The sequence below is a fragment of the Methylobacterium brachiatum genome, from assembly GCF_900113845.1.
Classification (GTDB): domain Bacteria; phylum Pseudomonadota; class Alphaproteobacteria; order Rhizobiales; family Beijerinckiaceae; genus Methylobacterium; species Methylobacterium brachiatum.
Genome location: NZ_FOQW01000015.1, coordinates 1 through 55,272, shown reverse-complemented (window position 1 = coordinate 55,272; position 55,272 = coordinate 1). Strand labels below are relative to the sequence as shown.

58 protein-coding genes (1 of these 58 only partly in view) are annotated in these 55,272 nt (G+C 71.8%); 18 read left to right on the top strand and 40 right to left on the bottom strand.

What is annotated here, in order from left to right:
* From BMZ47_RS19845 to BMZ47_RS19820, 6 genes are all read left to right on the top strand, one after another.
* Positions 1 to 36, top strand: partial view of a response regulator gene (locus BMZ47_RS19845; protein WP_007565721.1) — the 3' portion only. Its footprint begins 345 nt before the window's first position; only the last 36 of its 381 coding nucleotides appear in the window; its start codon lies beyond the left edge, outside the window; its stop codon occupies positions 34 to 36.
* An 86-nt stretch (positions 37 to 122) separates the two neighbouring features.
* The gene (locus BMZ47_RS19840) at positions 123 to 2,096 is read left to right on the top strand and encodes an AI-2E family transporter (RefSeq protein WP_007565723.1); all 1,974 of its coding nucleotides are present in this window, start codon (positions 123 to 125) and stop codon (positions 2,094 to 2,096) included.
* Between the two features lie 143 nt (positions 2,097 to 2,239).
* Entirely contained in the window at positions 2,240 to 3,856 is a 1,617-nt protein-coding gene (locus tag BMZ47_RS19835) for a hybrid sensor histidine kinase/response regulator (protein WP_091863900.1), read from the top strand.
* A 17-nt stretch (positions 3,857 to 3,873) separates the two neighbouring features.
* On the top strand, positions 3,874 to 4,188 hold the full coding sequence (locus tag BMZ47_RS19830) for a plasmid stabilization protein (protein ID WP_091863899.1): 315 nt from the start codon (positions 3,874 to 3,876) through the stop codon (positions 4,186 to 4,188).
* Between the two features lie 129 nt (positions 4,189 to 4,317).
* Positions 4,318 to 4,656, top strand: a complete 339-nt coding sequence (locus tag BMZ47_RS19825) for a type II toxin-antitoxin system RelE/ParE family toxin (RefSeq protein WP_091863960.1) — start codon at positions 4,318 to 4,320, stop codon at positions 4,654 to 4,656.
* A 2-nt stretch (positions 4,657 to 4,658) separates the two neighbouring features.
* Positions 4,659 to 4,952: a helix-turn-helix domain-containing protein gene (locus BMZ47_RS19820; RefSeq protein ID WP_091863898.1), complete on the top strand. Its 294-nt coding sequence runs from the start codon at positions 4,659 to 4,661 to the stop codon at positions 4,950 to 4,952.
* Positions 4,953 to 5,012: 60 nt separating this feature from the next.
* On the opposite strand, the gene BMZ47_RS19815 is transcribed toward BMZ47_RS19820, so the two are convergent.
* Positions 5,013 to 5,909, bottom strand: a complete 897-nt coding sequence (locus BMZ47_RS19815) for a ketopantoate reductase family protein (protein WP_091863897.1) — start codon at positions 5,907 to 5,909, stop codon at positions 5,013 to 5,015.
* A complete protein-coding gene (ydiJ, locus tag BMZ47_RS19810; RefSeq protein ID WP_091863896.1) occupies positions 5,906 to 8,992 on the bottom strand; it encodes a D-2-hydroxyglutarate dehydrogenase YdiJ in 3,087 nt (1,028 codons plus the stop codon). The genes BMZ47_RS19815 and ydiJ overlap by 4 nt, the downstream gene beginning before the upstream one ends.
* 115 nt (positions 8,993 to 9,107) lie before the next feature.
* Between ydiJ and BMZ47_RS19805 the strand changes: the two genes are divergently transcribed.
* The 7 genes from BMZ47_RS19805 (at position 9,108) to BMZ47_RS29185 (ending at position 14,855) form a co-directional block, all read left to right on the top strand.
* Positions 9,108 to 9,446, top strand: coding sequence for a hypothetical protein (locus BMZ47_RS19805; RefSeq protein ID WP_091863895.1), 339 nt, complete (start codon positions 9,108 to 9,110; stop codon positions 9,444 to 9,446).
* A gap of 138 nt (positions 9,447 to 9,584) precedes the next feature.
* Positions 9,585 to 11,906: a ribonuclease R gene (gene rnr, locus BMZ47_RS19800; RefSeq protein ID WP_091863894.1), complete on the top strand. Its 2,322-nt coding sequence runs from the start codon at positions 9,585 to 9,587 to the stop codon at positions 11,904 to 11,906.
* 23 nt (positions 11,907 to 11,929) lie between these two features.
* Positions 11,930 to 12,400: a DUF983 domain-containing protein gene (locus BMZ47_RS19795; protein ID WP_091863893.1), complete on the top strand. Its 471-nt coding sequence runs from the start codon at positions 11,930 to 11,932 to the stop codon at positions 12,398 to 12,400.
* Positions 12,351 to 13,100 (top strand): NUDIX hydrolase, encoded by a 750-nt coding sequence (locus tag BMZ47_RS19790; protein ID WP_208601074.1) that lies wholly within the window; start codon positions 12,351 to 12,353, stop codon positions 13,098 to 13,100. Before BMZ47_RS19795 ends, BMZ47_RS19790 begins: the two co-directional genes overlap by 50 nt.
* The gene (locus BMZ47_RS19785) at positions 13,097 to 14,287 is read left to right on the top strand and encodes an MFS transporter (protein ID WP_244536880.1); all 1,191 of its coding nucleotides are present in this window, start codon (positions 13,097 to 13,099) and stop codon (positions 14,285 to 14,287) included. The genes BMZ47_RS19790 and BMZ47_RS19785 overlap by 4 nt, the downstream gene beginning before the upstream one ends.
* Before the next feature lie 106 nt (positions 14,288 to 14,393).
* Complete coding sequence (gene rpmG / locus BMZ47_RS19780; RefSeq protein ID WP_091863892.1) at positions 14,394 to 14,561, top strand: 50S ribosomal protein L33; 168 nt, start codon at positions 14,394 to 14,396, stop codon at positions 14,559 to 14,561.
* Positions 14,562 to 14,726: 165 nt separating this feature from the next.
* A complete protein-coding gene (locus tag BMZ47_RS29185; RefSeq protein WP_007565749.1) occupies positions 14,727 to 14,855 on the top strand; it encodes a hypothetical protein in 129 nt (42 codons plus the stop codon).
* A gap of 7 nt (positions 14,856 to 14,862) precedes the next feature.
* Here BMZ47_RS29185 and BMZ47_RS19775 read toward each other — a convergent pair whose 3' ends face one another.
* The 21 genes from BMZ47_RS19775 to BMZ47_RS19675 form a co-directional block, all read right to left on the bottom strand.
* Positions 14,863 to 15,783 (bottom strand): LysR family transcriptional regulator, encoded by a 921-nt coding sequence (locus BMZ47_RS19775; protein ID WP_091863891.1) that lies wholly within the window; start codon positions 15,781 to 15,783, stop codon positions 14,863 to 14,865.
* A gap of 82 nt (positions 15,784 to 15,865) precedes the next feature.
* Positions 15,866 to 17,527 (bottom strand): OFA family MFS transporter, encoded by a 1,662-nt coding sequence (locus tag BMZ47_RS19770; RefSeq protein WP_091863957.1) that lies wholly within the window; start codon positions 17,525 to 17,527, stop codon positions 15,866 to 15,868.
* A 137-nt stretch (positions 17,528 to 17,664) separates the two neighbouring features.
* Positions 17,665 to 17,958, bottom strand: coding sequence for a formate dehydrogenase subunit delta (locus BMZ47_RS19765; RefSeq protein ID WP_007565756.1), 294 nt, complete (start codon positions 17,956 to 17,958; stop codon positions 17,665 to 17,667).
* Between the two features lie 4 nt (positions 17,959 to 17,962).
* A complete protein-coding gene (gene fdhF, locus BMZ47_RS19760) occupies positions 17,963 to 20,824 on the bottom strand; it encodes a formate dehydrogenase subunit alpha (RefSeq protein ID WP_007565758.1) in 2,862 nt (953 codons plus the stop codon).
* 10 nt (positions 20,825 to 20,834) lie between these two features.
* Positions 20,835 to 22,394 carry a formate dehydrogenase beta subunit gene (locus tag BMZ47_RS19755; protein WP_091863890.1) on the bottom strand — a complete coding sequence of 520 codons (1,560 nt, stop codon included), beginning with the start codon at positions 22,392 to 22,394 and terminating at the stop codon, positions 20,835 to 20,837.
* Positions 22,391 to 22,876, bottom strand: coding sequence for a formate dehydrogenase subunit gamma (locus BMZ47_RS19750; RefSeq protein WP_007565762.1), 486 nt, complete (start codon positions 22,874 to 22,876; stop codon positions 22,391 to 22,393). Before BMZ47_RS19750 ends, BMZ47_RS19755 begins: the two co-directional genes overlap by 4 nt.
* Positions 22,877 to 23,133: 257 nt before the next feature.
* A complete protein-coding gene (locus BMZ47_RS19745; RefSeq protein WP_091863956.1) occupies positions 23,134 to 23,790 on the bottom strand; it encodes a glutathione S-transferase family protein in 657 nt (218 codons plus the stop codon).
* A 97-nt stretch (positions 23,791 to 23,887) separates the two neighbouring features.
* A complete protein-coding gene (locus BMZ47_RS19740; protein WP_244536879.1) occupies positions 23,888 to 24,268 on the bottom strand; it encodes a cytochrome c-type biogenesis protein in 381 nt (126 codons plus the stop codon).
* 272 nt (positions 24,269 to 24,540) lie between these two features.
* A complete protein-coding gene (locus BMZ47_RS19730; RefSeq protein WP_007565767.1) occupies positions 24,541 to 26,547 on the bottom strand; it encodes a heme lyase CcmF/NrfE family subunit in 2,007 nt (668 codons plus the stop codon).
* Between the two features lie 10 nt (positions 26,548 to 26,557).
* A complete protein-coding gene (gene ccmE, locus BMZ47_RS19725) occupies positions 26,558 to 27,073 on the bottom strand; it encodes a cytochrome c maturation protein CcmE (protein ID WP_007565769.1) in 516 nt (171 codons plus the stop codon).
* A 147-nt stretch (positions 27,074 to 27,220) separates the two neighbouring features.
* Positions 27,221 to 28,708: a c-type cytochrome biogenesis protein CcmI gene (gene ccmI / locus BMZ47_RS19720; RefSeq protein WP_091863889.1), complete on the bottom strand. Its 1,488-nt coding sequence runs from the start codon at positions 28,706 to 28,708 to the stop codon at positions 27,221 to 27,223.
* 175 nt (positions 28,709 to 28,883) lie between these two features.
* On the bottom strand, positions 28,884 to 30,302 hold the full coding sequence (locus BMZ47_RS19715; RefSeq protein WP_007565774.1) for a sensor histidine kinase: 1,419 nt from the start codon (positions 30,300 to 30,302) through the stop codon (positions 28,884 to 28,886).
* Positions 30,299 to 30,676, bottom strand: a complete 378-nt coding sequence (locus BMZ47_RS19710) for a DUF2335 domain-containing protein (RefSeq protein ID WP_167369067.1) — start codon at positions 30,674 to 30,676, stop codon at positions 30,299 to 30,301. Before BMZ47_RS19710 ends, BMZ47_RS19715 begins: the two co-directional genes overlap by 4 nt.
* A 58-nt stretch (positions 30,677 to 30,734) precedes the next feature.
* The gene (locus BMZ47_RS28130) at positions 30,735 to 30,959 is read right to left on the bottom strand and encodes a hypothetical protein (RefSeq protein ID WP_039903449.1); all 225 of its coding nucleotides are present in this window, start codon (positions 30,957 to 30,959) and stop codon (positions 30,735 to 30,737) included.
* Between the two features lie 69 nt (positions 30,960 to 31,028).
* Entirely contained in the window at positions 31,029 to 32,192 is a 1,164-nt protein-coding gene (locus BMZ47_RS19705; RefSeq protein ID WP_091863887.1) for a 2-methylaconitate cis-trans isomerase PrpF family protein, read from the bottom strand.
* On the bottom strand, positions 32,189 to 32,866 hold the full coding sequence (locus BMZ47_RS19700; RefSeq protein ID WP_007565778.1) for a response regulator transcription factor: 678 nt from the start codon (positions 32,864 to 32,866) through the stop codon (positions 32,189 to 32,191). The genes BMZ47_RS19705 and BMZ47_RS19700 overlap by 4 nt, the downstream gene beginning before the upstream one ends.
* Positions 32,867 to 32,901: 35 nt before the next feature.
* Positions 32,902 to 33,273, bottom strand: coding sequence for a PepSY domain-containing protein (locus BMZ47_RS19695; RefSeq protein WP_007565779.1), 372 nt, complete (start codon positions 33,271 to 33,273; stop codon positions 32,902 to 32,904).
* Between the two features lie 212 nt (positions 33,274 to 33,485).
* Complete coding sequence (locus BMZ47_RS19690) at positions 33,486 to 33,686, bottom strand: hypothetical protein (protein WP_091863886.1); 201 nt, start codon at positions 33,684 to 33,686, stop codon at positions 33,486 to 33,488.
* Positions 33,683 to 34,045: a hypothetical protein gene (locus BMZ47_RS19685; RefSeq protein WP_244536878.1), complete on the bottom strand. Its 363-nt coding sequence runs from the start codon at positions 34,043 to 34,045 to the stop codon at positions 33,683 to 33,685. The genes BMZ47_RS19690 and BMZ47_RS19685 overlap by 4 nt, the downstream gene beginning before the upstream one ends.
* 165 nt (positions 34,046 to 34,210) lie before the next feature.
* Complete coding sequence (locus tag BMZ47_RS19680; RefSeq protein WP_091863885.1) at positions 34,211 to 34,735, bottom strand: hypothetical protein; 525 nt, start codon at positions 34,733 to 34,735, stop codon at positions 34,211 to 34,213.
* On the bottom strand, positions 34,732 to 35,280 hold the full coding sequence (locus BMZ47_RS19675; protein WP_091863884.1) for a phage tail tip lysozyme: 549 nt from the start codon (positions 35,278 to 35,280) through the stop codon (positions 34,732 to 34,734). Before BMZ47_RS19675 ends, BMZ47_RS19680 begins: the two co-directional genes overlap by 4 nt.
* A 44-nt stretch (positions 35,281 to 35,324) precedes the next feature.
* On the opposite strand from BMZ47_RS19675, the gene BMZ47_RS19670 reads away from it, so the two are divergent.
* The gene (locus BMZ47_RS19670; RefSeq protein WP_244536877.1) at positions 35,325 to 35,888 is read left to right on the top strand and encodes a GDSL-type esterase/lipase family protein; all 564 of its coding nucleotides are present in this window, start codon (positions 35,325 to 35,327) and stop codon (positions 35,886 to 35,888) included.
* Positions 35,889 to 36,200: 312 nt separating this feature from the next.
* On the opposite strand, the gene BMZ47_RS19665 is transcribed toward BMZ47_RS19670, so the two are convergent.
* The 5 genes from BMZ47_RS19665 to BMZ47_RS19645 form a co-directional block, all read right to left on the bottom strand.
* On the bottom strand, positions 36,201 to 37,457 hold the full coding sequence (locus BMZ47_RS19665; RefSeq protein ID WP_091863882.1) for a DUF2793 domain-containing protein: 1,257 nt from the start codon (positions 37,455 to 37,457) through the stop codon (positions 36,201 to 36,203).
* Between the two features lie 175 nt (positions 37,458 to 37,632).
* A complete protein-coding gene (locus BMZ47_RS19660) occupies positions 37,633 to 41,529 on the bottom strand; it encodes a baseplate multidomain protein megatron (RefSeq protein ID WP_091863881.1) in 3,897 nt (1,298 codons plus the stop codon).
* A 205-nt stretch (positions 41,530 to 41,734) separates the two neighbouring features.
* Positions 41,735 to 42,262 (bottom strand): NlpC/P60 family protein, encoded by a 528-nt coding sequence (locus BMZ47_RS19655; protein WP_091863880.1) that lies wholly within the window; start codon positions 42,260 to 42,262, stop codon positions 41,735 to 41,737.
* Positions 42,259 to 43,134: a phage/gene transfer agent baseplate hub protein gene (locus BMZ47_RS19650; protein ID WP_091863879.1), complete on the bottom strand. Its 876-nt coding sequence runs from the start codon at positions 43,132 to 43,134 to the stop codon at positions 42,259 to 42,261. The genes BMZ47_RS19655 and BMZ47_RS19650 overlap by 4 nt, the downstream gene beginning before the upstream one ends.
* Positions 43,135 to 43,143: 9 nt before the next feature.
* Positions 43,144 to 43,785 carry a DUF2460 domain-containing protein gene (locus BMZ47_RS19645; RefSeq protein WP_091863878.1) on the bottom strand — a complete coding sequence of 214 codons (642 nt, stop codon included), beginning with the start codon at positions 43,783 to 43,785 and terminating at the stop codon, positions 43,144 to 43,146.
* 240 nt (positions 43,786 to 44,025) lie between these two features.
* On the opposite strand from BMZ47_RS19645, the gene BMZ47_RS19640 reads away from it, so the two are divergent.
* Positions 44,026 to 44,934 (top strand): TauD/TfdA dioxygenase family protein, encoded by a 909-nt coding sequence (locus BMZ47_RS19640; protein ID WP_091863877.1) that lies wholly within the window; start codon positions 44,026 to 44,028, stop codon positions 44,932 to 44,934.
* Positions 44,935 to 44,940: 6 nt separating this feature from the next.
* On the opposite strand, the gene BMZ47_RS19635 is transcribed toward BMZ47_RS19640, so the two are convergent.
* The 7 genes from BMZ47_RS19635 to BMZ47_RS19605 form a co-directional block, all read right to left on the bottom strand.
* Positions 44,941 to 45,519 (bottom strand): phage tail tape measure protein, encoded by a 579-nt coding sequence (locus tag BMZ47_RS19635; protein ID WP_091863954.1) that lies wholly within the window; start codon positions 45,517 to 45,519, stop codon positions 44,941 to 44,943.
* A 101-nt stretch (positions 45,520 to 45,620) separates the two neighbouring features.
* Positions 45,621 to 45,848 (bottom strand): phage tail assembly chaperone, encoded by a 228-nt coding sequence (locus BMZ47_RS19630; RefSeq protein WP_091863876.1) that lies wholly within the window; start codon positions 45,846 to 45,848, stop codon positions 45,621 to 45,623.
* Between the two features lie 5 nt (positions 45,849 to 45,853).
* Positions 45,854 to 46,186, bottom strand: coding sequence for a gene transfer agent family protein (locus BMZ47_RS19625; RefSeq protein ID WP_091863875.1), 333 nt, complete (start codon positions 46,184 to 46,186; stop codon positions 45,854 to 45,856).
* A gap of 3 nt (positions 46,187 to 46,189) precedes the next feature.
* Entirely contained in the window at positions 46,190 to 46,600 is a 411-nt protein-coding gene (locus BMZ47_RS19620) for a phage major tail protein, TP901-1 family (RefSeq protein WP_007565805.1), read from the bottom strand.
* 12 nt (positions 46,601 to 46,612) lie between these two features.
* A complete protein-coding gene (locus BMZ47_RS19615) occupies positions 46,613 to 47,029 on the bottom strand; it encodes a DUF3168 domain-containing protein (protein WP_091863874.1) in 417 nt (138 codons plus the stop codon).
* Entirely contained in the window at positions 47,026 to 47,379 is a 354-nt protein-coding gene (locus BMZ47_RS19610; RefSeq protein WP_091863873.1) for a head-tail adaptor protein, read from the bottom strand. The genes BMZ47_RS19615 and BMZ47_RS19610 overlap by 4 nt, the downstream gene beginning before the upstream one ends.
* 41 nt (positions 47,380 to 47,420) lie before the next feature.
* Positions 47,421 to 47,981: a head-tail connector protein gene (locus BMZ47_RS19605; RefSeq protein WP_091863872.1), complete on the bottom strand. Its 561-nt coding sequence runs from the start codon at positions 47,979 to 47,981 to the stop codon at positions 47,421 to 47,423.
* Between the two features lie 27 nt (positions 47,982 to 48,008).
* Here BMZ47_RS19605 and BMZ47_RS19600 point away from each other — a divergent pair, with 27 nt between their 5' ends.
* From BMZ47_RS19600 to dps, 3 genes are all read left to right on the top strand, one after another.
* Entirely contained in the window at positions 48,009 to 48,746 is a 738-nt protein-coding gene (locus BMZ47_RS19600) for a S1 family peptidase (protein WP_091863871.1), read from the top strand.
* 265 nt (positions 48,747 to 49,011) lie between these two features.
* Positions 49,012 to 49,923, top strand: coding sequence for a S1 family peptidase (locus tag BMZ47_RS19595; RefSeq protein ID WP_091863870.1), 912 nt, complete (start codon positions 49,012 to 49,014; stop codon positions 49,921 to 49,923).
* 169 nt (positions 49,924 to 50,092) lie between these two features.
* On the top strand, positions 50,093 to 50,638 hold the full coding sequence (dps, locus tag BMZ47_RS19590; protein WP_007565817.1) for a DNA starvation/stationary phase protection protein Dps: 546 nt from the start codon (positions 50,093 to 50,095) through the stop codon (positions 50,636 to 50,638).
* Between the two features lie 347 nt (positions 50,639 to 50,985).
* Here the strand turns inward: dps and BMZ47_RS19585 are convergent, their stop codons facing one another.
* The 5 genes from BMZ47_RS19585 to BMZ47_RS29010 form a co-directional block, all read right to left on the bottom strand.
* Complete coding sequence (locus tag BMZ47_RS19585) at positions 50,986 to 52,278, bottom strand: phage major capsid protein (RefSeq protein WP_167369069.1); 1,293 nt, start codon at positions 52,276 to 52,278, stop codon at positions 50,986 to 50,988.
* Complete coding sequence (locus BMZ47_RS19580) at positions 52,278 to 52,805, bottom strand: HK97 family phage prohead protease (protein WP_091863868.1); 528 nt, start codon at positions 52,803 to 52,805, stop codon at positions 52,278 to 52,280. Before BMZ47_RS19580 ends, BMZ47_RS19585 begins: the two co-directional genes overlap by 1 nt.
* A gap of 235 nt (positions 52,806 to 53,040) precedes the next feature.
* Entirely contained in the window at positions 53,041 to 54,228 is a 1,188-nt protein-coding gene (locus tag BMZ47_RS19575; protein WP_091863867.1) for a phage portal protein, read from the bottom strand.
* Between the two features lie 478 nt (positions 54,229 to 54,706).
* Positions 54,707 to 54,958 carry a hypothetical protein gene (locus tag BMZ47_RS19570; RefSeq protein ID WP_007565824.1) on the bottom strand — a complete coding sequence of 84 codons (252 nt, stop codon included), beginning with the start codon at positions 54,956 to 54,958 and terminating at the stop codon, positions 54,707 to 54,709.
* Between the two features lie 106 nt (positions 54,959 to 55,064).
* The coding region (locus tag BMZ47_RS29010) for a hypothetical protein (protein WP_244536876.1) at positions 55,065 to 55,272 on the bottom strand (208 nt) is incomplete at its 5' end.

Sequence of the window (55,272 nt, the reverse complement as noted above, 5' to 3'; positions counted from 1 at the left end):
AGCGCCGCCCTGGGCGAGACCGCGCAAGCGGGCTGAGCTCGGCCGGCACGGCAGGCTCCCCGAACCGCACCGCTTCCGCGGGCGGCCATGTCCCAGAGTTCGATCAAGAGTGGAGCGTACCCGTGAGCGAGGATCCCGTCACCGCCCAGCGCCTCAAGCAGGGCCTGCCGGTCATCGTCGCGCTGGCTTCGACGCTCCTCGTCGTGTCGATCATGGCGGCCCTGTATCTCGGGCGCGAGATCCTGGTGCCGGTGACGCTGGCGATCCTGCTGAGCTTCGTCCTGGTGCCGGCGGTGCGGGTGCTCCGGCGGATCCGCGTGCCGCGGGCGGCGGCGGTCCTGCTAGTCGTCGTGATCGTGTTCGGCGCCCTGTTCGGGATCGGCAGCCTCATCGCCACCGAGGCGTCGCAGCTCGCCTCCGACCTGCCGCGCTACACCCAGGTGATGCGCACCAAGATCAAGGACCTGCGAGGCGCCACCGCGGGAGCCGGGACGCTGTCGCGGATGGTGGACATGGTCCAGGACCTGAGCGCCACGCTGCAGCCGCCCCCGGCCATCGAGGTCAAGGGCGAGCCGGGAACCCGCACGCACCCGCTCACCGTCGAGATCAGCCCCGCCCGGGCGAGCGTCGTCGAGACGTTTCAGACTTTCGCGGGCCCGATCCTGCACCCGCTGGCCACCACCGGGCTGATCCTGATCTTCACGATCTTCATCCTGCTCCAGCGCGAGGATTTGCGGAACCGGGCGATCCGGCTGGCGGGCGGCTCAGGGGACCTGCGCCGGGTCACGGCGGCGATCGACGACGCGACCAGCCGGCTCAGCCGGTTCTTCCTGGCCCAGCTCGCCCTCAACATCGCCTTCGGGGTGGTGATCGGGGTCGGCCTCTGGCTGATCGGCGTGCCGAGCCCGACGCTGTTCGGCGTGCTCGCCGCGATCCTACGCTTCGTCCCCTATATCGGCGCCGCGATCAGCGCCCTGCTGCCGCTGATCCTCGCCGCCGCGGTCGATCCCGGCTGGACCATGGTGATCGCCACCGCGGCCCTGTTCCTGGTGGTCGAGCCGATCGCCGGCCACGTGATCGAGCCGCTGCTCTACGGCCACTCGACCGGGCTGTCGCCGATCGCCGTGATCCTGGCGGCCACGATCTGGACCTTCCTGTGGGGGCCGATCGGCCTAGTGCTAGCCACCCCGCTCACCGTCTGCCTGGTCGTGCTCGGCCGGCATGTCGAGCGGCTCTGGTATCTCGACGTGCTGCTCGGCGACCGGCCGGCCCTGGCGCCGCCGGAGATCTTCTATCAGCGCATGCTCGCGGGCGACCCGGCCGAGGCGATCGACCAGGGCTGGCAGTTCCTCAAGGAGCGCGCCCTCGTCACCTATTACGATGAGGTGGCGCTTGCCGGCCTGCTGCTCGCGCAGGAGGACCTCTCGCGCGGCACCCTGGACCGCGCCCGCCAGGACGAGGTCGGCGCCGCGATCCGCACCGTGGTGGCGCGGCTCGGGACCGCGCCGGTGGCGCGGCGGACCTGGCGCGGATCGGCGCGCTCGCCCGACACCGAGACCGCCGCGGCTCTGGCGGCCATCGGTCCGGACCGGCAGGTGGCCGGCATCGTGCTCGCCCGCGAGGATCTGGCGCCGGCCTGGCGCAGCGAGACGCCGGTCCTGTGCGTGTCGAGCCGTGGCCCGTTCGACGAGGCGGCGACGCTGATGCTCAGCCAGATCCTGGCCCGGCACGGGCTCGCCTCGCAGACCCTGTCGATGGCCGCGATCCGCGCCGGCGAGCGGCCGGAGAAGCCGGAGGGCCTCGCGCTGATCTGCTTCTCCTATCTGGAGCCGGTCAGCCTGTCGCAGATCCGCTTCACCGTGCGGCAGGCCCGCGCAGCGGTGCCGGGCGTGCGCATCCTGGTGGGCTTCTGGCGCGAGCGCGACCCGGCCACCCTGGACCGCCTCCGCCGGGCGACCTCGGCGGATTTTCTGGTCACCTCGCTGAACGAGGCGCTCTCGGCAGTCCTCACCGCCTGCCGCGAGCCGGCGCCAACGCGGGTCGCCGCGGCGCCCGTGAAGGCCTTGCCCGGCCCGGCCCGGACGGCGGCGGCCTAGCCGGCCCACGACTGCGCTTCGCGCCGCAAGCGCGACATTGGCGCCGTCGACAACGTCGATGGGCCCCCTAGAGTCGCTGCCGGATGTCGGTCGCTAACCGACATCCGCTCCGTCCAAGTCCGAAAGAATCAAGACCGCGCGGCATGTCCGACTCTCCCGAAAAACCCCCGATCGGACCGAGCGCCGTGGTCCAGGACGGCGCGGCCAGCGACGTCTCCGACCGCACCAGCGACATCTTCTTCGCCGCGGTGGAAACCACCCGGATGCCGATGATCGTCACCGATCCGCGCCAGCCGGACAACCCGATCATCTTCGCCAACCGCGCGTTCCTGGCGATGACCGGCTACACGCCGGAGGAGCTCGTCGGGCGCAATTGCCGGTTCCTGCAGGGGCCCGAGACCGACCGCGAGACCGTCGACCAGATCCGCACGGCGATCGCCGAGAAGCGCGAATTCGCGACCGAGATCCTGAACTACCGCAAGAACGGCTCGAGCTTCTGGAACGCCCTGTTCGTCTCGCCGGTGTACAATTCGGCCGGCGAGCTGGTGTATTTCTTCGGCTCGCAGCTCGACGTCTCGCGCCGCCGCGACGCCGAGGAGGCGCTGGGCCAGGCGCAGAAGATGGAGGCGCTGGGCCAGCTGACCGGCGGCATCGCGCACGATTTCAACAACCTGCTGCAGGTGATCGTCGGCTATGTCGACATCCTGGCGTCCGGGCTGGAGAAGCCGGATGCCGACCGCGCCCGGCTGGGGCGCGCCACCGACAACATCCGCCAGGCGGCCGAGCGCGCGACGACGCTGACGCAGCAGCTCCTGGCCTTCGCCCGCAAGCAGCGGCTGGACGGGCGCGCGGTCAACCTGAACACGCTGATCGAGGGGATGCGCGAGATGGTCGCCCGCTCGGTGGGCGAAGTGGTGACGATCGAGCTAGATCTCGCCCAGGACCTCTGGAACTGCCGCGTCGACCCGACCCAGGCCGAGGTCGCGATCCTCAACGTGCTGATCAACGCCCGCGACGCGATGCCGGAGGGCGGCACCGTCCGGATCACCACCAAGAACACCGAGGTCGTGTCGAGCGGCGAGATCGGGCCGCTCCGCCCCGGCCGCTACGTCAGCATCGCCATCCAGGATACCGGCACCGGCATCCCGCCCGCCGTGCTCGCCCGGGTGATGGACCCGTTCTTCACCACCAAGGAGGAGGGCAAGGGCACCGGCCTCGGCCTGTCGATGGTCTACGGCTTCGCCAAGCAATCGGGGGGCGCCGCCCAGATCGAGTCCGCGGTCGGCACCGGCACGACCGTGCGCCTGTCCTTCCCGGCCACCGACGGCGACGCGCACGCCCCGACCAAGGTCTCGCACCGGGCGGTGGACCGCCAGGGCACCGAGACGATCCTGATCGTCGACGACCGCGAGGACGTGGCCGAGCTCGCTCGCACCATCCTGCGGGATTTCGGCTACACCACCCTGATGGCCGGCAATGCCCGGGAGGCGCTGGAGATCCTCGATTCCAGCGAGCGCATCGACCTGCTGTTCACCGACCTGATCATGCCCGGCGGCATGAACGGCGTGCTGCTCGCCCGGGAAGCGCGCCGCCGCCAACCCAAGCTCAAGGTCCTGCTCGCCACGGGCTACGCGGAGGCGAGTTTGGAGCGAACCGATATCGGCGGTTCGGAGTTTGACCTTCTCAACAAGCCTTACCGGCGCACGGAACTGGTCCGCCGCGTGCGGGCGATCCTCGACGGTCCGACCGGCGTAGGCTGAGCGTGAGGAGAGGCGCGATGGCGCAGGGAGACAAGGCGAAATACACCGACAAGCAGAAGCGCAAGGCCGAGCACATTGCCGAGTCCTACGAGGCGCGCGGCGTGCCGGAGAAGGAGGCGGAATCCCGCGCCTGGGCCACCGTCAACAAGGACGACGGCGGCGGCAAGAAGCCGGGCGGCTCGGGCCGCGGCAAGGATACGGGACACCCGGCGGCCCACAAGGGCGGCGCCACCGGCGGCAAGGCTGCCGCCAGCCGGACACCGGAACAGCGCTCGGCCTCGGCCAAGAAGGCCGCCGCGACGCGCAAGGCGAATGCCGCGGCGAGCGCGTGATGGGCTGAAGTGAGCCGAAGGGTCAGCGGCTCATTCTCAATGTCTGGAACCAGCCAAACCAGGCACGAAATTGCTTGACGGATTTGTACCGTATACGGCACTATGTACCGCGTACGGTACGGCCCGTCGGTGACGCAGAAAAAAGTTCCCGCTTCATTCTACAGGACGACCATTGGCACCGAACCGGTGCGAGACTGGATCCTTGGCCTGTCGGCTGAAGACCGGACGATTGTCGGTACTGACATCGCGATCGTCGAGTTCGGCTGGCCTGTCGGAATGCCGACCTGCAAATCGCTCGGCAATGGGCTTTGGGAGGTCCGCAGCGATCTGACCGGCGGGAAGATTGGGCGAGTCATCTTCGTCATGCATCAGGGTCAGATGGTCCTACTGCACGGGTTCGTGAAGAAGACGCAGAAGACCCCGTTGTCCGACATCCGTATCGCCACCAAGCGCCAGAAAGAGCTTTAGCGATGAGCGAACGCATCGGATCTTCTTTTGAGAGCTTCCTCAACGAAACGGGAATCAAGGAAGACATCTACGCGGCGGCAACCAAGCGTGTTCTGGCATGGCAGATCGAGCAGGCCATGGAAGCGCAGAACATGTCCAAAACGCAGATGGCGAAGAAGATGAAAACCAGCCGTAGCCAGCTCGACCGGCTGCTCGATCCAACCAATATGGCTGTTCAGATTGATACCATACAAAAAGCGGCAGAGGCTGTTGGACGAAAGCTGGTGATCGAGCTGCGCGAACCGGCGTCGGTCTAAATCTTTCTGCAAGCGGCTGGAAACAGACAGCCCCCCCGCGCCGGATCTCAACCCGATCCCTCAGCTTTCATTTTGCCGCTCCGCGAGCTTGACCAGCGTGTGCAGCATCCGGTTCGCCGGCGTCGGAATGCCCAGCGCCGCGCCTCTCCGCACCACATAGCCGTTGAGGTGGTCGATCTCGCTGGGCCGGCCCCGGGCTAGGTCCTGGGCCGTGGAGGAGCGCTGGTCGGCCATGCTGGTGCTGAGGGCGAGCACCGTGTCGCGGATGTCGTCGGGCACCGACACACCCGAGGCGTTCGCCACCGCGACGCATTCCTGCACCACGTCGGTCATCGCGGCGATCACGCCCTCGCCCTGCACCAGGCGGCCGTAGGGCAGCTGGGTCAGGGCCGAGAGGGCGTTGTAGGCGCAGTTCAGGATCAGCTTGCCCCAGAGGGCGTCCAGCGCGCGTTCCGAGACCGTGGTCGGGATCCCGGCCGCGCCGAACGCAACGGCAATCGTTTCACTCGCTTTCGAGGCGCCGAGCACCAGGTCGCCCCTTCCGTTGTGGCGGACGCAGCCCGGCCCGACCATTTCGGTGGCGACGTAGACCGCCACGGGCACCACGGGCCGCCCCAGCACGGCGCCCAGGCGCTCAGCATTGTCGACGCCGTTCTGGAGGCTGAGGATCGTGGCCGCGGGGCTGAGATGTGAGGCGATCGTCGCCCCGGCCGCTTCCGTATCGCCGGACTTGACGCAGACCAGAACCAGATCGGCGCCCGTGACGCCCGCGCCGGACGCGGTCGCCTCAACCGGGACAATCTCGCGCCCGGCCTCGCTCTCCAGCACCAGCCCGCCGGACCGGACCGCCTCGACCAGGGCCGGGCGGCCGATCAGCGTCACCGCGTGGCCGGCGCGGGCCAGCAGGAAGCCGTAATAGCAGCCGACCGCGCCGGCCCCGAGGATGGCGACCTTCATCGGGCCGAAGCCGCGGCGCGCTCGGGATGGAACGGGGCGGCGCCCACCGCGCTCGTCCGGACGTGGTCGAGCAGGGCCTCGACCGGGTGGCGCAGCCGCACGCCGTCGACGAGCTTGACCTGCGACCGGCAGGAATAGCCGTCCGCCAGCAGGGTGCCGACGGGGGCGTCGGCCACGTGGCGGGCCCAGCTCAAGCCGTAGATCGCCTCGGAGGTGGCGCGGTTGCGCGTCTCGTGGCCGTAGGTCCCGGCCATGCCGCAGCAGCCCGCGGCCGGCACGTCGAGCCGCAGCCCGAGATGGGTGAACACGGCCTGCCAGTCGCGCACCGCGCCGGGGGCGTTGGTGCGCTCGGTGCAATGGGGCAGCAGCCGCAGGGTCGCCCCGCCGTGACGGGGCGCGATCCGGTCGAGTTGCGTGGCGAGCCATTCCTGCAGGATCTGGACCTTGGGCAGGTCGCCGCCGCCCAGCGCCTGGGCGTATTCGGACCGGTAGGTCAGCGTCATCGAGGGGTCGAGGCCGACGAGCGGCACCCCCGAGCGGGCAAGCGCCCGCAGCATCGCGGCGTTGGAGCGCGCCACCGCGGCGAAGCGGGCCAGGAAGCCGTGCACATGCAGCGGCTTGCCGTTCGGGCGGTAGGGCGCGAGCCAGGGCCGGAAGCCGAGCGCGATCAGAAGCGCGCAGGCATCCACCACCAGGGTCGCCTCGAAATGGCTGGTGAAGGCGTCCTGCACCAGCAGCACCGCGCGCTCCCGCTCGGCCGGGGCGAGCCGGGCCAGCGCCTCCGGGGTCGCGGTGGCGACGCCGAGACCGGCGAGTCGCGCTGTGAGATCGACGGAGGAGAGGGCCGGGATCCCGACCAGGCCGGCCTTGGCCAGTAGCTTCCGGGCGAGCGGGTTGGCCAGGGCCGCGTTGCTCAGGCGCGGCATCCGGGCCGCCAGCGGCAGCAGCGGCTCGAGCGCCGCCACCAGATGGTCCTTCAGGGGCCGGGCGTAGCGGGCGTGATAGAGCGCCAGAAACTTGGCCCGGAAGGTCGGCACGTCGACCTTGATCGGGCAGGAGCCCGTGCAGGACTTGCAGGCGAGGCAGCCGTCCATCGCCTCCTTCACGGCGTGCGAGAAGTCGCCGTCGTCGGAGCCACGCCGGAAACCGCTCCGCACAGTCGCAAAAACATCGGGCAGCCAGCCGGCGCGCTGGCGCTTCAGCTCCGCGGCCGGGTCGATCCCCGCCTGGGCGGCCAGGCGCAGCCACTCGCGCATCAGCGAGGCGCGGCCCTTCGGCGAGTGCCGCCGCTCCCGGGTCGCCTTCCAAGACGGGCACATCGCCTCGTCCGCGTCGAAGCTGAAGCAGGCGCCGTTGCCGTTGCAGTGCAGGGCTTCGTCGAAATCCTGCCGGACCGGCGGCGGGATCGTGCGGTCCTGCTCGCCCCGGCGGGGGACCCCGTCGATCCGGGTGAGCGCGCCGCCCCGGGCCGAGGCGATCTTGCCCGGGTTCATCCGGTCGCCCGGGTCGAAGGCGCGCTTGACCGCCTCCAGCGCCGGCATCAGCGGCCCGAAGGTCGCGGGCACGAATTCGGAGCGGAACCCCTTGCCGTGCTCGCCCCAGAGCAGGCCGCCATACTTGGCGGTGAGCGCGACCACGCCTTCGGTCACCTCGCGGATCAGGGCGTTCTGGTTCGGGTCCTTCAGGTCGATCGCCGGGCGGACATGCAGCACGCCGGCATCGACATGGCCGAACATGCCGTAGCGCAGGCCCTTGGCGTCGAGCAGCGCCCGGAACTCGGCGATGAAGTCGGCGAGCCGCTCCGGCGGAACCGCGGTATCCTCGACGAACGGGATCGGGCGCGCGTCGCCCTTGGCGGCGCCGAGCAGGCCCACCGCCTTCTTGCGCATCGTCCAGAGTTTCTCGATCGCCGCGCCGCGGGCGATGGTGAAGCCCAGACGCTTGGTCTCCGTGCCGCGCTCGGCCTCCAGCATGGCGGTGAGCCGCGCCAGGGCGGCGTCCACGGCCTGCGCGTCGTCGCCGACGAACTCCACGAGGTTGATGCCGTGGACCGTCCGACCGCCGGGATCGTCCGGGAAGAAGGCCTGCACCTCGGCCCAGATCGGGTCCTGGCGGGCGAGCCCCAGCACGGTGGAATCGATGGTCTCCACGGAGGCCGCGCCGAAGGGCAGCAGGGCCTGGGCGTCGCGGAGCGCGGCATCGAAATCCACGTAGGAGAGCGCCACCAGCACCGAGGCCTTCGGGATCGGCAGCACGTTGAGCCGCGCCTCGGCGATCAGCGCCAGGGTGCCCTCCGAGCCGCAGATCACGCTCTTGAGGTCGAAGCGCCCCGACGCGTCGCGCAGATGGGCCAAGTCGTAGCCGGTGAGGCAGCGGTTGAGCTTGGGGAAGCGCTCGGCGATCAGCGCCGCGTTCTCGGTGACGACGGTGTCGATGGTGCGGTGGATCTCGCCGACCCGGTCGTTGCGCGCCTTGGCGGCTGCGAGCCCGGCCTCGTCCAGCGGCTCGGCTTCCCAGACCGTGCCGTCGGCGAGCACGCAGGTCAGCGCCAGGACGTGGTCGCGGGTCTTGCCGTAGAGGCAGGAGCCCTGCCCGCAGGCGTCGGTGGAGATCATGCCGCCGATGGTGGCGCGGTTCGAGGTCGAGAGCTCGGGGGCGAAGAACAGGCCGTGGGCGGCGAGCGCCCGGTTGAGCTGGTCCTTCACCACCCCGGGCTCGACCCGGACGGTGCGGCGCGCGACGTCGATCTCCAGGATGCGGTTCATGTGCCGCGAGGTGTCGACCACGAGGCCGTGGCCGAGCGACTGGCCGTTGGTGCCGGTCGCCCCGCCGCGCGGGCGGATCACGATCTCGGTGAAGCGCGGGTCGTCCAGCAGCTTGGCGATCCGCACGAGGTCGTCGCGCGAGCGCGGGAAGGCCACAGCCCCGGGCTCGACCTGATAGATCGAGTTGTCGGTGGAGAAGACCGTCCGATCGGCGGCCGATATCGTCAGGTCGCCCTCGAAGCCGCGCAGGCGCAGCTCTGCGATCGCCGCCTCGTAGAGCGGCACGGCCTCGGTTTGGCGGGTCAGGACCGGGATCATGGAAGCGTTCTACACTGGGCGGCTCACGAGGGAAGGTCCGCGATTATGTCGCGCCGCCCCGATGGGTGCTGGCACCGCGCTTGCGCCGGCGGGCGCGAATGCGGAGCGGATGCCCATGAACGCGAGCGTCGAACGGGTCCGGGATGCCCTGGCCGAACTGATCAAGGCGGCCCTCATCTCCGACGACGGCAAGAGCCTCGCCTGCCGCGCGGCCGGGCGGGACAAGCTCGCCGCGCTGGCGGCAGACCCGCCGGCGGCCGGGAGCCTGCGCATGGACGGCGCCTGGACGCTGGCGATCCAGCAGGCGGAGACGCCGGAGCTGGCGCCCGAGGAGGGCCAGGTGAACCTGACGCTGCCGCGCGCCTGCCCGTTCACCCTCGACGAGATCCTGGATCCCGGCCTCGACCTGGATCTCGCGGTCGATCGCATCCGGAAGTCCGCCTCAACAGGTTGATCGCGCCTGTTGAGGACGCGCGTGCCGCCGTTGCCGCGGACCGACCGGAACCCCATCTTGGGATGACAAGACCGAATCAGCGGTCCGGCGCCCGATTTCGGGCGCACATCGTTTTCGAGAACTGTCCGGCACCACCTTTTGGCACGACGCATCAGCGCAGAGGCGGCCGAGCCCGCCGCTCCCCCGCCCTTCCCCACCCGCGAGCAGATCCTCGCCTTCGTGGCGGAGGCGACCGAACCCGTCGGCAAGCGGGAGATCGCCAAGGCGTTCGGCATCAAGGGTGCCGCCAAGATCGACCTGAAGCGGATCCTCAAGGAGATCGAGGAGGACGGCGCCGTCGATCGCGGGCGCGGCGGGCTCGCGACCGCGGGCCGCCTGCCGCCGGTGGTGCTGACCGATATCCGCAGCCGCGACCGGCACGGCGATTTCCTCGCGATCCCGGTGGAATGGACCGGCACCGGCAAGCCGCCATCCATCGTGCTCACGCAGGGCCGCGGCCCCCGCAAGGGCAGCCGGCCGGCCGCCGGGATCGGCGACCGCGCCCTGGTCCGCGTCGAGCGCGACGCCGACGGCGGCTATACCGGCCGGGTCATCAAGGTCATTGGGAAGAACAAGGCCGAGATCATCGGCGTCTACCGCGCCGGCGCGCAGGGCGGCCGGATCGTGCCCGTGGAGAAGCGCTCGCAGGGCCGCGAGATCCTGATTCCGCCCGGCGAGGAGGGCCAGGCCCGGGACGGTGACCTCGTCAGCGTGTCGCTGGAGCGCGAGACCCGCTTCGGCCTGCCGCGGGGCCGGGTCCGGGAGCGGCTCGGGTCGCTCGGCTCCGAGAAGGCCGTGAGCCTGATCGCGCTCCACCTGCACAACATCCCGCACGTCTTCTCCGACGCGACCCTGGCCGAGGCCGACCAGGCGGAGCCGGCCTCGCTGGCGGGCCGCGAGGATTGGCGCGACCGGCCGCTGCTGACCATCGACCCGCCGGACGCCAAGGACCACGACGACGCCGTGATGGCGGAGCACGATCCCGACCCGGCCAATCCGGGCGGCTTCATCCTCACCGTCGCCATCGCGGATGTGGCGGCCTATGTCCGCCCCGGCTCGAGCCTCGACCGCGAGGCTTTGGAGCGGGGCAACTCGGTCTACTTTCCCGACCGCGTCGTGCCGATGCTGCCGGAGCGGATCTCGAACGATCTCTGCTCCCTGCGCGAAGGCGAGGACCGCCCGGCCATTGCGGTCCGGATGGTGATCACCGCCGACGGCGAGAAGCGCCGCCACACGTTCCACCGGGTGATGATGCGCTCGCGCGCCAAGCTCGCCTACGCGCAGGCGCAAGCCGCCATCGACGGCCAGCCGGACGCCGCCACGGGGCCGTTGCTCGAGCCGGCACTTCGCCCGCTCTGGACGGCCTATGCCGCCCTGCGCGCGGCGCGCGATCGCCGCGGCCCGCTCGCCCTCGACCTACCCGAGCGCAAGGTTCTGCTGTCGCCCGAGGGCGCGGTCGACCGGGTGATCGTGCCGGAGCGCCTCGACGCGCACCGGCTGATCGAAGAGTTCATGATCCAGGCCAACGTGGCCGCCGCCGAGACCCTGGAGGCGGCCAAGCAGGCGCTGATCTACCGGGTCCACGATGAGCCGGCGCAGGAGAAGATGCAGGCTCTGGGCGAGGTCCTGGCCTCGGTCGGGATCAAGCTGCCCAAGGAGGGCGCGCTGCGCCCCGCCTTGTTCAACCGCATTCTCGGCTCGGTGGCGGGCAGCGAGCACGCGACCTTCATCAACGAGGTGGTGCTGCGCTCCCAGGCGCAGGCCATCTACGCCGCGGAGAATCTCGGCCATTTTGGGCTGAACCTGCGCCGCTACGCGCATTTCACCTCACCGATCCGCCGCTACGCCGACCTGATCGTCCACCGGGCGCTGATCACCGCCTGCCGTCTCGGCTCCGACGGCCTGCCGGCGGCGGTGTCCCTGGGCGAGCTCGCCCAGATCGGCGAGCAGATCTCGGCGGCCGAACGCCGCGCCATGGCGGCCGAGCGCGAGACCATCGACCGGCTGATCGCCCACCATCTGGTCGACCGGATCGGCGCGACCTTCGCGGGCCAGATCGCGGGCGTCACCCGGTCGGGCCTATTCATCAAGCTCGACGAGACCGGGGCGGACGGGTTCGTGCCGATCTCGCAGCTCGGCGCCGACTATTTCCGCCACGAGGAGGCCCGCCACGCCCTGGTGGGCGAGCGCAGCGGCGAGACCTTCCGGCTCGGCGACCGGGTCGAGGTCCGTCTGGTGGAGGCCGCCCCGGTGGCCGGCGCGCTGCGCTTCGAGTTGCTCAGCGAGGGCAAGACCCGCACCGGGTCCGGCAAGGATAGCGGCGGCCGGAAGCCCGGCGGCCGCCCGTTCAAGGCCGCGCCGTCGGGTCGTCCGCCCGGCATCCGCAACTCCGGTACGCGCCATCGCGGCTCGCGCCGGTGACCCGGCCGGTGTAGACCCTAAACATGGCCACCGACGCGATTCCCGTGCGCACCCGCCTGATCCCCGCGATGGCGCGCGGCTTCATCGGCCGCTGCCCCCATTGCGGCCAGGGCCGGATCTTCGGGCGCTTCCTCAAGGTGCGCCCGGAATGCGACGTCTGCGGCCTGGAGCTGCACCATCACCGGGCCGACGACCTGCCCCCCTACGTGGTGATCTTCATCGTCGCCCACGTGGTCGGCTACCTGATCCTGGAGACCGAGAGCGCCTACGACGTCCCCCTCTGGGTCGAGATGGGCGTCTGGCCGGTCTTCACGCTCCTGTTCGCCCTCGTCCTGCTCCAGCCGGTCAAGGGGGCCGTCGTCGGGCTGCAATACGCCCTTGGCATGCACGGCTTCGCCACGTTACCGCGGGGCGGCCCCGTCTCGGGGCTGAAGGAGACACGCCTTGCCGCAGCCGGAGCCGCAGCAGGAATCCGAGATCCCGACCAGCCCTGAGCCGAAGCCTTCCCCGGCGCGCCTGCGCCCGCGGGATGCCGCGACCCTGATCGTGCTCGACCGGCGCGGCAAAGGCGGCCCCAAGGTCCTGATGGGCCGCCGCAACCCGCGGCTCGCCTTCATGCCGGGGCAGTTCGTGTTCCCGGGCGGCCGGATCGAGGTCGGCGACCGCCACATGCCGGTGGCCGGCGCCCTGCCCGACTATGCCGAGGCCGCGCTGACCCGCCAGGTCTCCCGGCCGCCGCACCATCTCGGCCGGGCGCTGGCACTCGCCGCCATCCGGGAGACCTACGAGGAGACCGGCCTGCTGCTCGGCACGCGCGAGCACGGCGCTCCCGAGACCGCCCCGGCGGGCTGGGAAGCCTTCGCCCGCCATGAGATCCTGCCGGACCTCGAGGCGCTGCACCTCGTGGCCCGGGCGATCACCCCGCCCAAGCGCGTGCGCCGGTTCGACACGCGGTTCTTCGCCGTGGACCGCCGGATGGTCGCGGCCGAGGAGCTGGGCCGGGTGAGCCCGGATTCCGAGTTCACCGAGCTCGCCTGGGTCCGCCTCGATGCGGCGCGCAAGCTCGACCTGCCGTTCATCACCCGGGCCATCCTGGACGATCTCGAGGCGCAGATCGCCGTCGACTTCGCGCCATACCGGATGATCCCCTTCCACTACGAGCGCTACGGCCGCCGCGAACGAGTTGCGTTGTGAATGTTTCCGAGAGGCCGGACCGGATCGTCGCGGGAAGCGGGATCGGGCCGGACACCGTGGCGGCGATCACCGCCGCCATCGCCTGCGTCACCGTGGTCGGGATCGGGCTGAGCCTGTCGATCCCGCTCCTGTCGATCGAGCTTGAGCGGCGCGGCGCGTCCAGCACCCTGATCGGGCTCAACACCGCGGTCGCCGGCATCGCCAGCATCTGCACGGTGCCGTTCGTGCCGCGGCTCGCCGCGCGGATCGGCGTCGCGCGGCTGCTCTGCCTGGCGCTGGTCGTGGGGGCGGTGAGCCTGGCGGCCTTCCCGATCCTTCCGGGCATCGCCCTCTGGTTCCCGCTGCGCTTCGTGTTCTCGGCGACGCTGGGCGCGCTATTCGTGCTGTCCGAGTACTGGATCAACGCCGCCGCCCCGCCGGAGCGCCGCGGCCTGGTGATGGGCATCTACGCCACCGTGCTGGCGGCGGGCTTCGCGGTCGGCCCGGCCCTTCTGGCGCTGGTCGGGACCGAGGGCCTGGCGCCCTACCTGACCGGCGCCGGCCTGATGCTGGCCGGCGGCCTGCCGATCGTCCTCGCCCGGGGGCTCTCGCCCACGATCGCGCACGGCTCCGGCCGCAGCATCCTGGCCTATCTGCGCTTCGCCCCCGGGGCGCTGCTCGCCGCCCTCGCCTACGGGGCGGTGGAGACCGGGATCTTCGCGATCCTGCCGCTCTACGGCCTGCGCCTCGGCTACGACGCGCAGGGCGCGGCCGGCCTCGTCAGCCTGATCGCGCTCGGCAACGTGCTGTTCCAGATCCCGTTCGGCTGGCTCGCCGACCGCTTCGACCGGCGCGCCGTGCTGCTCGTGGCGAGCCTCGGCGGTGCTGCCGGCTCCGCCCTGATCCCGCTGGCTTCGGGATCGCCGGTGGCCCTCGGCCTCGTCCTGTTCGCCTGGGGCGGCATCGCCGGCACGCTCTACACGGTCGGCCTGACCACCCTGGGCGACCGGGTGCCGGCCACGGATCTCGCCGGCGCCAACGCGGCCTTCGTGGTGCTGTACAATGTCGGCCTGATGCTGGGACCGCCCCTGATCGGCGGCGGCCTCGACCTGGTGCCGCCGCACGGCTTCGCCTGGGCGCTGCTCGCGCTGTTCCTCGCCTTCTCCGTGAGCCTCGTCACGATGGAGCGCGCGGGCGTCCGGTCTTGACCTGAACCGCCCGATCGGGCATTGACCCGCCCGTATTCGGCCGGGCTTTCCCGGCCATTTGCGTTTCGCTCACGCGGAATGCCGCACCCTGCAGGAGCGCCGCGCCATGGCCAAGGCCGTCACCGTCAAGATCAAGCTCATGTCCACCGCCGACACCGGCTACTTCTACGTCACCAAGAAGAACTCCCGCACGCAGACCGAGAAGCTGACGATGCGCAAGTACGACCCGGTGGCGCGCAAGCACGTCGAGTTCAAGGAAACCAAGATCAAGTAAAGGTTCGCGGCCGCCCTCAGGCCTCAGCCGATCCGACAAGCCGCTCCGGGAACGGGGCGGCTTTTTCTATGCGCGGATGGATCGGAGGGCGGCTTCAGACCAGCGTCGCACCTTACGGGGGCGCCCAGGGTCCGGCTTCGGCCGATTCGGGCGGCGGAGCGCGCGATGTCGAGAATGCTGCTGATGGCGCTGACCGTTCTGGCGATCCTGGCGGCGCGCTGCGTCCTGAAGCTGCCGCTCCTGCCCTATCGCGCTGCCCGCTTCCTGCTGCGGGGCCTCTCGGTACCGGCCTGAGCGACCCTCACGGGCCGGGCATCGCCCCGGCGAGGTCCGGGTCCAGCGTCCGTGCCAGGGTCCGGGCGATGGCGACGAGCGCGGTCACCATCGGGGTCGAGGGCTCGCGGCGCGGGGCGACGAGGCCGATCGTGTGCTCCAGGTCCGGGGCGGTGATCGGGATCGCCCGCACCCCCGCCATCGGCCCGAGGGCGTCGACCAGGATCTCCGGCATGATCGAGGCCCAGCGCAGGGTGCGCACATGGGTCATGAGCACGATCATCGAGTTCGATTCGAGGGTCGCGGCCGGCTCGGCGCCCGACTCGCGGATCTGCTGGTCGATGATCCGCCGGTTCTGCATGTTCGGGGTCAGCAGGCAGAGCGGCAATTGCCCGGTCTCGGCCCAGGTGACGCTGGCGCGGCCGTCGAACGGGCCGCCATCGGCCGTGACCAGCCGGTAGCGCTCCCGGTAGAGCGGCACGGACACGACCCTGCCCAGGGGCTCGTTGTCGAGATAGGTCAGCCCGGCATCGGCCTCGAGATTCTCGATCAGCGAGAAGATGTCGGTGGAGGCGGCGGATTCGACCGTGAGCCGCACGTCCGGGTGGCGCTCGCGATAGGGGGTCGTGAGGTCCACGATCATCGGCAGGGCCGTGGGGATCGCGGCGATGCGCAGGTGCCCGGTCAGGCCGCGGCGCAGGCCGGTGACCTCCTCGTGCATCGCCCGCGCGTCGGCCACGATCCGGCGCGCCCAGGCCAGGACCCGCTCACCCTCCGGGGTGAAGCCCTGGAAGCGCGAGCCGCGCAGCACGAGCTGCACGCCGAAGCGGTTCTCCAGCTGCTTCACGCCGGCCGAGAGGGTCTGCTGCGTCACCCCGCAGGTCTCGGCCGCGTGGCCGAAATGCTGCTCGCGGGCGAGCGCGAGCAGGAAATCCAGCTTGTCGATCACGGGGGCATTCCGAACGACTCATGCCGGCACGCTTTGGCATGCCAGAACGTAATCACCCGCCCGTCCAGCCACAACCGGCCGCTCAGCGGAACAGGATGAACGCCTTCGACAGGGTGATGCCGATCCCCCACAGGATCGGGATGCCGACCACCGCCCAGGCGAGCCCGGCCGCGGGGCTGAACCCGCCCCGGCCGATGCCGAACGAGCCCGAGGCGCGCACCGACGCCGTGCCGGCCCGGACGTCCAGGGCGGCGCGCTCGGAATCCGACATGAACCAGCGCCCGGCCAGCGGCCGGATCAGCAGGTTGCAGACGAACCCGGCGGCCAGGAAGGCGGCGAGCACGTACATGGTCCGGCCGTAGAGATCCGCGCCCTGCACCCCGGCGGCGGCCTGGGCCTCGCGGATCTTGGTGACCACGAACGGCCCGACGATGCCGGCGGTCGACCAGGCGGTGAGCAGGCGGCCGTGGATCGCGCCCACGAACTGCGTGCCGAACACGTCGGCGAGGTAGGCCGGGATGGTCGCGAAGCCGCCGCCATACATCGACAGGATCACGCAGAAGAAGGCGACGAACAGCGCCTGCGAGCCGATCCCGGCGGCCCAGGGGGCGGCGGCGTAGAGCACGCCGCCCAGCGCGAAGAAGATCGCGTAGGTGAGCTTGCGGCCGATCCGGTCCGACATCGAGGCCCAGAAGAACCGGCCCAGGATGTTGAACAGGGACAGGAGGCCGACGAAGCCGGCGGCGATCGCGGCGACCTGCGCCTTCTGGCCGGCGTCGAGGGCGGTGAAGCCGGTGCCGGGCAGCCCGATCAGGGCGCCGCCGAAGATCTCCTGGAGCATCGGCGAGGCGAGCGCCAGGACACCGATCCCGGCCGAGACGTTGAGGCAGAGGACCAGCCAGATCATCCAGAACTGGAAGGTCTTGTGCGCGTCCCGCAGGTGGACGTGGCCCGAGGCGATCATGGCGTTCTTGGACGCCGGCGGGGTCCACCCGTCCGGGCGCCAGCCGGGCGGCGGGACCCGGTAGCCGAAGGCGCCGCCCAGCATGAACACGATGTAGCCGAGGCCCATCACCGCGAGCGTCTGCCAGACGCCGACGGACTCGGCGCTGCGGAAGGTCTTGATCAGGCCGTCGGCCAGGGGCGAGCCGATCATCGCGCCGCCGCCGAAGCCCATGATTGCCATGCCGGTGGCCATGCCGCGCCGGTCGGGGAACCACTTGATCAGCGTCGAGACCGGGGAGATGTAGCCGAGTCCCAGCCCGATGCCGCCGATCAGGCCCATGCCGAGCCAGACCAGCCAGAGCTGGTGGAGGTAGACGCCCAGCGCGCCGATCAGGAAGCCGCCACCCCAGCACAGGGCCGCCGCAATACCGGCCTTGCGCGGGCCCGCCCGCTCCAGCCAGCCGCCGAACAGGGCGGCCGAGAGGCCGAGCATCACGATGCCGATGGAGAAGACCATCACGAGGTCGCTGACGCGCCAGTCGCAGGTCGTCGTGAACAGGGCGGTCATCACGCCCATGTCGGGGCAGGCGGCGGGCGCGGGCTGGCCGACCGAGAGGGCGCGGGTCAGCGGCAGCCAGAAGACCGACAGGCCGTAGGCCATGCCGATGCAGAGATGGATCGCCAGGGCCGCGGGCGGAACGAGCCAGCGGTTGAAGCCCGGTTTGGCGACGATGCGTTCACGGGACAGCCAGCCGTGATCGCTCCCGGGCACGACCGCGCCCGCCAGTTCTGAATGCATCGAGGCTTCCTCCGAGCACGACTTCATTGACTGAGTCATGCATCGCGGAAAGCCTAGCGGTTCCGGGTACCGGTTGCCAGCACGCGAAACGCTCCAACCCGGGATTTAATCCCCGGTTGGAGCGCGCGAATTGCCAATCAGCCGGCGTCGCTGGCGCCCTCGCCGAGCTTCTGCGGATCGCGGGTCGCCGGGCGCACCGGGCTCTCGGCCTGGGGCTCGGCGCCGCGCAGGGCCCGCTGCACCAGGCTGTCGGCCCGGTCGCCCATCTCCGGCAGGGCGGCCTCGAGCTTCGAGACCATCTTGGGCGTCCAGAAGGCCGTGATGTGCTTGTGCACCCCGGCCACCGCCTCCTCTTCCGGGTAGGACCGGAAGAAGGTGGCGATCTGGTTCGCCATTCGGAGGAGCTTGTCCTCCTGGGTCTGCGCGCTCATCGGCTCACTCCGCCGCGTCGAGTGTCTGGGCGATGCGCGTCAACGAGAAATCCTCCTCGTAGAACTTCGCCTGCCAGTCGGAGGGCCGGTTGGTCCGCCGGACCTGCACCGCGGTCACCTTGTATTCCGGGCAGTTGGTCGCCCAGTCCGAGTAGTCGGTGGTGATGACGTTGGCGCCGGTCTTGGCGTGGTGGAAGGTCGTGTAGACCACGCCCGGCTGCATCCGCTCCGAGACCTTGGCCTTGAGGGCGATGTCGCCGGACCGGCTCTCCAGGGAGACCAGATCGCCGTCGACGATGCCGCGCAGCTCGGCGTCGAACGGGTGGATCTCCAGCACGTCCTCCTCGTGCCAGCGCGAGTTCTCGGTGCGCCGGGTCTGCGCGCCGACATTGTACTGGGACAGGATCCGGCCCGTGGTCAGGATCAGCGGGAACTTCGCCCCCGTCCGCTCCTCGGTGGCCACGAACTCGGTGATCATGAACCGGCCCTTGCCGCGGACGAAGCGGTCCACGTGCATCATCGGCGTGCCGAGCGGCGCCTTCTCGTTGCAGGGCCACTGCACCGAGCCCAGCTCGTCGAGCTTGGCGTAGGACACGCCGGTGAAGCTCGGGGTCAGGCCGGCGATCTCGTCCATGATCTCGGACGGGTGGTTGTAGTGCATCGGGTAGCCGAGCGCGTTGGAGAGCAGCACCGTGCCCTCCCAGTCGCCGTAGCCGCCCATCGGGGGCATGACCTTGCGCACGCGGGAGATGCGGCGCTCGGCGTTGGTGAAGGTGCCGTCCTTCTCCAGGAACGAGGCGCCCGGCAGGAAGACGTGGGCGTATTTGGCGGTCTCGTTCAGGAACAGGTCCTGGATGACGATGCACTCCATCGCCTTCAGGCCGGACGTGACGTGGTGCGTGTCGGGATCCGACTGCGCGATGTCCTCGCCCTGGATGTACATGCCCTTGAACGAGCCATCGACGGCCTCGTCCAGCATGTTGGTGATGCGCAGGCCCGGCGCGTTGTCGAGCTTGGCGCCCCAGAGGGCCTCGAAGCTCTCACGGGTGGCGTCGTCCGAGACGTGGCGGTAGCCGGTGAGCTCGTGCGGGAACGAGCCCATGTCGCAGGAGCCCTGGACGTTGTTCTGGCCGCGCAGCGGGTTCACGCCGGCCCCGAGCTTGCCGATATTGCCGGTGGCCATGGCGATGTTGGCCATGCCCATCACCATGGTCGAGCCCTGGCTGTGCTCGGTGACGCCCAGCCCGTAATAGATGCCGGCCGCGCCGCCCGTGGCGTAGAGCCGGGCCGCAGCGCGGACCTCGGCCGGGTCGAGCCCGGTGAATTGCTGCTGCGCCTCCGGGGAGTGGCGCTCCTCGGCGATGAACCGGGCCCAGGTCTCGAACTCGGCGAGATCGCAGCGCTCGCGGACATAGGCCTCGTCGATCAGCCCCTCGGTGACGATGACGTGCGCCAGCGAGTTGATGAAGGCGACGTTGGAGCCGGGCTTCAGCGGCAGGTGATAGTCGGCCTTGATGTGGGGCGACTTCACCAGGTCGATCTTGCGGGGATCGGCGACGATCAGCTTGGCGCCCTGGCGCAGCCGCTTCTTCATCCGCGAGCCGAAGACCGGGTGGCCGTCCGTCGGGTTGGCGCCGATCACCAGGATCACGTCGGAATTCTCGACCGACTTGAAGTCCTGGGTGCCGGCCGAGGTGCCGAGCGTCGACATCAGGCCGTAGCCGGTGGGCGAGTGGCAGACGCGGGCGCAGGTATCGACGTTGTTGTTGCCGAAGGCGGCGCGCACCAGCTTCTGGACGAGGTAGGCCTCCTCGTTGGTGCAGCGCGACGAGGTGATGCCGCCGACCGAGTCCTTGCCGTAGGTGGCCTGGATCCGCTTGAACTCGGAGGCCGCGTGGTTGATCGCCTCCTCCCAGGACACTTCGCGCCACGGATCCGTGATCTTGGCGCGGATCATCGGCTTGGTGATGCGGTCCTTGTGGGTGGCGTAGCCGTAGGCGAAGCGGCCCTTGACGCAGCTATGGCCCTCGTTGGCCTTGCCGCCCTTGTACGGCACCATCCGCACGACGCGGGTGCCCTGCATCTCGGCCTTGAACGAGCAGCCGACGCCGCAATAGGCGCAGGTCGTCACCTCGGCATGCTCGGGCTGGCCGAATTCGTGGATCGACTTCTCCTGGAGGGTCGCGGTCGGGCAGGCCTGCACGCAGGCGCCGCAGGAGACGCACTCCGACTCCATGAAGTTGGTCGGGCCGGCCGCCACGCGGCTGTCGAAGCCGCGGCCCGCGATGGTCAGCGCGAAGGTGCCCTGCACCTCCTCGCAGGCGCGCACGCAGCGGTTGCAGACGATGCACTTCGACGGATCGTAGGTGAAGTACGGGTTCGACTCGTCCTTCGGCAGATACTTCTCGGCCGTCGGCACGACGTGGTTGTCGCCCTCGTAGCCGTAGCGCACGTCGCGCAGGCCGACGACGCCGGCCATGTCCTGCAATTCGCAATCGCCGTTGGCGGCGCAGGTCAGGCAGGTCAGCGGGTGATCGGAGATGTAGAGCTCCATCACGCCCTTGCGGAGCTTGGCGAGCTTGTCGGTCTGCGTGCGCACGACCATGCCGTTCTCGGCCGGCGTGGTGCAGGAGGCCGGCGTGCCGCGCCGCCCCTCGATCTCCACGAGGCAGAGGCGACAGGAGCCGAACGGCTCCAGCGAGTCGGTGGCGCACAGCTTCGGGATCTGGGTGCCGGCATGCATCGCCGCCGCCATCACCGAGGTGCCGGCCGGCACCGTCACGTCCATGCCGTCGATCGTCAGGGTGACGGTCTGCTCCGCCACGCGGATCGGCGTGCCGTAGTCGATCTCCTTGATCAGGCCCATCGACGTCTCCTCACTCGGCCGCGACCGGCAGATCGCCGGCGCGCCTGAAATCTTCCGGGAAATGGGTGATCGCGCTCATCACGGGCATGGGCGTGAGCCCGCCCATGGCGCAGAGCGACCCATCGGTCATGACCTCGCAGAGGTCCTCGATCAGCTTCAGGTTCGTCTCCGGCCGGATGCCGGCGATGACCTTGTCCATGGTCTCGACGCCACGGGTCGCGCCGATGCGGCAGGGGGTGCACTTGCCGCAGGATTCGGTGGCGCAGAACTCGAAGGCGAAGCGCGCCTGGGCGGCCATGTCGACGGTGTCGTCGAACACGACGATGCCGCCATGGCCGACGAGGCCCTTCTGGGCCGCCATCGCCTCGTAATCGAGGGGCGTGTCGAGCAGGTGATCGGGGAAGTAGGCCCCGAGCGGCCCGCCGACCTGCACGGCCCGCACCGGACGGCCCGAACGGGTGCCGCCGCCGTAATCCTCGATCACCTCGCGGAGCGTCACACCGAAGGCGAGCTCGATCAGGCCGCCATGCTTGATGTTGCCGGCGAGCTGGATCGGCAGGGTGCCGAGCGAGCGGCCCATGCCGTAATCGGCATAGGCCTTGGCGCCGTGCTCCAGGATCCACGGCACGGCCGTGAAGGTCATGACGTTGTTGACCAGGGTCGGCTTGCCCAGAAAGCCCTTGAGCGCCGGGATCGGCGGCTTGGCCCGCACGATGCCGCGCTTGCCCTCCAGGCTCTCCAGCAGCGAGGTCTCCTCGCCGCAGATATAGGCGCCGGCCCCGAGCCGGACCTCGAGGTGGAAGGTCTTGCCCGAGCCGAGGATGTCGTCGCCCAGGACACCCGCCTGGATGCCGTTGGCGATCGCCTCCTTCAGGGTGGCGAAGGCCTGCGGGTATTCCGAGCGCAGGTAGATGTAGCCGCGGGTCGCACCGGTCGCGACGGCCGCGATGGTCATGCCCTCGATGAGGTTGAAGGGGTCACCCTCCATCATCATCCGGTCGGCGAAGGTGCCGGAATCGCCCTCGTCGGCATTGCAGACGACGTATTTCTGCTCGCCCTTGGCAAGCATCACGGTGTTCCACTTGATGCCGGCCGGGAAGCCGGCGCCGCCGCGGCCGCGCAGCCCGGAATCGCGCACCGCCGCGACGATGCCCTCGGCATCGAGCTTCAGCGCGGCCTCGAGCCCGCGATAGCCGCCATGGGCGCGGTAATCGGCCACCGAGACCGGATCGACCACGCCGCAGCGGTGGAAGGTCAGGCGCTGCTGGCGGGCCAGGAACGGTATTTTCTCCGGATCGCCGAGGCGCAGGGCATGCTCGCCGCCGGTGGTCAGGCCGGCATCGAGCAGGGCGTCGACATCCGAGACCTTGACCGGACCATAGGCGACCCGGCCCTCCGGCGTGCCGACCTCCACCATCGGCTCGAGCCAGAACAGGCCGCGCGAGCCGGTGCGCACGATGGTCACGTCGAGGCCGCGGCGCTCGGCGCCGGCGAACAGGGCCCGGGCGACCTTGTTGGCGCCGAGGCCCAGAGCCACGGCGTCCCGGGGGACGTAAAGGGTGACGCTCACTGGCGGGTCTCCCGCTTGGTTTCGGCCAGCGCCTCGTCGAGGGAATCGGCGGTCAGATGGGCGACCGGCTCGCCGTCGATGAGGGCCGCGGGGCCGTTGGCGCAGAGGCCGAGGCAGTAGACCGGCTCGACTGTGGCGCTGCCGTCGGCAGTGGTCTCGTGCCAGCCGCAGCCGAGGCGGCCGAGGATCTCGCGGTGGATCTTGTCCGAACCCATGGCCTGGCAGGCCTCGGCCCGGCACAGCTTCACCTCGTGGCGGCCGGCCGGGTGGGCGCGGAAATCATGGTAGAAGGTGATGCAGCCATGCACCTCGGCGCGCGACAGGTTCAGCGCGTCGGCGATGAGCGGCACGGCGCCGCCATCGACGTAGCCGAAGGTCGCCTGCAGCGCGTGCAGGATCGGCAGCGTCGCGCCTTCGAGATGGGTATGTTCTGCAATGATCCCGGAGGCGCGTTCCGCGCTCCAGGGCTCGTGACGCGCCATGGTTTCCAGCCCAGTCTGTTCCTTTTCTAAAACGAAGTGGAACAGAAATGCCGAACCCCATCAATCGTGCAGTCCGGTGGCCCGACAAAGGATCCCTGTCGAACTGTCACCCGCACGATGGTCGCGGTGACAAACCGCGATAAGTCTTTCTTAAAGCGTTCGTTTCCGATGCACGGCGTCGGTCGAAAAATCTTGCGTGCGCCGCAACATCGCTTTGTGCCATGCACGAAATTGCATCCGCGCGGGCAGACGGCGCCTCAGAACTCCATGTCCAGCTCTTCGATCTCGTCCGGCTCGTCGGCGGCGGCCTCGGCCCATTCGACCATGGGCGCCCAGTGCAGGATCGTGTCCCGGTAGGCGGCGGACCGGGGCGGCAGCGCCACGTCGTAGGTGCGGAACCGGGTGCAGACCGGGGCATAGAGCGCGTCGGCCAGCGTCGGGCGCGGGCCGAACAGGAACGGGCCGTCATAGCGGTCCAGGCAATCGTCGAAGATCGTGACGATACGCTCGATATCGGCCCGGGCGCCGTTGAACACCCGGAAGCCCGGATGGAAGGCGCGCAGGTTCATCGGCAGGGCCGATCGCAGGTTGACGAAGCCCGAATGCATCTCGCCCGCGATGGAGCGGCAATGGGCGCGCTCGGCGACATCGCGGGGCAGCAGGCCCGCCTCCGGGAAGGTCTCGCCGAGATACTCGGCGATGGCGAGGGTGTCCCAGACCACCACGTCGCCGTGGCGCAGGCGCGGCACCAGGAAGGACGGCGAGAGGTGCAGCAGCTCGGCCCGGCTGGTGGCATCCGTGCCCGACAGAACCTCGGTGTCGAAGGCGAGCCCGGCCATCCGGCAGATCAGCCAGCCCCGCAGGGACCAGGACGAGTAATTCCGGCTGGAGATGGTGAGCGTGGCGGCGGTCATCGTCTTCACCCCGGGCGCGTCGCCGATCATGCGATCAGTTCTGCCGGATCCAAGACTCATGCCGATTCGATCCGGGCGAATCGCGACGCGCCGAATATTACTCCCGTCGCAGCAGCGCGGCGACCTCCGCCTCCTCGGCCGCCGACAGGGTCCGGACCGGCGCGGCCGGCCGCCGGCGGGCGAGGCGCCAGATCCCGAACCCGCCGAGCAGCACGGCCAGGATCGGGGTCAGCCACAGCAGCAGGGTGTGAAGGGCGAAGACCGGCCGCAGCAGCACGAACTCGCCGTAGCGGTCCACGACGTAGCGCAGCACCGCCGGATCGCTGTCACCCTTCTGCAGGCGCTCGCGGACGATGACGCGCAGGTCCTTGGCGAGCGGCGCGTCGGAATCGTCGATCGACTGGTTCTGGCAGACGAGGCAGCGCAGTTCCGACGAGATCTCCCGGGCGCGATGCTCCAGCACCGGATCCTTCAGCACCTCTTCGGGCTGGACGGCGTGGGCGGGGGCGGCGAATGCGAGGGCGGCGAGGAGCGTAAGGGTGAGGCGGCCACGCGCCCTCCCTCCCCCCTCTGCGGGGGAGGGTACCCTGCGCAGCAGGGGGGGAGAGGGGCAGCGCGACGGTTCAGGATGTATCGAGCGGAGCGACCTCTCCGGACGCGGCGCTCCCCTCTCCCGACCCCTGCTGACGCAGGGGCCACCCTCCCCCGCAAGGGGGGGAGGAAGATCCGCACTGGCCTTCATGTCCACCATCACTCGGCCGGCACCGCGGCCGCGTTGGGCATGGCCCGCGCCCGCGCCTTGGCCGGGACGCCGACGCGCATCCGGCGGTCGGTGAGCGACAGCCCGCCACCCAGCGCCATGACCACGGCGCCGAGCCAGATCATCAGCACCAGAGGCTTGTAGTAGAGGCGCACGCCGACGCCGCCGTCCTGGCCGATCTCGCCGAGGCTGGCATAGACCTGGCTCGCCCCGATGGTCAGCAGGCCCGACTCGGTCACCGACATCTTGCGGCTCGGGTAGAACCGCTTGCCGGTCTCGACCCGGCCGACCTCGTCGCCGGAGCGGGTGCGGATCGTCAGGAAGGCCGCGGCCTCCTCGTAGTTCGGGCCGGCCCGGGGGGCGACCCGGTCGAGGGTCGCCGTGTAGGGGCCGGTGGAGAGGGTCTGGCCGGGCTTGAGCGTCGCCAGCCCCTCGGTGGCCCAGCCCTGCGCGGCGATGCCGATCACCACCACGCCGACGCCGGCATGGGCGAGCGCGGTGCCCCAGGCCGAGCGCGGCAGGCCGATGGCCCGGCGCCCGATCTGACCGAGGTCGCGCGTCCGGCTGGAACCGAAGCCCCGGGCCCGGGAGACGATCTCCAGGGCCGAGCCGATCAGCAGGTAGGCGCCGAGCCCGATCCCGAGCGGCGCCATCACGGGCCCGCCCCATGTCAGGGCCAGGACCGCGAAGCCGACCACCAGGGCGACGGCGAGCGCCGCGAACAGGCGCTGCGAGGCGGCGAGAACGTCGCCCCGCTTCCAGGCGAGCGCCTGGCCGAACGGGACGATCAGCAGGAGCGGGATCGCCAGGGGGATGAAGGTCGCGTTGAAGAAGGGCGGGCCGACCGTGATCTTCTCGCCGGTCAGCATCTCCAGCAGCAGCGGATAGAGCGTGCCCACCAGCACCGTGGCGCAGGCGGCCACGAGGAACAGGTTGTTGAGGACGAGGGAGCCCTCCCGGGAGATCGGCGCGAACAGGCCGCCCTGCCGCAGCAGCGGCGCCCGCCAGGCGAATAGCGTCAGCGAACCGCCGATGAACAGGATCAGGATCGCCAGGATGAAGACGCCGCGGGTCGGGTCGGTGGCGAAGGAATGCACCGAGGTGATCACCCCGGAGCGGACCAGGAAGGTGCCGATCAGCGACAGGGAGAAGGTCAGGATGGCGAGCAGCACCGTCCACACCTTCAGGGCGTCGCGCTTCTCCATCACCACGGTGGAGTGCAGCAGAGCCGTGCCGGCGATCCAGGGCATCAGGGAGGCGTTCTCCACCGGATCCCAGAACCACCAGCCGCCCCAGCCGAGCTCGTAATAGGCCCAGTATGAGCCCATCGCGATGCCGAGGGTCAGGAACGACCAGGCGACCAGCGTCCAGGGCCGCACGGCCCGCGCCCAGACCGCGTCGATACGCCCGTCGATCAGGGCGGCGACCGCGAAGGCGAAGCTGATCGAGAAGCCGACATAGCCGACGTAGAGGAGCGGCGGATGGATCGCCAACCCGACGTCCTGCAGCAGCGGGTTGAGGTCGTTGCCCTCGAGCGGGGCCGGGACCACGCGGCTGAACGGGTTCGAGGTCGTGATGATGAACAGCACGAACACGAAGGTGATCAGGCCCTGCACGCCGAGCGTGTTGGCCCGCAGCCGCGGCGGCACGGAGTTCCGGGCCACCGCCACGCAGGCGCCGAACAGGGTCAGGATCAGGACCCAGAGGAGCATCGAGCCCTCGTGGTTCCCCCACACGCCGGAGACCTTGTAGATCAGCGGCTTCTGGGTGTGCGAGTTCTCGACGACGTTCTGGACCGAGAAGTCCGAGGTGACGTGCGCCCAGGTGAGCGCCGCGAAGGCGAACAGCACGCACGCGAAAGCGCCGAGCGCCGCCTGCGAGGCTGCCTGGCGCAGCGCCGGGTCGCCCGAGCGCGCCGCCCAGACCGGCATCACCATCTGGACGAGGGAGATCGCCAGCGCGAGCGCGAGCGCGAAATGGCCGGTCTCGACGATCATGCCGGATTCCTTACCGCTCGCTGCGGGGGCCGAGGGTCCCGCCGTTGGAGGCGGTGACGGGCTTCGGCCCGGCCTTAGGCGCGCCCTTGTCGCCCCCCTCCTGCCAGCGCCCCTGCGCCTTCAGGGCGTCGGCGACCTCGCGGGGCATGTACGATTCGTCGTGCTTGGCGAGAACGGTGTCGGCCCGGAACCGGCCGCCCGGCTCCAGCATGCCCTCGGCCACGACGCCCTGGCCCTCGCGGAACAGGTCGGGCAGCAGGCCCTTGTACTGGACCTCGACGGTGGCGTTGGTGTCGGTGACGGCGAAATCCACCGTCTGGTCGGGCCCGCGCTTGAGCGAGCCGTCCTTCACCAGCCCGCCGAGCCGCAGGCGGGTGCCGGGGGCGATGCCCTGCTGGGCGATATCGGTGGGCGAGCGGAAGAACACGATCGACCCGCTCATGGCGAACAGGATCAGCCCCACGGCGAGCGCCAGGACGCTGCCGCAGGCGGCGATCAGGATCAGGCGGCGGCTCTTACGCGTCACGACTCTTCCACCCCGGGATCCGGCGGGCTTGGGCCCGAGCAGACCTAAACCGTTCTCATTCTAGCCTTGCAGGGTGTCGGCCCGGCAGCCGCGCCGGTCAAGGGCGTCGGGCAGGACCGATTGTCGTACGAACAGCGGCCGCGATGGTCAGGGATTGGATCTCGGGGCCAGATCGAGCTCCCGGGCGAGGCCGTCGAGCCGGCTCACCGCCTCGGCGTTGGTCGCCAGCGCCATCCGGGCGCGGTCGAGGGCCTTGATCGCCTGGTCGCGCTCGCCGAGTGCGCTGTAGGAGCGCACGAGCCGCAGCCACTCGTCCGGCGTGCCGCCCCGGGCCGTGAGACGCCGGTCGAGGCCGTCGACCATGCCGCGGATCGCCACGTCGCGCTCGGCAGGCGACATCGCCTGCATGGCCGCGGCAGCCGATTCGGTGTCGGAGCGGGGCGCGGGACCCGCCATGGGCCCGGGGGCCGCCGGTTGGGCCGGAGCACCCGGATCGAGCCCGAGGATGCGGGCGCCGGCCTCCACCTGGGCGAGTCCCTGCGGGTCGCCGGCCAGCGCCACCCGGGCGCGCGCCAGGGCATCGATCGCCTGATCGCGCTCGCCGAGCACCGCCCGGGAGCGGGTGAGCCGCAGCCACTCGTCCGGCGTGCCGCCCCCGGTCTTGAGCCGGGCATCGAGCCCGTCGACCATGCCGCGGATCGCCGCCTGCTGCTCGGCCGGCAGTTTCTGGGGCGTCGGAGGCATAGCGGCCGGCGCCGGCTCGCCCTTGAGCCGGGCGAGGTTCTGCCGGACCAGCCCGAGCCAGGGCGCGTCGGCGGGGCTCGCGGCCTCCAGGGCGCTGAGCTGGCGGATCGCCTCGCCGGTATCGCCGGCCTGCTCGGCGGCGCGCGCGAGATAGAAGCGGGGTTTGGGCGCGTTCTGCTCCTTGGCCTGCGCCTTCTCGAACAGGGCCTTGGCCTCGGGCGAGACGGTGCCTTCGCCCGCCGCCGTCAGGGCCTCGCCCCAATCGGCCAGGGTGTCGGCGCTCTCGCCCTTCAGGCGGGCGATGTTGGCGAAGGCGCGGGCCGCGTCGTCGAACCGGCCGGTGCGCATATAGACCGGGGCGAGCACGGCCCAGCCGCGGGCATCGTTCGGGTCGCGGGCGAGGCGCGCTTCGATCTGCCCGACCGCCTTCATCAGGTCCTCGGTGCCGCCCCGGGCAGCCTGCCGGTCGGCATCGGTCTGCGCGGGCAGTTCCGGCGAGCCGTAGAGGCCGTAGGCGATCAGCGCGACCAGCGGGATCGTGGACAGCGCGAACGCGGAGGCCGCCCGGCGCCGGCGCAGCCGCGGCTCGGCCGGGCGCGCGGCCTCGTCCGCATCGGCATCCTCCGCGTCGCGCCGGGCGTCGCGGCTCGCCCGCAGCAGGCGGCGGGCCGCCTCGGCACGGGCGGTCTCGGCCTCGTCCGGGGCGATGAGGCCGCGCTCCAGATCGCGCGCGATCTCGGCGATCTGGTCCTCGTAGAACGCCGTCTCGGTATCGACGCTGGAGGCACCGCTTTCGCCGGCGGGAACGGCCGTGCGTCGCGACATTGGCCAGAGCAGGCCGAGCACGGTCGCCGCGGTCATGCCCGCCAGGATGAACCAGATCGCCGTCATCGAACCTTCGCCAGCGGGCCCGACCGACCCGCATGTCACCACGCCATGTGGAGCCGGCCGCGAGATGCCACGACGGCCCCCGGCGGCGGCACGGTGTCACGCAACTCCCGGGCGATGACAAGGGGCGCAACCGGACCATGAAGCCGCGTCCCGCGGCGGGAAAACCCGCCTCCGATCAGTGGCTGGCGGCGCCCACCGGCGCATCGCCCGGCACTTCGAGGACCGCCCGCAGGCCGCCGAGGCTCGCCTGTTCCAGGGTGAAGCGGCCCCGGTAGAGGGCGGCGAGATCGGCCACGATGGACAGGCCGAGGCCCGAGCCGGGCTTCGATTCATCCAGGCGCCGACCGCGCCCGAGCACGGCCTGGCGGGCCTCCGGGGGCAGGCCCGGGCCGTCATCCTCGATGGCCACGACGAGGTGGGGATAATCGTGCTTGGCCACCGCCTCGGCCCGGATCGCCACCCGGCCGTGGGCCCATTTCGAGGCGTTGTCGACGAGGTTGCCGACCATCTCCTCGAAATCCTGGCGCTCGCCCCGGAAGCGCAGGCCGGGAGGAACGTGGACATCGTAGGCGATATCCTTGTCCCGGTAGATCTTGCCGAAGGTCCGGACGAGGCCGGCCAGGGCCGGCTCGACCTCCGTGGAGGTGCCCAAAGTGCCGGCGAGCGCGGCCGCGCGGGCGCGGTCGAGGTGGTAATTCACCTGGTCGCGCATCACTGCCGCCTGCTCGCGGATCTTCTGGGCGAGCTCCTCCGGGGCGTCCGAGGCGCCGACCTCGTTGACGATGATCGAGAGCGGCGTCTTGAGCGCGTGGGCGAGGTTGCCGACCTGGGTGCGGGCGCGCTCCAAAATCTCCCGGTTGGTCTCGATCAGGAGGTTCACCTCGCCGGTGAGCGGGGCGATGTCGCGCGGATAGGTGCCGGTGATGCGGTCGGCCTCGCCGCGGCGCACGGCACCGAGCGCGGCGCGCATCTTCTTCAGGGGCGCCAGGCCGAACCGGATCTGCAGCAGGGTGGTGATCGCCAGCGACAGGCCGAGCAGCCCGAACGTGATGGTCAGCGAGTTCCGGAACCGGTCGACGTCGTTGACGATCTCGTCGGCGGGGCCGGCCACCCGCACGGTGTAGCGGCCCTCCTCACCCAGATCGACGTCGCGCTCCATGATGCGCAGCAGCCGCCCGTCCTGGGCCTTGCCGTAGCCCTGCCGGATCTGCCCGACCCCGACCTTGCCGTCGGAATCGGTGGCCGGCCCCAGCGGCACGCCGACCAGCGAGCGGGAGGTGCGCAGGTCCCGGGGCTTCGCGTCGGGCTTGCCGACCTGCCAGTACCAGCCGGACAGGGGCAGATCGAAGCGCGGATCGCCGAGCGAGAAGGTCCGGCTCTCGGGATCGTTGGGCGAGACGAGGTCGGTGGCGAGGTTGTTGGTGAAGACCAGGAGCCGGCTGTCGAAGGCGCGCTCGGTGTTCTCCCGGTAGAGCGTCGTGAGGATCCAGGCCGCGATCAGCAGGATCGCCGAGCTCGACAGGAACGCCGACACGGCCAGCCGCACCGCGATCGAGCGGCGGCGCAGGGAGAAGAGACCGATCAGGGTTTTCATCGGCCGCCTGGGGACTGGGGATGCGATTTCGCCTTAGCCGCGACGCGCTGGTAGAGAAATGCTCCGACCACGGAAGCGATCGTGCCGCCCCCGATCGTTCCTGCGACCCAGGGCTGGCCAAGCCAGAGTGCAAAGGCGGCAACCGATAGAGCAGCGAGCGCAAATAGGAGCGCACTGATCTGGCCACGCACGTCCTGCCGAATGGCAGCCTCCAGAGCTTGCCGCTCGTAGGTCCGACGGTGATCGGCCTCCAACTCCCATTGCCGAAAGATGCGCTCGGGTGAATCAGGGACCAACCGGGCAAATCCTTCGAGCACGGCAGGCGGCGGCAAGGGTCCTTGCCAGAAACTGCTGCGTCCGACCTCGACCGGCACCTCACCCCGATTCGTAAGTGTGCCCTGGTCTGTGGGAGCTGGCTGGCGCGCGGGTGTCCTAGTCCTGCTTGATCGGCTCACGCGCCGCCTCACGCTCGATCACGCCACGCAGATCATCGCCGATGCGGCGAAAATCACCCCGCAGAGCCTCAGTTTCGTCCCGGTGCGGATACCGGATCGGTTCCGATGCGACGGGCCAGAACGAAGCGAGGGCATCCAGGCCGACCCTGTAGCGGGACCAGCGTGTCCGCGGCGCCGGATCGGGTCTTTCGGCGGAAGTCATGGCGGTGGCAAATCCGTGGCGCGAAGCCCTGAGCGATGTAACTCTTCGGCGATACCGGGACAACCGCACTCACCCCGGTGTCACCGCATCATAGTACACCGCGCCCCGCATCAGCGGCCGCGCGGTGCGGAAGAACGAGCCGCGCTCCGCCCGCCATCCCGTGCCGTCCCGCGCCACGGTGGCGTCGGCGGTGAGGATGCCAGAGGGCATGCCGACCCGGAGCGCCGCGTCGCCGGTGGCGCGGGCGACCTCGTGGACCAGGCTGCCCGCGATCCGCGCGGCGACCGCGAGGCACAGGGTGGCGGTGAGCGGCAGGGCCTGGTGCGGCACGCCGTTCGAGATCACCCGGGCGGTGAGGTCGACGTCCGGGGCGCGGATCGCCGCCCCGGACAAGCTGGACGAATCCTGGGGCGGCCCGACCAGGCCGACGAAGGGGACGTGCACGATCCGCGCTGCGGCGTCGGGATCGGGGGCGATGCCCATCGCCACGGAGGCGGCCAGGCGGATCCGCGCCAGCCGGTCGAGGAGGCCGGGCACCGCCTCCAGGCCGGCGGGCGATTCGGTGCCGGTCAGGCCCAGATCGGCGGCGCGGACGAACACGCAGGCATTGGCCGCATCCACCAGCGAGGCCTCGATCGGGCCGAGCCCCGGCACGTCGAGAACCTGCCGGACGGCGCCGGTGGGCAGCAGCCTTCCGGTGGTGGCGCCGCCCGGATCGACGAAATCGAGGCGGATCGGCGCGCCAGTGCCGGTGACGCCGGGGATCGCCAGGGCGCCGCGATAGACGGCGCGGCCGCCCCGGACCTCGAAGCCGGCCTCGATGCGCTTGCGCGTATTGGTGTTGAAGATCCGCAAGCACACCGGGCCGTCGGCGACCTCCACGAGCCCCTCGTCCACCGCGAAGGGACCCACAGCCGAGAGCATGTTGCCGCAATTGCCCGACAGGTCGATCCGCCCCTCGCGGACCACGACCTGCACGAAGGTGTAGTCGATGTCGGCATCGGGCCGGGTCGAGGGCTCGACGATGCAGATCTTCGAGACCGAGGAAACACCCCCGCCCATGCCGTTGAGCTGGCGCCCGAACGGGTCGGGGCTGTCCATGGCGGAGAGGAAGGCGGGCTCCCAGGCGGCGATGTCCCCGGGCACGTCCTGCCGGCGCAGCATCAGCGCCTTGCTGGTGCCGCCGCGCATGAACACGGCCGGCAGCGTGCCACCGGTGGCCAAGCTCGTCACACCCGCGCCGGGGGCTGGTTCGGATCCACGAGGTAGCCCAGCCCGCGCACGGTCTGGATCAGGTCGACGGCGAGCTTCTTGCGCAGGCGGCCGACGAACACCTCGATGGTGTTTGAATCCCGATCGAAATCCTGATCGTAGAGGTGCTCGGTCAGCTCGGCGCGGGAAACCACCCGGCCGGTATGGTGCATCAGGTAGGAGAGCAGCCGGTATTCGTGGCTGGTGAGCTTCACCTGGGCGCCGTCGACGAACACCTTGCCGGACCGGGTATCGAGGGTGACGGGGCCGCAGGCGATCTGGCTGGAGGCGTGGCCGGCCGCCCGGCGCAGGAGCGCCCGGACCCGGGCCATCAGCTCCTCCATGTGGAACGGCTTGGTCACGTAATCGTCGGCGCCGGCATCGAAGCCGTCGACCTTGTCGGACCAGCGGTCCCGGGCGGTCAGGATGATTACCGGGGTCTTCACCCCGGCGCGGCGCCACTTCTGCAGCACTGAGACGCCGTCGGCCTTGGGCAGGCCCATGTCGAGGATGATCGCGTCGTAGGGCTCGCTCTCCCCGAGATAGCCGCCCTCCTCGCCGTCATAGGCCTTGTCGGCGACGTAGCCGGCCTCTTCCAGCGCCGCGACCACCTGACGGTTGATGTCCCGGTCATCCTCCACGACGAGCAGTCGCACGGCTCACTCCATTCCACTGCGGGTGTGAAGCCCGGTCAGTATTGGCCCGCGACCTTGCCGGTGCGGGCATCGACGATCACGTGCACGAAATGCCCGTCCCGGCGCAAGGCGGTCAGCATGTAGACGAGGCCGTCCTCGTGGCGACACAGGCTGGCGCGCTGGATCTCGGCCCGGGGGATCACCGTGCGGGCCGCCCGGATCGCCGCCACCGGGGCGATCACCCGGCGCTCGCCGACCTCCTCGCGCATGTCGGCGGGCGACAGGCAGGTCTCGATTCGCAGGGGCGTCGGATCCGCCACCGGGGCGGCCTGCGGGGCCGGCCCGTCATCGGCCATGGAGCCGAGGCCGCTGGCGGCGAGGGCCGCGGCGGTCAGGCTGATGGCAACGAGGGTGATGGCGTAGCGCATTGCCAGAAGATTTGCGCCGAGGGCACTGAATGCGCCCTGAATACGTAGCTGTAGGCGCGACGACGCGCGATCGGCCGGCTGGCTGCCTCGGGGAAGCGTGAGCTGTTTGATCGCGGACGGCATCGTGCGGGCTCTACGGCCGACGGGCTTTTCGGGTTCCACCGGCCGGGCCACGCTGCACAGGCGGTGACGCAACCCCGGCAGCCCCGGATCTAGCGCGCGTGCCGGCATCCGGGCGCGGGTTCCGGTGCGTCCGGATATGCGGGCACAGCCGCCTGCGCGGCCAGGACGGCATCGATCGACCAGGGTCGCGCCCCGACCTGCGCCCCCAGCTGAAGCGTGATCGCGAGCGCGGCCGCCCCGGACAGGGCCAGCCAGACTCGGTCGAGGATCCGGTTCCAATGCGGGCTCATCGCGGGCCTCCCGTGATCAGGGTCCAGAACGCCCGCAGGGCGGGCATGCGCTCGGTGAGCCAGGCGATCTGGTCCGAGAACCAGTGCGCACCCGTCGCCGCGGTGACGAAGGCGAACAGGATCGCGTGCTTGAGGCGCCGGAGATAGCGGCGCAGCACCCGCCGCTCGACATGGGCATCCACGAGCTCGTCGAGGACGGCGAGCCGCGGCTCGGTCTGGCGCGCCACATAGGCGTGCCAGAACGGCGGAAACCGGATGGTGCGCGCCCGGTCGCCGGGGTCCGGCGGATGGCGCGCGGGGTGACGGGCGGTGGTCATAGTGTTCTGCCCCCGGCCGACGATGGTCGCACCTTGCTCCATGCAAGACGCGACGCGCTCCCCTCCCCCTTGCGGGGAGGAGCTGGAGGTGGGGGTCGTGGAGAAGGCACCGCTGCGCCCGATCCGCCCCCCTGCCCCTCCCCGCAAAGGGGAGGGGAAAAGCAAGGATCTTCAGCTGCTTACCGCCAATCGTGGCGGATCGGGCCGCTAGCCCCGCTGCTCATCCCCCGCGCGCAGATCAGCCAGCGCCGGGGTCAGGACGTTGCCGACGCTGGCCTGCGGGTCGAGGGGCAGGGTCCGGAAGATCCGGGCGGCGACGCCCTCGGCACCGCCGGCCTGCCGGACGACGTGCGCCGGCGCGGTGGCCAGGACGTGCCGGGCGCCGGCCGCGACCACGGCGGAGCCGAGATCGACGCTCACGGTCCGGCCCCTTGCGGCGCCGGCCACGGCGTTCTGGCCGTACTCGGCCCCGGCCCGGATCGCGGCCTCGACCCGCTCCCGGGTCAGGAGCGAGGCCGCCCAGGGCGCGACCCGGGCGACACCGGCCGTCACGGCTGCGGCGGCGATCGGTACCAGCACCGCCGACACCGGCTGCAGCAGGCCGACCAGCCAGTCGCCCCAGGGGATCGCCACAGTGCCCGCGGGCGCAGCGGCCAGCGCCGGGGAGACCAGGGCGACGAACGGGATCGCGGCGCTGGCGAGCGCCAGCCCGGCACGGAAGAGCTGCGTCATGATCGATCTCCGGTGTTGCGCGCACGGCGGACCCGGCCGGCTCGGGATTCGGGGATGGGCGGCGCGGCGCGGTCGGGCAGGGCCGCGAGTGCCCGGCGGGCCCAGTCCAGCCGGCTCGCCAGCGCGATCACCCCCGGCCGCTCGAAGAGCCGGCACACGGTCTCGGTGGCGGCCTCCAGGGTCGGGGCCTGGCGCAGGGCGACGAGGGCGGCCGCCTCGGTGGTGCGCAGTTCGACGCAGAGGTAGCGGTACTGCGCGTCGAGGGAGGCGGGATCGCAGGCATGCGCCCGGCACCAGGCCTCCATGGCCACCCGCCGGGGGCCGGTCCATTGCGCCAGCCCCCAGCCGCCCCGGGACCCGGCCACCACAGGGGCGACCTCCCGGAGCTTGCGGAAGCCGCCGCTCTCGTGGCCGAGATTGCCCAGGAGGCCCGCGGCCTGGAAGTCGGTGAGCCCGAGATCGCGCATCAGGCGCGGCCCGAGGCTCCGGCACCCGGCCGCGAAGGCGTCGCCCGGCCCCCGGGCCGGACCGGTGGTTGCGGGCATGCGTCTTCTCCGGGCAGGGTCCGCGCGAGACGGACGGGGGACATGTGGGACACGGACAGGACCGGCCGCTGGTGTTCATCGGCGATTCGATCACCGCCGGCTGGGGCCTCGCCCGGGCCGAGACGTTCGCCCGGCACGGCTTCATCGCCCGAGGCGTGCCGGGCCAGACGAGCGGGCAGATCCGCGCCCGGTTCCTGCGGGACGCGGCCGGCGCCCGGGGCATCCACCTGCTGTGCGGGATCAACGACATCGCCGAGATCGGCGGCCCGGTCTCGGACGGGGCGATCCGGGACAACATCGCCGCCATGGCGCGGCTCGCCTTCGAGGCCGGGCTGCCGCTCTGGATCGGCACCGTGACGCCGAGCGATTTTTGGGGGTGGCGCCCGGAGCTAAGACCCGTGGCGCGCATCCACGGCCTGAACCGCTGGATCCGCGCCCATTGCACCGCCAGCGCCGCGGCGCTGATCGATTATCACGCGCCGCTCGCCACGAGTTCGGGTGCGCTCCGGCCGGAATTCACCGAGGACGGCATACACCTCAACGCCGCCGGCTACGCGGCGATCGAGCCGGTGATGCTGGCGGCCTTGGCGCCCGGGGATGACTGGTGAGGCGGGACTGACGGATCCACGGGCCTATCGCGACGGCGACGTTTCCCCTCGCCCGACATCCTTCCGACGTTCACACATCGGCTTGTGCCGACCGCGACGCGCCCCCTCTCCCGTGCGGGAGCGGGTGGGGTGAGGGATACGCGCTATCCGGAAAGACCTCGCCCCTCACCCTGTCCCTCTCCCGCACGGGAGGGGGTGACCGGAGCCCCGTCCGGTAAACGGGGGATCCGGCAGTTCGGCATGCCGGAAGCGCAGACGTTGCCGGAGCGGCGGTGATGGGGCGGCTCAAAGCGAGACGCGCGTCCGCCCCCCTCAAGATCCCAATCCCAGCCAATACGTTTGAACATTTCCGGCACCGGTCACCGTGCCGCCGGTCGTGCGGCGGATGCGGAGGGTGAAGCCGGCGGCGGTCACGTCGCTGACCTGGCTGGCGTAGAGCGTCCCGGCATCCCGGGCGACCGGCTGCGCCCAGACGCCCAGGCAGGCGCTGGGGAAGGCCGGCGCGAACGACACGGAGACGTCCGCGTCCGTGCTCGTGGCGAGCCCCCAGTGCAGGATCAGGCCGTTGGCGAGCCGGGCGTAGCCGGCCGGAGCCAGCACCTGCGTGCCGAGCGCCAGCGGGGTGCCGTCGGCGCGCTGGTAGTGGCGCACGCGCCAGCGGCCGGCGCCGTCCGAGGTGGCCAGGCAGGTGTCGTCGGCGGCCGTGACGATGTCGGCCCGGGTCGGCAGGGCCAGCTGCTCGGCATCGTGGACCAGGGTGGCGGCGCGCGCGAAGCGCCGGAGCCGCTCCCGGTCGGTGCCAGTGCCGAAGCGGGTGATCCGGGCCGTGCCGGTCACCAGCACGCGCCGCGTGGCGGTGCCGCCGAGATCCGTGGTCGCTGCCGAGGCCAGCACGGTCTCCGTGGAGGCGAAATCGATCCCGCCCTTCGCCGCGGAGGCGGTGAGCGCGGTGGCGAAGGCGGACCCGTCGGGCGAGACCTTCAGCGAGAAGTCGTCGCTGCCGAGGAGGCCCAGCAGGGCGCGGGCGGAGTAGCCGGTCTGGAGGATCAGGCCGGCATCCCGGGACGCCGCCTGCTTGTTGACCGACATCCGCATGTCGCCGGAGCCTGGCGTCGCGTCGTCCCAGGTGAGCAGGGCCGCGTCCGACTTCACCGCGAGGCGGTTGGTGGCATCCGCCCCGGTGTTGATGCCGAGCCGGCTGACGCTCTGGATCGCCGTGAGCGTCCGGCGGAAGCTGCCCCAGGCGCTCCCGTCGAACACGTAGAGGTCGGCCTCGTCGATCAGGTAGGCGAACCAGCCGGCCCGGGGCACGGCGCCGATCCAGACTCCGTCGGCGTAGCGCACCACCTGGCCGGCGAGCCCGGCCCAGGCGCCCCCCGGATTCGACGCGACCACGAGATAGCGGTCGCCGTCGGCGGGGTTCTGGGGCGGCGCGGTGAGGTCCTTGTCCAGGCAGGCGAGCTGGACCAGGGCGTCGAGGAGGCCGAGCGCCTCGTTGTGGGTGACGTGCTTCTGGGCCTGGCTCGCCGCGATCAGCGGCAGGCCGAGGCGGGGCGTGGCGTCGGTCATGGGGGGCTCCGGAAGGCTTGCGGTGTCCGATCGGATCGCCCGGCCGGATGTGCTTTGCCGTCATCGCGAGCGCAGCGAAGCGACCCGGGCACGCGCCACGGTCCGGGATCGCGCGCTGCCCAGGGTTGCTTCGCTGCGCTCGCAATGACGGTGAGGGCTTCGGTGCGAGACGGGATCAGGCGGTTCGGATCGGGATTCGCGCGCGGGTGGCCGGGCCGAGTCCGGCCACGGCGCCGATCTGCGCCACGGCCACGTCGAGGCTAGTCTGCTTGCCGCCGAAATCGGTGGCTTCGTCGGCGTAGAGGACCTGCTGCGCCTCGGCCCGGATCGTGCGCAGGGGCGTGCCGGCATTGGAATAGACCGTGACCGCGTAAGCCTCCGGCTCGTCGAGGGGAATCTCGGCGGGCTCCCAGGCGTCGCCGTCCCGGCGTGCCCGGCGGATCCAGGAGAGGCGCAGGCCGGACGCGTCCCGGCGCGCCCGCAGATGGACCGGCCGCAGCGGACGCAAAGCCGCGAGCCCGGCCGTGGCGGACAACTCCGAATAGGCCGGATCGCCCGGGTCCCGGTCGGCCGGGCCGACCCGGTAGCGGAAGCCCCGGCCGACCTCGTCCAGGCGTTCCACCAGGGGCACCAATGCGCCGTCGTCGAGCCGCACGATCAGGCTGCCCGCCGGGGTCGCCCGGCCGGCCCGGGCCTCGCTGCCGGCGAGCCCGCGCAGAAAGCCCGAGAGCCGGTAGCTGTCGGGGCCGGTCAGCACCGCGCTGGCGGCAGAGAACAGCTCCGCAGCGCCGTCCGGCCCGATCAGCGCGAACAGGTTGCCGCCCGCGAGCATCGCGGCCTCGCCGATGGAGCCGAGGGCCCCGCCCCGGCGCAGGGTGACGTCGAGCGGCACGCCCCGCTGCAGCCGCCAGAGCGGCCCAGCCGGCAGCTCCGTGAGGGTCTGGCCGAGGCAGGCCGGGTAGTCGACGAGGCCGTGAAGCGCGAGCGCGCCTTCGCCTTCCGCCCGCCAGACGGCCGCCGCCCCGGGCCAGGGCTCGGCCGCCACCGCGAGGTATTGCAGCACCGTCGGGCTGCCGCGATCCACAGGCAGGTCGAGCACGACCGCGAAGGGCGGCCCCGGGAAGGCCGGCGTCGCCCCAATTGGCAGGGCCGGGCTGCGGGGCAGGCCGCGCGCGGGGCCGCCCCGGGGCGGCACGCCGCTCGCCTCGATCCGCCGCCCGGTGGGGGCGTCGTCGATCCGGTCGATCCTGCGCAAAACCGTCCCGCCCGGCACGTCGGCCGGCACCGCCAGCAGGTCGCCGGGCTCCAGCTCGACGCGGCGCGGGCTCAGGGTGAAAACCGCGCTGTCCCGGGCGGCGATGACCCGGTCGAGCATCGCCTCGGCGAGGCCGTCGCCGGTCTCCCGGCGGGTGACGATCGCCGCCTCGATCCGGGTCTCGCGCCGCCGCTCGCCCACGGGCCGGATCGCGGCGGCCGCGGCGCGGCGGTAATCCGGGCTCTCGGATTCGGTCAGACCGAGCTCGACCGAGCGCGGCAGGGCGCTCTCCTCGGCCCGGACCTGGCGCAGGACCGGTCTGTCCTCCGACAGCCGGACCAGATCGGCGTCCGCCAGCACCACCGGCCGGTCGCGGCGGGGCCCGCGCAGGTGCAGGGCGCCGGCCACCGCCGAGACGTCGAGGCCGTAAACCTGCGCCAGGGTCTCCAGGGCGGCGCGCGCGGAAAGCGGCCGGTCGACGACGTACCCGTCGAGGAAGGCGGCGGCCTCCACGGCGACCGGCGCGTCGAAGCCGAAATCGGCCAGGATCCTCAGGACCAGCAGGTCGAGGTCGCAGCCCTCGATCCGCCCCGTGATCCAGTGACCGACCCGCCAATTGGCGGTGTCGGCCCAGACCGCCTGGACGGCCGGGAAGGCCGGGTAGGGCCGCGCGTCCCAGGACCAGACGAAGATCGATCCCGGATCGACCATTCGGCCGCCATAGACCGGCGAGACCGGGTTGTCGGAATCCGAAAACCCCGCCGCGGCCGGATCGAACCGGGCGATCACCGCCTCGACACCCCGCAGCTGGATCAGCTCGTCGCGCAGGGCCCGGGAATGCGGCGGGTAGGCGCCCTCGGCGGATTTCGGATCGGGGAACACGTTGGGGCCGTTCGTGCCCTTGTCCACCGCCGGCACCCCGACCTCGGTGAGCCAGATCGGCTTGGCCTTCGGGACCCAGGCGGTGGCCCGGGTCTCGACGCCGCCGTCGCGCTCGACATGCGGGTTCGACCACCAGCCGATCAGGTCCTTGGGCCGGAAGACCCAGGGCTTGCCGTAGGCGCCGTCCTGGATCGGCAGGCGCGCCTGCGCCGCCCGCCCGGCCGCGTCGGCATAGTACCAGTCGTAGGCCTCGCCGGAGGCGACCCGGGCCTTCAGGTAGGTGCGGTCGGCGATGTCGCCCGAGACCGCGAGGTCGGCGTGGTCCGGCGCGTCGCGCCAGTCGGAGAGGGGCGGATACCAGTCGATCCCGACCGCGCCGATATTCGGGTCGGCGAACAGGTCGTCCAGGGGGAACCGGATCGTGGCGCCATCGTCGCGAACATGGGCGCCGTACTCGGTCCAGTCCGCCCCGTAGACGAGCGTCACGCCGGCGCCCAGGCGGGACCGCAGCTCCGCGGCGAGGCTTCTGAACGCCTGCACGGCCGGGTAGCCGTCAGCGCCGCGCACCCGGGTGAGGCCGACGAACTCGCTGCCGATCACGAAGCCGGCGATCCGCACGCCGCGCGCCGCCCATTGCGCCGCGAGGCCGGCATAATGCAGCACCTCCGTGCGATAGCCGTTCGCGAAAAAGTTTTGGATCTGCGCCTCCGCCGCGGCGGTGCCGTCCGGGCTGCCCGAGACGCCCGGGGCCGGGTCGCAGGTGATGCGCCCGCGCCAGGGATAGGGTGGCTGGGTCGCGCCGGGCACGCGGGGGTCGGGCAGGCCGTTATCGGCCGGCACGTCCATCATCACGAACGGGTAGAGCAGCACGTCGAGGCCGCGGGCCGCGAGGTCGGCGACCAGCCGGGTCAGCCCGGCATCCGACGGCGTCCCGCCATAGGCGGGGGTGCCGTCCGGCAGGGTCGAGACGACCTCGGCCTCGTCGCGGGTGATCCCGGCGACGCTCCAGGCCTCCGGCTTGGTGCGCTTGGCCCGGGTCTCGACCTTCGGCACCACCCGGCAGGATCCGGCGCGCAGGTCGGTGCCGAACCACGTCGCCACCACAGCGACCCGGCGCAGGTTCGGGCACAGGGCCTGGAGGGCGTCGAGGGACGCGGTGACGTCGGTGGCGCGCTGGAGCTGGTGCCGGTTGGCCGCCTGCGTCCGGCCGAGACCGAGATCGACGGTGACGAGGTTCGGGTCGAGGGCGAACTCGCCCGCCCCCGGGATCAGGTCGACGGCGCGGATCCGGTGGAACAGGCCGTTGACCGGACGGACCACCTCGAAGGCGAACTGGGGCACGCGGTTGCCGAACTCGGCGAGCGGCAGGTTCTCGAACACCACGTAGGCCAGGCCGCGATAGGCCGGGGCGTTCTCGGCCCCCTCCTTGGCGACGATCAGCGGGTCCGGCGCCTGGTCCGGGCCGCCGGTATGGACCCGCAGGGTGATCCCGACCTGGTCGATCTCCTTGCCGTCCGCCCAGATCCGGCGGACCATCGCGATCTCGCCCTCGCACAGCCCGACCGCCAGGTTGGCGAAATAGGCGTAGCGGGTGCGCACGGTCTTCTGCCCGCCCGCGCCCTTGGAGGCGGAGGCCGCGCGCTCCACCGTCGTGTTGGCGACCTCCCGGGCCCGCGTCGCCCAGATCAGGCTGCCGCCGATCTTCGCCCGCCCGTAGACCCGGGGGATGGGGTCGCCCTCCGTGGACGACAGGCCGGCGACATCGGCGAGCCGCGGCCCCTCGACGAAGCGCGTGTGCCGCCCGGAGCCCGACAGCATCCCGTCGAGCCCCGCCCCCGCGGCCGCCCCGAGCACGCGCCCCACCACGGCCCCGATCGGCCCGCCCAGAGCGGTCCCCACCGCCGCGCCGGCCGTGGACAGGATCAGGGTGGCCATGGCGGGCTCCGGGGTGGGGGTGGGCGACGTGTGGTGCGAGGGCCTCCGGACGCGATCGACACGCTGGTCGTGACGCGCGCCGCGACCCGATACGGCTACCGATTGAACCACTGAGCGGCGCGTCCCACGCCGTCATTGCGAGCGCAGCGAAGCAACCCAGGGCAGCGCGCGATCCCAGGCCGTAGCGGTTCGCTGGGTCGCTTCGCTACGCTCGCGATGACGGCGGGGACGCCCCAATCTGCGCCCCCGGCGTCAAGCTCACCGTGGCGACGGGCTCTCCGTAAGGATCCTCCGGGAACCGGAACACACCCGTCAGGTGCCGCCGCCACCAGGCGGTGAGTGCCACCTCGGCCACGGCGGCGTGGTCGTGGGCGTGGATCATGGCGCCGTCGCCGGTGGCGATGGCGCAGTGACGGGCCGGGAGATGGGACCGGAAGGCGAAGAGCAGCACGTCCCCCGGCCGGGGCATGGACCCGGCCACCGGCACGAGGTGGCGCATCGCCGCCGCGGTGAGCGGATCGGTGCCCGGAGGGGCGGATTCCGCCCAGGTGGCGGCGTAGGGCGGCACCGGCTCCGGCTCGGCACCGTAGAGCCCGCGCCAGACCCCGCGCAGCAGCCCGAGGCAGTCGCAGCCGACGCCGCGCAGGGAGGCTTGGTGCCGGTAGGGCGTGCCGAGCCACAGCCGCGCCTCGCCCAGCGCCGCCACGCCGATGTCCCGCCGCATCGCGCTCATCGGAACAGGCTCCCGCCATCGAGGACGGGCTCCGAGCCCGGCACCGCCCGCATCACCGCATCGTTGCCCGGCATGTGCGGGAAGCCCTGGAAGTTGACCGCGTTGGCGAAGCGGTCCCGGCAGGTGGCGAGCCGCTTGTCGCAGCCGGCGGTGAGGCTGAACGCATCCCCCACCGCCGCCGGTCGGGGCGGGACAGTCCAGAGTTCGAGGAGCGTGCCGAGCTGGAGCCGCACGTCGGCCTGGAGCCCGGCATTGGCGCCCTCCGTCCAGGTGAGCGTTCCGCCGGTGAACAGCCCGTCCGCGAAGCCGCCCGCCAGGGTCACGCCCAGGGTCGCGGGTTCGGGCAGGCCGGTGACCCGGCCGGTGGTGCGCCAGGCGGCGAGGTCGACGCGGCAGCGTCCGTCGCCGAGATCGGCGCCGCAGGTCGCCCGGAAGGTCCGGCCGCGCTCCGCTCCGAGCCGGTGGGCGAGGCCGCGCAGCTCCGCCACGAAGGCGTCGCCCTCCCGGCGCACTTCGCCGATCGTGCCGACATCGAGCAGCAGGCGCGTCTCCGGATTGGTCCAGTCGACCAGCCAGGTCTCCACCGTCGCGCCGTCGTAGAGGCCGCCGGCGATGTCGGCCTCGGTCAGCCCGAGGGAGCTCAGCGCCCCGGCGACGTCGCCGCCCGAGACCGCGAAGCCGGATTCGGCACCGGCCTCGGCGGCCTCCAGCCCGGTGCGGGCGGCGTGGACCAGCCCCGCCAGGGTCAGGTCGCGGTCATGGTCGGTGAAGCCCAGCGCCAGGCCGTCCTGCCGACGCAGGGACCAGCAGCGGCACAGGGTGGTGACGCCGCCCGCGAGATGGGCCGCGAAGGCACTTGGGATATCGCGCATCGTCACTCCTCACGGCACGATCTCGACGAGGGGCACCTTCGGGATCTCGCCGGCCGTGAAGGCGGCGAGGTCGATGGTGAGGTCGTCGGTGTCGAAGCGGACCGGCACGTCGAAGGCGAAGCCCGCCGTGACGGCGGCGCCCTGGGGCGGGACATGGCCGGCCGCGAAGGTGACCAGCCCGGTGGCCGGGTCGCACGCGAAGGCGTCGGCGCCGACCTCCCGGCCGGCCACCGCCACCCGGACGCTGCCCGCCACCGGCTTGGCGATGTGCCGGCGATAGGGCGCGAAGCCGGAGCCGTAGGTCTTGGTCAGCGCGAACGTCGCGGTGGCGCCGTCGCCGGTGCCGAGCGCCTGGTCGAGGGGGCCGATCGCCCGGCCGGGCGGGCCGGAGCGGAAATCGACCCGGTCGCGGTAGCGGAAGCCGTAGAGCCGGCCGCGCCGCTCCTCGAAGAAGGCCAGCACCGCGTGAAGGGACTCGAGCCCGCGCAGTCCGAACCCGGCATCGTAGCGGCGGCGGGAATCGGCCCAGCGGCCGTTGCGGTGCTCCCGCCCCGAGGCCAGCGTGACGATCTCGGTGAGCCGCTGCGGGCCGCCGCTGCCGCGCAGCGACACGTCGAGGGGAAACAGCACCTCGTGGAAGGCGTCGGCCATGGCGCGATGATCCCGGAGAGGGGGCCGGAGAAGGCACGTCCTCCCGGCCGCCGCCGGCCGGAAAGAGTTTTTTCGGAACGGGCGAAACTTCGGAAATGCCGTTCATCGACAACCGGTCGCGACCGGGCGAAGATCATCGAAGACGACGGATGCTCCTCCGAAGAACCTGATCTCCTGAAGATCTCAGAAGATCTTGCCGGAGAGTCGTGCGTCGTCGGCGAACCACCGAGGAGCCTTACGATGAGCGCCGTCCCGCAGCCGCTGCACCCCAGTCTCGACATCCGCCGGGTCGCCGGCCGCATCGGCGCGGAGATAAGCGGCGTCGCGCTCTCGGGTGACCTCGACGCCGCGACGGTGGCGGCGATCCGCCAGGCGCTGGTCACCCACAAGGTCGTGTTCTTCCGCGACCAGGATCTCGACGAGGCGGGCCAGGAGGCGTTCGGCCGGCGGCTCGGCGACCTCGTCCCGCACCCGACCGTTCCGTCGCTCGCCGGCACCGCGGGCGTCCTCGACCTCGACGGCAGCCGGGGCGAGCGGGCGAGCTCCTGGCACACGGACGTGACCTTCGTGCCGGCCTATCCGGCGATCTCGATCCTGCGGGCCGTGACCCTGCCAGCCTATGGCGGCGACACCCTCTGGGCCAACACGGCGGCGGCCTATGCGGAACTGCCCGAGCCCCTGCGGGAGCTGGCCGACCGGCTCTGGGCCCTGCATTCGAACGTCTACGATTACGTGGGCGGGCGCGTGAACGCCCCGGAGGCCGGCCGCCAGCGCTACAACGAGGTGTTCACCCGGACCGTCTACGAGACCGAGCACCCGCTGGTGCACGTGCATCCGGAGACGGGCGAGCGCTCGCTGATCGTCGGGCATTTCATCCAGCGCATCCTCGGCCTCACCACCGCGGATTCGCAGCACCTGCTCGCGATCTTCACCGACCACGCGACCCGGCCCGAGAACACGGTGCGCTGGTCCTGGCGGCTCGGCGATGTGGCGATCTGGGACAACCGGGCGACCGTCCACCGGGCCGTGGACGATTACGGCGACCAGCCCCGGGTTGTCCGCCGCGTCACCATCGAGGGCGTCGCCCCCGTCAGCGTCGACGGACGCCGCAGCCGGGCCCGCGAGGCGGCGGCCAGCAAGGCGGCGTGAGGGGGCTCACGTCGCCCGCTGCCCCCGCGCCACGGCGCGGGCGAGGCTCGCCGTCACCTGGGCTTCGGAGCGGCGGAAGGCGCCGGGGTCCGGGGTGGCGATGTTGACCGTGACGGCGACCGGGCGGGACGCGGCGCCGCCGGCCGCGACGCCGAGGCGGCCGTCCGGGCCGCGGTTGAGCGGCAGGATCGCCTCGGGGCCGGCCTCGCCCATCGGGCCGGCGCCGCCGGCCATCGGGAAATAGGTCGGCGCGGCCACCACACCGCCTGAGGCGAAGGGCTGGACCCGCCCGCCCCGGAGCATCCCGCCCCGGGCGAAGCCGGTCTCGCTGCCGGCGCCGGCCCCGAGCACGGCGTTGACCAGGCCGGTGATGCCGGAGCGGATCGGGCCCGAGGCCGCCCGGGCCGCCGCACCGGCGAGCTTGCTGCCGATCGTGCCGAGCACGCCGTCGAGGCTGCGCCCCGAGGCGGTGCCCCGGGTGAGCGCCGCATCCAGGCTGCGGCCGAAATTCTTGGCGAGCCGGTCGAGGGTCTCCAGCTGCTTGATCCGGGCGGCATCCTGCGGATCGGGATCAGCGTCGTTCATCGGACGGCCCTCCTGCATGGTGGGTCTCGGCAGGTGCGAAACCCGGGCTCCCAAAGGGCTCAGTCCTTTGGCGGGGTGTCGGGGCAGCGTCCCGACGCGGCTCAGCCGGTCGGGCCCGGATCCGGATAGGCGGCGAGCAGGCGCTCGAACGCGTCGCGGCTCAGCGGCTCCGGGCCGCGACGCCGCCCCAGGGCGGCGGCGAATTCGCGGGGCGTGGCCGCCCAGAAGGCGGCCGGGCTCCAGCCGAGCGCGCCGAGTCCGAGCGCCAGGGCGTCATCCCAGGGGAAGGCGGAAGGGCGAGCCGGCGCCGACGCAGAACCGTCGGGCACCGGCTCTACCGAGGGTTTGCAGGGCCCGGCGCCTCCCCGAAGGCGGCCGCGAGGACCTCGCCGAGCGCGGTGGAGACCGCTTCCAGGCTGCCGGCCAGGGGCAGGCGTGCCACCGCGTCGTCGTCGAGGGCGTGGCCGCCGCCGCGCAGGGCCGCGCCCAGCAGGGCGATCAGGTCCCGGGCCGAGACCCGGCCGCCGTCGAAGCGCTCGGCCAGGCCGACGAGGTCGCCGGCCTGGAGCGCCCCTTCCAGCTCGGCCAGCGCGCCGAGCGTCAGGCACAGGGTGTAGCGCCGGCCGGCGAGCTGGAGCGGCACCTCGCCGCGGATCCGGTTAGCCATGGCTCAGGCCGCCGTGAAGGCGAGCACGCCCGCCGAGTCGAGGCTGATGTCGAAGGTGACCTCGCCGGCATGGTCGCCCCGGTATTCGAGGCTCGCGATCTGGAACGGCCCCTCCAGGGTCCCGAAAGCCGGCACGACCACCTGGAAGGTCTCGATCGCACCCTCGAAGAAGATCAGCCGCAGCCGCAGATCCGAGGCCTGGTCGCGAAACACACCGGAGCCGGCGATCGCGGCCCGGCGCACGCCGGCACCGGCCAGCAGCTCGCGCCAGCGGCCGGTGGAATCGGCGTTGGTGACGTCCACGGTCTCGGCGTTGAGGGTGATCTGCCGGGTGCGCAGGCCTGCCACCGCCAGAAAGCCGCCCGCGCCGTCGCCGGCCCGGAGCAGCAGGTCCTTGCCCTTCTGTGCGCCCATCGGGCCCTCCTCTCACTGGGTTTCGGTGACGGCCTCGAGCGTCAGGGTGGCGCGGGCCTCGCCGGTGCGGGCGTCGCGGGTCGCCTTGATCGCCCGCACCCGCAGGGTGACGAGGCGGCAGCCCTGGAGCGGCAGGGCGGCGTCCGTGAGGAGCGCGGCCATGCGCGCGGCGGCGTCGAGCGCGGTGCGGACCGAGCCGGGCTTGGCGATCACCGCGATGACGTGGCTGTGGCGATGGCGCTCGGCGCCGTCGACGGAATCGTCCAGGATCTCGGCCTCGCCGAACAGGGCGTAGACCGGCACCGAACCCCGGGGCGGCTCGTCGTGGATCCGGACCTTGCCGCCGAGCAGGGCGGCGAGGGCGGCGTCGCCGGAAAAGCGGGCGATCAGGCCGGCGCGCAGGGCCAGGAGCGGGCTCGGGTCGCTCACGACGTGCTCTCCCGGACCAGTTCCTCGACATGGCAGACCAGGTCGCGGCCCTTCGCGTCGGGCTCGCTGACCGCGCGGATCGCGAAGCGGCGGGGGCCGGCGGCGAGCCGCATGGTCGGGTCGAGGGCGACCCGGGCGCGCAGGGTGACGCGATATCCGGGCAGCGTGTCGGTCCGGCCGCCCTCCGGGCGGTCGGCGAGGCCGGCGGGGGCGATCGCGCCCCACAGGACCGGGCCGGCCACGTAGCGGCGCAGCACGCCCCCGAACCCGTCGGGCTGCTCCAGGGGGCGTTCGAGGACGAAGCGGCGGCGCCGGGCACCGAGCGGCGGATGATGCGGGTTGGTCGCCATCGGCGAAGCTCCGGTCGGGCGCAATCGGACGGAAAGCCGGCTCACAGGCGCATCCGGCGGAAGGGCGCGGCGAGGTCGGCGACGTCGGTGCGGGCGGCATCGGGCTCGTCGCCCCGATGCTCGTAGCGGGCGGCGGCGAGCCGCAGGATCGCGAGCCGGAGCGGCGCCGGCAGCGGCGGCCCGTCGCCCCCGAACCCGGCCGCGACCTCGATCAGGATCGTGCGGCCGGCCGGGTCCGGCACCGCGGGGTCGATCAGCAGGCCCGGCGCCTCGATCGGGTCGGGTCCGAGCCGGACGAGGCCGGCGGCGAGCGCGGTGACGCCTTTGGCGTCGGACAGCCCAGCGCGGACCAAAGCCACCAGCGGGCTCAGCGGCAGGGCCAGCCGGCCGTTCGCGGGCCAGACATCGAGGGCGATCCGGTAGCGGCCCGGGACCAGGATGCGGCGGGCCTCGATCTCCAGGCTCGCCCGGGCGGCGGTGATCAGGGCCGCGAGCAAATCATCCTCGGTTCCGCCGTCGTCGGAATCGAGCCGCAGATAGGCGCGCAGCTCCGCCACGCTCACCGGCTCGACCACGGCCTCGTCGGCGCGTATCGGGATCATCGCGTTGCCCCTTGCTGGATGTCTCGAATGCCGGTCCCGAAGCGCCGCCGGGCGGCCCTCACCGTCCTGGCGGCGGCCCTGTCGCTCGCGGGCCGTCCGGCCGGCGCGATCGTGGGCGGCGCGGAGGCGCCGGCCGGCGGGGCCGTGATGGTCCTGTCGTCGAATGGCGGCGTCTGCACCGGCCTGGTGCTCGCCCCCGATACGGTGCTGACCGCCGGCCATTGCGTCGCCGCCGGGCGGGAGCACCGGGTCCATTTTCGCGATGACGCGGGGGCGCCGGTCCTGATCGAGGTCTCGGGCCGCGCGATCCATCCGGGCTACGATGCCGGCGCTGCCTCCGGCCGGCGCAAATCCATCGACCTCGCGCTCCTGCGCACCGCGACGCCGCTGCCGCCGCGCTTCGCCCCGGTCACCTTGAGCGCCTCCCTGCCCCGGGCCGGCGAGCGCCTGACCCTGGCGGGCTACGGCGCGGCCCGAGCGGGCGACCCGCGCTCCACCGGCACCTATCGCAGCGTCGGCCTGCCGGTGATCGAGCCGTACGGGCCGAGCCGGATCCTGGTCTGGCTCAAGGGCGACGCGGCCGGCGGCTGCCAGGGCGATTCCGGCGGCCCGATCACCGGCCCGGACGGTGCCGTGCTGGCGCTCGCCGCCTGGATCGGCGGGACCTGCGGCGGCCTCACCCAGGGGGTTCTGGTGGGGCCCCAGCGCGGCTGGATCGACCGGGTGCTGGATGGATGGGGCCGCGGCGCGCGCTGGGGCGGCTGACGGGCCGTCACCGGGTGAGGCGATGCCGAGAGCGCAGCCGAATGATGGTCCATCCCGCTCCGGGTCGCTTCACGCAGGCCGTCATGGCGAGCGCAGAGACGGAAGACCCGTCAAACAGGCCGTTCGGGCCGTCTTCTCCCCCATCATCGCCCGGCCGGTTCGGAACCGCAGCTTGGCCGGGTCATTGCCTTGCTCTAGGCTCCCTCAGCGCCGCGCCCTCGCCGCTGCGTCCCCCCTTGCGCCGTGAGCGCCCCCGGAGTGTCCGATGTCCCGTCGCCCGATGCGCAAGGCCGGCCCCCGTGAGCGTCTGCGCGGCCTGGGGCTCGGAGCCGGGCTTGTCGGCAGCGCCCTGCTCGGCGCCCTGGCCGGCCTCATGCCGGCCCCGGCGGCCGCGGTGATCAACGGCACCACCACGCGCGATCCCGACGGCGCGCGCAGCTTCGCGGTCCGCATCGAGAGCACGGAGGGCGAGATCTGCTCGGGCACCCTCATCGCCCAGGATCTCGTGCTCACCGCCGCCCATTGCGTGATGCGCCCGGCCGGCTACACGATCATCAGCGTCGACCGGGGCTTCCGCCAGCGCCGCACCCAGGTCATCGCCGCGACCATGCACCCGGATTTCGTGCCCGGCACGACGCCCGAGGACCAGCCCGGCGTCGACCTGGCCCTGCTCAAGCTCGAGGCGCCGCTCGGCGCCGACTACGTCCCGCTCGATCCCCGCGGCGCCGCCTCGATCGATACCGGCGCGGCGGTGGACATCGCCGGCTTCGGCGTCGTGGCCGAGAACCGGCGCGACACGGCCCGCACCCTGCGGCTCGCGCATCTCGTGTCGATCGGCTCGCTGCAGGTCGCCAACCGGGTGACCGTGGTGACCGACCGGCGGCGCATGGCCGAGACCTCGGGCGCCGGCGCGTGCCTGGGCGATTCCGGCGGCCCGATCCTGGTCGGCGGCCCCGGCGGCTACCGGATCGTCGGCGTGGTCAGCTGGTCGAGCGGCGCCCTGCAGCAGGGGGCCCGCCGGACCGCCTGCGGCGGCTTCACCGCGGTGACCCCGGTGGCCGAGCATACCGGCTGGATCGCAACCCGGTCGGCGGAACTCTCGCGGATCCCGGTCGGCGAGGCCCTGCCCCGGGGCAACCGCTCCGACTGGATGGCCAAGCCCGGCCGGCGTCGCTGAGCCGCGTCCGCAGGCCGTCGGGACGAGACGACGCGCCCGGACGTGTCGGCGCCGCTCGGAACACCGGACCCGCTGTCGCGTTTGTGCAACGCAATCGCGTTAGGCGAAGATTCGCGGCCGTATCGGCATGTTCGCGACCGTCCGCACGCAAATTTACGGAGCAGATTTCATGGCTGAGACCGGCAAGGGCAATACCGTCCGCTCGCACAAGACCCGTAACAACACCGACTCGAACGCCAAGCAGGTCTCGGTCGAGGCGCTGAACGCCCGGCTGGCGGACGGCATCGACCTCGCCCTGGCCATCAAGCAGGCGCATTGGAATCTGAAGGGCCCGCAGTTCATCGGCATCCACGAGATGCTCGACGGCTTCCGCACCGAGCTCGACGACTTCAACGACAAGGTCGCGGAGCGCGCGGTGCAGCTCGGCGCCACGGCGTTCGGCTCGACCCAGGCGGTCGCCGCGAAGACCAAGCTGCCGGCCTACCCGACCGACATCTACGCCATCGCCGACCACGTCGCGGCGCTGATCGACAGCTACGCCGCCTACGCCAACGCGGTGCGCGAGAACATCGACGAGACCGACGAGGCCGGCGATGACGGCACGTCCGACCTGTTCACCGAGATCTCGCGGGCGGTCGACAAGCACCTCTGGTTCCTCGAGGCCCACGTCCAGGAGCCGACCGGCACCCTGCGCGACGGTAACGAAGGCCGCTGAGCCCAGCTCGCCGACCTCTGGTCTGAAGCGCTAGGACATCGATCGCCCTCCCCGCTCGCGGGGAGGGCGATCGCGTTTGGATAGGTCGTTTCCCCAAGGGCTTGAGAGTTTTCTCGCCGCCCGCTTGCACCTCCCCGTCATCCCGGGGCCGCGAAGCGGAGCCCGGAATCCAGTCACGTCGGTGCAGCATGGTCCTGCACCGTCCGCGGTTCTGCATTCCGGGTTCGCCCGCGGCGTCCCGGAATGACGGGGTGATTTGGAGCCGCTCTGAGCGCTCTTGCGCCGTCTGAAGACGGGAAGCCGGCCCTGACGTCAGAGGCGACCGGGCCGACGCCCGAAAACCAGCCTCACCCGAACTTCAGCACCTTGATCGCGTCGAAATCCTGCACCCCGCCACCGACGCGCTTGGTGACGTAGAACAGCACGTAGGGCTTGGCCGAGTACGGGTCGCGCAGCACCCGCAGGCCGGTGCGGTCGACCACGAGGTAGCCCCGGCGGAAATCGCCGAAGGCCACCGACAGGCTGCCTGCCGCGATCTCCGGCATCGCCTCCGCCTCGGTGACGGGGAAGCCGATCAGCGTCGCGGAGCGGTCGGCGGTGAGCGGCGGGTGCCAGAGGTAATTGCCCTGCGCGTCCTTGAACTTGCGGATCGCGCTCTGGGTGCGCCGGCTCATCACGAAACCGGCATTCTGGCGGTAGGCGGCCCGCAGGGCGTAGACCAGATCGAACAGCACGTCGGACGGGTTGCTCTGCGGGAACGCCCCGGACGCGCCGGTGGCGACGAAGCCGAGCTTGCCCGGGGCCCAGGCGGCGTTGGCCACCGTGTCGTAGCTCAGGAAGCCGCGCGGGCGGCTGGCGCCGTCGCCGGTGACGAAGGCCACCCCCTCCTGCTCGGCGAAGGCCATCTCGACCTCGGCCGAGAGCCAGGCGTCGAGATCGACCACGGCATCGTCCAGCAGCGTCTGGGTCGCGGCCGGCATGGCGTAGAGCTCCATGGCCGGAAAGGCGATCTCGGCGAGCACCGGCCCGTCGGTGCCGGGGCGCGGCGCGGTATCGGCGACCCAGCCGGTCGCCGGAGCGCCGACCGAGGCGGCGCGCTTGTACTGGGCGCCGGAGATCTGCTGCACGCTGGCGATGGCCCGGATCGGCGAGACCTGCGCGAGCCGGGCCAGCACCGTCCGCTCCAGGGTCTGCGGCACCAGGTAGCCGCCATCCGGCCCCGAGCCGGCCGACAGGGCCTTGGCCTCCAGGCGCTTCAGCCCCGCGCTCTCGCCGGCCCGGACATAGAGGTCGAAGGCCGCCTTATGCTCCTGCGCGGCCCCGTCCTCCCGGGGGCCGGGCTGGCCGAGCGGCGGCCGGGCGCGGTCGAGGCTGATCCGGTCGAGCCGGGTCCGGGCGGCGTCGAGCGCCGCGTCGATCCGGGCGAGCTTCTCCTCGGTAAGCACGTCGGCGCCGAGCCGGCCCTCGATCTGGGCGATCCGGCTGTCGTTGGTCTCCTTGAAGGCCTCGAAGGCGGTGGCGAGTTCGTCGAGCGCCGGCTGGACCGGCTCGGCCCCGGGCCGGCCGGCCTTGTTCTCCAGGCCGGGCAGCGCGCCCTTGGTCTCCGGGGCGGGGCTCGACGGGGCGACGGCATGGGACATCATCGGGCAACCTCGTGGCTGGGGTGGGTGAAGCGGGACCGGACCGCCGGCTTCAGGCCGGCGGTGGGTTTGGGGGCGATCCTCCGGGCGAGCCCGCGGATCTCCTCGGCGGACGGCACGCGATCCGGGCTCGCCCGGGCCCCCGGCTGCAGCGGGAAGGTCACCAGGGAGATCTCCCAGAGGTCGACCCGCTGGAGCCGGCGCTCCCCGCCCGCGCCCTTGCGCGCCAGCAGGGTGCGGAAGCCGATCGACAGCCCGTCGAGGCCGCCGCCGCGCAGCAGCGCGTCGACCTCCCGGGCGCGCTGGACCGCGAGGTTGAGCTGCCCCTCGGCGAACAGGCCGCGGGCATCCTCGCGCAGGGACAGCCAGCGCCCGATCGGCTCGGCCGGATCGTGCTGGAAGAGCAGCCGCACCCCCGCGGCCCCCCTTCGCGCCAGGCTCGCCGCAAAAGCCCCCGGCACCACCACGTCGCGGCCGAGATCGGGCACGCCGAACACGCTGGCGTAGCCGGAGAAATGGCCATCCATCGGGAGAATCCTCGGTCGGTTTTTATTTGGACAGGGGCGGAGCGCCGGAGCGGCCTGACGGGCGTGGGCGGGATGATTCAGCGGCCCGAAGCGTGGCCTGTCCGGACATCACACGCCCCCTCGCGAGGCGGTTACGATGTTCACGCGGCGCGCTCCGTCAGGCGCGACGCGCCCCCTCTCCCGTGCGGGAGAGGGGACCGGCGCCTCGATCGGAACCATGCGAGGCCAATGATCATCACCCGCCCGCGTCCGGCTCCGGCGGGTAGCCCACCGCCGCGCGCTTCTCGGCGACCGACAGGAACCCGGCGGCCTCGACCCGCCGCCACAGGGATTCCCGCTCCCCCGCCAGGGCCTCGATCCGGTCGAGGTCGGGCTCCAGGTCCACCGGGCCGAAGGCGGGTTCCAGCCAGCCGGCCAGCGCCTGGGCGGTGCGGGCGGCGAGCGGGATCAGGGTCTGGCGGTAGAGCGCCCGGTTGGCCTCGGCATAGTTGGCGTGGGTGCTGTCGCCCGGCAGGCCGAGCAGCAGGGGCGGCACCCCGAAGGCCAGGGCGATCTCCCGGGCGGCGGCGTTCTTGGCCTCGACGAAGTCCATGTCCCTCGGCGACAGGGCGAGGGGCTTCCAGTCGAGGCCGCCTTCCAGCAGCAGCGGCCGGCCGGCATTGGCGGCGCCCTGGTAATTCGCTTCCAGCTCGGCCTTCAGCCGGTCGAATTGCGGCTCGGTGAGCGCCGCCCCGGCGAAGACCAGCGCCCCCGAAGGCCGGGCGGCGTTGTCGAGCAGCGCCTTGTTCCAGGCGCTGGCGGCGTTGTGGATGTCCAGCGCGGTGGCGGCCGCCTCGATCGGGGCGAGGCCGGCATAATCGTCGTCCGGGTGGAACAGGGACAGCGCCAGGATCGGCGCCACCTCGGGCGCACCCGGGGCCGGCAGGTCGAACCGGCGGCTGGTCCCGCCGACCGTGTAGACATAGGCCGCCGGCCAGCCGTCCGCGCCGGGCAGCATCCGCATCCGCCCCGGCCGCAGGGCCTGCAGGGCGGCGATCCGCCCGTCGAGGCTCACCGCTTCCAGGTAGCCGGTGCCGCCGAGCAGGAGGTCGGCATAGACGGTCTCCAGGAGGCGCGTGCCGCTCTCGCGCGGGTTCGGCCGGGCGAGGAGCGCGAGCAGGTCACCCGCCCGCGCCGCGCCGGGCCCGGTGGCGGTGAGCGGCAGGCTCGCGGCGCCCTCGGCGACCAGCCGGATGGCCCGATGCACGATCGGGTTGCCCTGGTAGCCGGCCCGGGCCAGCGCCGCCGGATCCCGGGGCGTCCAGCTGGCCCGGCCGTCCGCGTAGAGCGCGAAGGCCGGGGCGGCCTTGGTGACGAGATCCGGCCCAGCCGGACGGGTGGCCCGGCGCGCGACCCGCGCCAGCCGATCGAGAAGGTTCGCCATGCCTGTCCGGTCCTGCGCGAGAGCGCCCGCCGCGGAAATGGACGCCGGTTCGGCGCCAGCGAGCGTTTTGTGTGAACGGCTGAGAGCCGGGCCCGATGGCTGCGCGAACGGGCCCAGTCAGGGATGCGCGGCATCGATCCGCCCGCCGGAGCCGCGCATTCATCGACGCCGTCAGGGAAGCCGGATCGTGCTGCGCCGTTCGATTGGTGCGGCGGATACACCGCACCCGGCCCCACGCCGTGGCGACACCGCTACAGCCACGGACCGCCGACTCATGTATGCAGGATACAGTTCGTTCCAGAGACCACGAACCGACTCCCGGCGCGCTTCCCGCAGAGGCGCGCCGTATTGTTTTGCGGATGCTGTGTCGCTCGCGGGCGCTACGCCGTCGCGGGCGAACCCGTCCTCCCTCAGGATGACGGGAGAGACCGGGGCATCCCGATCTCGGACCTCTGGAAGAACTTGGGTCCGGTCGCGGTCAGGCCCGCTCGACCGCGCGATTGACCGAACCGGCGACGTCCCGGGCGCAGCGCAGGACGGTGGCGCGGTCGGTCTCGTTCGTGATCGCGTGCCAGAGGCGCAGCAATTCCACCGTGGCGCTCAGGTCGGTGCGGATCGTCGGGGGGCCGAAGAAGTCACCCACCGGGCAACCGAGGGACTCGGCGATCAGCCGCAGACGCCGATGGGCGCCGTCGGGCAGACAGTTCTCAGGATCAAGATCCGAGTCCACGGGCCGCCCTCCGATGTACGGCCAATCATAACAGCCACCCCGCGTGTATGCAATTTAAGGATGAAGGCGCATCTCACTTTCCCGTGTGGTGCCGCACGCGTGACCGTCAAAGCCGGCGGATCCGCGGTTCGCGCGCGCCGTCGAGCAGCAGATGCGTCACCGCCCAAACCAGGGCGTCGAGCCGGTCGGGCGAGGCGCCGCTCGACAGGCCGTCCGGGCCGAAATCGCACAGTTTGGCTAAACGACGGAAAGCCGAGTGATCGCAACGACATGCGTTTACAATACGTCGGTGAACGTGACGGGAACGAGCGCGG

What these genes read in the sequence shown, in the direction of transcription:
- ydiJ (WP_091863896.1), bottom strand. Translation starts at nt 8,992, where the DNA reads ATGATCCCGGTCCTGACCCGCCAAACCGAGGCCGTGCCGCTCTACGAG.
- BMZ47_RS19680 (WP_091863885.1), bottom strand. Translation starts at nt 34,735, where the DNA reads ATGACGCAGCTCTTCCGTGCCGGGCTGGCGCTCGCCAGCGCCGCGATC.
- BMZ47_RS19600 (WP_091863871.1), top strand. Translation starts at nt 48,009, where the DNA reads ATGCCGGTCCCGAAGCGCCGCCGGGCGGCCCTCACCGTCCTGGCGGCG.
- BMZ47_RS19635 (WP_091863954.1), bottom strand. Translation starts at nt 45,519, where the DNA reads ATGAACGACGCTGATCCCGATCCGCAGGATGCCGCCCGGATCAAGCAG.
- BMZ47_RS19605 (WP_091863872.1), bottom strand. Translation starts at nt 47,981, where the DNA reads ATGATCCCGATACGCGCCGACGAGGCCGTGGTCGAGCCGGTGAGCGTG.
- BMZ47_RS19835 (WP_091863900.1), top strand. Translation starts at nt 2,240, where the DNA reads ATGTCCGACTCTCCCGAAAAACCCCCGATCGGACCGAGCGCCGTGGTC.
- BMZ47_RS29185 (WP_007565749.1), top strand. Translation starts at nt 14,727, where the DNA reads ATGTCGAGAATGCTGCTGATGGCGCTGACCGTTCTGGCGATCCTGGCG.
- BMZ47_RS19805 (WP_091863895.1), top strand. Translation starts at nt 9,108, where the DNA reads ATGAACGCGAGCGTCGAACGGGTCCGGGATGCCCTGGCCGAACTGATC.
- BMZ47_RS19690 (WP_091863886.1), bottom strand. Translation starts at nt 33,686, where the DNA reads ATGAGCCCGCATTGGAACCGGATCCTCGACCGAGTCTGGCTGGCCCTG.
- BMZ47_RS19585 (WP_167369069.1), bottom strand. Translation starts at nt 52,278, where the DNA reads ATGTCCCATGCCGTCGCCCCGTCGAGCCCCGCCCCGGAGACCAAGGGC.
- BMZ47_RS19650 (WP_091863879.1), bottom strand. Translation starts at nt 43,134, where the DNA reads ATGCGCGATATCCCAAGTGCCTTCGCGGCCCATCTCGCGGGCGGCGTC.
- fdhF (WP_007565758.1), bottom strand. Translation starts at nt 20,824, where the DNA reads ATGGGCCTGATCAAGGAGATCGACTACGGCACGCCGATCCGCGTGGCG.
- BMZ47_RS19625 (WP_091863875.1), bottom strand. Translation starts at nt 46,186, where the DNA reads ATGGCTAACCGGATCCGCGGCGAGGTGCCGCTCCAGCTCGCCGGCCGG.
- BMZ47_RS19695 (WP_007565779.1), bottom strand. Translation starts at nt 33,273, where the DNA reads ATGCGCTACGCCATCACCCTCGTTGCCATCAGCCTGACCGCCGCGGCC.
- BMZ47_RS19730 (WP_007565767.1), bottom strand. Translation starts at nt 26,547, where the DNA reads ATGATCGTCGAGACCGGCCATTTCGCGCTCGCGCTCGCGCTGGCGATC.
- BMZ47_RS19575 (WP_091863867.1), bottom strand. Translation starts at nt 54,228, where the DNA reads ATGGCGAACCTTCTCGATCGGCTGGCGCGGGTCGCGCGCCGGGCCACC.
- BMZ47_RS19595 (WP_091863870.1), top strand. Translation starts at nt 49,012, where the DNA reads ATGTCCCGTCGCCCGATGCGCAAGGCCGGCCCCCGTGAGCGTCTGCGC.
- BMZ47_RS19660 (WP_091863881.1), bottom strand. Translation starts at nt 41,529, where the DNA reads ATGGCCACCCTGATCCTGTCCACGGCCGGCGCGGCGGTGGGGACCGCT.
- BMZ47_RS19675 (WP_091863884.1), bottom strand. Translation starts at nt 35,280, where the DNA reads ATGCCCGCAACCACCGGTCCGGCCCGGGGGCCGGGCGACGCCTTCGCG.
- ccmI (WP_091863889.1), bottom strand. Translation starts at nt 28,708, where the DNA reads ATGACGGCGATCTGGTTCATCCTGGCGGGCATGACCGCGGCGACCGTG.
- BMZ47_RS19745 (WP_091863956.1), bottom strand. Translation starts at nt 23,790, where the DNA reads ATGACCGCCGCCACGCTCACCATCTCCAGCCGGAATTACTCGTCCTGG.
- rpmG (WP_091863892.1), top strand. Translation starts at nt 14,394, where the DNA reads ATGGCCAAGGCCGTCACCGTCAAGATCAAGCTCATGTCCACCGCCGAC.
- dps (WP_007565817.1), top strand. Translation starts at nt 50,093, where the DNA reads ATGGCTGAGACCGGCAAGGGCAATACCGTCCGCTCGCACAAGACCCGT.
- BMZ47_RS19580 (WP_091863868.1), bottom strand. Translation starts at nt 52,805, where the DNA reads ATGGATGGCCATTTCTCCGGCTACGCCAGCGTGTTCGGCGTGCCCGAT.
- BMZ47_RS19795 (WP_091863893.1), top strand. Translation starts at nt 11,930, where the DNA reads ATGGCCACCGACGCGATTCCCGTGCGCACCCGCCTGATCCCCGCGATG.
- BMZ47_RS19770 (WP_091863957.1), bottom strand. Translation starts at nt 17,527, where the DNA reads ATGCATTCAGAACTGGCGGGCGCGGTCGTGCCCGGGAGCGATCACGGC.
- BMZ47_RS19685 (WP_244536878.1), bottom strand. Translation starts at nt 34,045, where the DNA reads ATGGAGCAAGGTGCGACCATCGTCGGCCGGGGGCAGAACACTATGACC.
- BMZ47_RS19820 (WP_091863898.1), top strand. Translation starts at nt 4,659, where the DNA reads ATGAGCGAACGCATCGGATCTTCTTTTGAGAGCTTCCTCAACGAAACG.
- BMZ47_RS28130 (WP_039903449.1), bottom strand. Translation starts at nt 30,959, where the DNA reads ATGACTTCCGCCGAAAGACCCGATCCGGCGCCGCGGACACGCTGGTCC.
- BMZ47_RS19765 (WP_007565756.1), bottom strand. Translation starts at nt 17,958, where the DNA reads ATGAGCGCGCAGACCCAGGAGGACAAGCTCCTCCGAATGGCGAACCAG.
- BMZ47_RS19620 (WP_007565805.1), bottom strand. Translation starts at nt 46,600, where the DNA reads ATGGGCGCACAGAAGGGCAAGGACCTGCTGCTCCGGGCCGGCGACGGC.
- BMZ47_RS19715 (WP_007565774.1), bottom strand. Translation starts at nt 30,302, where the DNA reads ATGAAAACCCTGATCGGTCTCTTCTCCCTGCGCCGCCGCTCGATCGCG.
- BMZ47_RS19655 (WP_091863880.1), bottom strand. Translation starts at nt 42,262, where the DNA reads ATGAGCGCGATGCGGCGGGACATCGGCGTGGCGGCGCTGGGCGAGGCG.
- BMZ47_RS19645 (WP_091863878.1), bottom strand. Translation starts at nt 43,785, where the DNA reads ATGGCCGACGCCTTCCACGAGGTGCTGTTTCCCCTCGACGTGTCGCTG.
- BMZ47_RS19750 (WP_007565762.1), bottom strand. Translation starts at nt 22,876, where the DNA reads ATGGCGCGTCACGAGCCCTGGAGCGCGGAACGCGCCTCCGGGATCATT.
- BMZ47_RS19665 (WP_091863882.1), bottom strand. Translation starts at nt 37,457, where the DNA reads ATGACCGACGCCACGCCCCGCCTCGGCCTGCCGCTGATCGCGGCGAGC.
- BMZ47_RS19610 (WP_091863873.1), bottom strand. Translation starts at nt 47,379, where the DNA reads ATGGCGACCAACCCGCATCATCCGCCGCTCGGTGCCCGGCGCCGCCGC.
- BMZ47_RS19640 (WP_091863877.1), top strand. Translation starts at nt 44,026, where the DNA reads ATGAGCGCCGTCCCGCAGCCGCTGCACCCCAGTCTCGACATCCGCCGG.
- BMZ47_RS19815 (WP_091863897.1), bottom strand. Translation starts at nt 5,909, where the DNA reads ATGAAGGTCGCCATCCTCGGGGCCGGCGCGGTCGGCTGCTATTACGGC.
- BMZ47_RS19830 (WP_091863899.1), top strand. Translation starts at nt 3,874, where the DNA reads ATGGCGCAGGGAGACAAGGCGAAATACACCGACAAGCAGAAGCGCAAG.